This is a genomic window from Halomonas borealis (assembly GCF_004798905.1).
GTDB lineage: Bacteria > Pseudomonadota > Gammaproteobacteria > Pseudomonadales > Halomonadaceae > Halomonas > Halomonas borealis.
The window spans coordinates 54747-108913 of the sequence record NZ_SDMO01000010.1 but is presented as its reverse complement, the minus strand read 5'-3'; the positions used below and the strand labels follow the sequence as shown (position 1 = coordinate 108913).

55 protein-coding genes and 1 other RNA gene (2 of these 56 cut by a window edge) are annotated in these 54167 nt (G+C 67.6%); 43 read left to right on the top strand and 13 right to left on the bottom strand.

Annotation, left to right across the window (positions count from 1 at the left end; all coding sequences use genetic code 11):
- The 3 genes in view from lptC to ETC07_RS11190 are tightly spaced (at most 14 nt apart) and all read right to left on the bottom strand, a layout consistent with a single transcriptional unit that may run on beyond the window.
- Positions 1 to 144, bottom strand: the beginning of a protein-coding gene (gene lptC / locus ETC07_RS11200; RefSeq protein ID WP_136248604.1) for an LPS export ABC transporter periplasmic protein LptC. 441 nt of this gene lie to the left of the window's left edge; 144 of the gene's 585 nt are visible here — the first part of the coding sequence; it begins with the start codon at positions 142 to 144; the stop codon falls past the left edge of the window.
- Between the two features lie 4 nt (positions 145 to 148).
- A complete protein-coding gene (locus ETC07_RS11195) occupies positions 149 to 706 on the bottom strand; it encodes a KdsC family phosphatase (protein ID WP_240724629.1) in 558 nt (185 codons plus the stop codon).
- Between the two features lie 14 nt (positions 707 to 720).
- Entirely contained in the window at positions 721 to 1707 is a 987-nt protein-coding gene (locus ETC07_RS11190; RefSeq protein ID WP_136248603.1) for a KpsF/GutQ family sugar-phosphate isomerase, read from the bottom strand.
- Between the two features lie 189 nt (positions 1708 to 1896).
- On the opposite strand from ETC07_RS11190, the gene ETC07_RS11185 reads away from it, so the two are divergent.
- From ETC07_RS11185 to hisD, 9 genes are all read left to right on the top strand, one after another.
- Positions 1897 to 2709 (top strand): ATP-binding cassette domain-containing protein, encoded by an 813-nt coding sequence (locus tag ETC07_RS11185; protein WP_136248602.1) that lies wholly within the window; start codon positions 1897 to 1899, stop codon positions 2707 to 2709.
- Positions 2706 to 3488, top strand: coding sequence for a lipid asymmetry maintenance ABC transporter permease subunit MlaE (gene mlaE, locus ETC07_RS11180; RefSeq protein ID WP_136248601.1), 783 nt, complete (start codon positions 2706 to 2708; stop codon positions 3486 to 3488). Before ETC07_RS11185 ends, mlaE begins: the two co-directional genes overlap by 4 nt.
- A gap of 58 nt (positions 3489 to 3546) precedes the next feature.
- Positions 3547 to 4011: an outer membrane lipid asymmetry maintenance protein MlaD gene (mlaD, locus tag ETC07_RS11175; protein WP_136248600.1), complete on the top strand. Its 465-nt coding sequence runs from the start codon at positions 3547 to 3549 to the stop codon at positions 4009 to 4011.
- 5 nt (positions 4012 to 4016) lie between these two features.
- Complete coding sequence (locus ETC07_RS11170; RefSeq protein WP_136248599.1) at positions 4017 to 4673, top strand: MlaC/ttg2D family ABC transporter substrate-binding protein; 657 nt, start codon at positions 4017 to 4019, stop codon at positions 4671 to 4673.
- A complete protein-coding gene (locus ETC07_RS11165) occupies positions 4670 to 5017 on the top strand; it encodes an STAS domain-containing protein (protein ID WP_136248598.1) in 348 nt (115 codons plus the stop codon). Before ETC07_RS11170 ends, ETC07_RS11165 begins: the two co-directional genes overlap by 4 nt.
- A gap of 162 nt (positions 5018 to 5179) precedes the next feature.
- Positions 5180 to 5434 carry a BolA family protein gene (locus ETC07_RS11160; protein WP_136248597.1) on the top strand — a complete coding sequence of 85 codons (255 nt, stop codon included), beginning with the start codon at positions 5180 to 5182 and terminating at the stop codon, positions 5432 to 5434.
- A 13-nt stretch (positions 5435 to 5447) separates the two neighbouring features.
- Complete coding sequence (gene murA / locus ETC07_RS11155) at positions 5448 to 6710, top strand: UDP-N-acetylglucosamine 1-carboxyvinyltransferase (protein ID WP_136248596.1); 1263 nt, start codon at positions 5448 to 5450, stop codon at positions 6708 to 6710.
- A gap of 19 nt (positions 6711 to 6729) precedes the next feature.
- Positions 6730 to 7383, top strand: coding sequence for an ATP phosphoribosyltransferase (gene hisG / locus ETC07_RS11150; protein WP_136248595.1), 654 nt, complete (start codon positions 6730 to 6732; stop codon positions 7381 to 7383).
- A 33-nt stretch (positions 7384 to 7416) separates the two neighbouring features.
- The gene (gene hisD, locus ETC07_RS11145) at positions 7417 to 8739 is read left to right on the top strand and encodes a histidinol dehydrogenase (protein WP_136248594.1); all 1323 of its coding nucleotides are present in this window, start codon (positions 7417 to 7419) and stop codon (positions 8737 to 8739) included.
- 77 nt (positions 8740 to 8816) lie between these two features.
- On the opposite strand, the gene ETC07_RS11140 is transcribed toward hisD, so the two are convergent.
- The gene (locus tag ETC07_RS11140) at positions 8817 to 10061 is read right to left on the bottom strand and encodes a Do family serine endopeptidase (protein ID WP_136248593.1); all 1245 of its coding nucleotides are present in this window, start codon (positions 10059 to 10061) and stop codon (positions 8817 to 8819) included.
- 99 nt (positions 10062 to 10160) lie between these two features.
- Between ETC07_RS11140 and ETC07_RS11135 the strand changes: the two genes are divergently transcribed.
- Complete coding sequence (locus ETC07_RS11135) at positions 10161 to 10922, top strand: Nif3-like dinuclear metal center hexameric protein (protein ID WP_136248592.1); 762 nt, start codon at positions 10161 to 10163, stop codon at positions 10920 to 10922.
- A gap of 76 nt (positions 10923 to 10998) precedes the next feature.
- Here the strand turns inward: ETC07_RS11135 and ETC07_RS11130 are convergent, their stop codons facing one another.
- Entirely contained in the window at positions 10999 to 11409 is a 411-nt protein-coding gene (locus ETC07_RS11130; protein WP_168709215.1) for a Z-ring associated ZapG family protein, read from the bottom strand.
- Between the two features lie 204 nt (positions 11410 to 11613).
- On the opposite strand from ETC07_RS11130, the gene zapE reads away from it, so the two are divergent.
- The 8 genes from zapE (at position 11614) to ETC07_RS11090 (ending at position 17937) form a co-directional block, all read left to right on the top strand.
- Positions 11614 to 12771, top strand: a complete 1158-nt coding sequence (gene zapE / locus ETC07_RS11125) for a cell division protein ZapE (RefSeq protein ID WP_240724628.1) — start codon at positions 11614 to 11616, stop codon at positions 12769 to 12771.
- A gap of 228 nt (positions 12772 to 12999) precedes the next feature.
- Positions 13000 to 13428, top strand: coding sequence for a 50S ribosomal protein L13 (gene rplM, locus ETC07_RS11120; protein WP_136248589.1), 429 nt, complete (start codon positions 13000 to 13002; stop codon positions 13426 to 13428).
- 13 nt (positions 13429 to 13441) lie between these two features.
- Positions 13442 to 13831, top strand: coding sequence for a 30S ribosomal protein S9 (gene rpsI / locus ETC07_RS11115; RefSeq protein WP_136248588.1), 390 nt, complete (start codon positions 13442 to 13444; stop codon positions 13829 to 13831).
- Between the two features lie 220 nt (positions 13832 to 14051).
- Positions 14052 to 14654 carry a ubiquinol-cytochrome c reductase iron-sulfur subunit gene (gene petA, locus ETC07_RS11110; RefSeq protein ID WP_136248587.1) on the top strand — a complete coding sequence of 201 codons (603 nt, stop codon included), beginning with the start codon at positions 14052 to 14054 and terminating at the stop codon, positions 14652 to 14654.
- Complete coding sequence (locus tag ETC07_RS11105) at positions 14654 to 15916, top strand: cytochrome b (RefSeq protein ID WP_136248586.1); 1263 nt, start codon at positions 14654 to 14656, stop codon at positions 15914 to 15916. The genes petA and ETC07_RS11105 overlap by 1 nt, the downstream gene beginning before the upstream one ends.
- The gene (locus ETC07_RS11100) at positions 15913 to 16668 is read left to right on the top strand and encodes a cytochrome c1 (RefSeq protein WP_136248585.1); all 756 of its coding nucleotides are present in this window, start codon (positions 15913 to 15915) and stop codon (positions 16666 to 16668) included. Before ETC07_RS11105 ends, ETC07_RS11100 begins: the two co-directional genes overlap by 4 nt.
- A gap of 137 nt (positions 16669 to 16805) precedes the next feature.
- Positions 16806 to 17432: a stringent starvation protein SspA gene (gene sspA / locus ETC07_RS11095; protein WP_136248584.1), complete on the top strand. Its 627-nt coding sequence runs from the start codon at positions 16806 to 16808 to the stop codon at positions 17430 to 17432.
- A gap of 52 nt (positions 17433 to 17484) precedes the next feature.
- On the top strand, positions 17485 to 17937 hold the full coding sequence (locus ETC07_RS11090) for a ClpXP protease specificity-enhancing factor (protein WP_136248583.1): 453 nt from the start codon (positions 17485 to 17487) through the stop codon (positions 17935 to 17937).
- Between the two features lie 86 nt (positions 17938 to 18023).
- On the opposite strand, the gene ETC07_RS11085 is transcribed toward ETC07_RS11090, so the two are convergent.
- The 4 genes from ETC07_RS11085 to ETC07_RS11070 are packed head-to-tail and all read right to left on the bottom strand — an operon-like array spanning position 18024 to position 21341.
- Complete coding sequence (locus tag ETC07_RS11085) at positions 18024 to 18602, bottom strand: BON domain-containing protein (protein WP_136248582.1); 579 nt, start codon at positions 18600 to 18602, stop codon at positions 18024 to 18026.
- Positions 18603 to 18607: 5 nt separating this feature from the next.
- Complete coding sequence (locus tag ETC07_RS11080; protein WP_136248581.1) at positions 18608 to 19201, bottom strand: phosphoheptose isomerase; 594 nt, start codon at positions 19199 to 19201, stop codon at positions 18608 to 18610.
- A gap of 24 nt (positions 19202 to 19225) precedes the next feature.
- Positions 19226 to 19594, bottom strand: a complete 369-nt coding sequence (locus ETC07_RS11075) for a YraN family protein (protein WP_136248580.1) — start codon at positions 19592 to 19594, stop codon at positions 19226 to 19228.
- The gene (locus tag ETC07_RS11070) at positions 19578 to 21341 is read right to left on the bottom strand and encodes a penicillin-binding protein activator (protein ID WP_136248579.1); all 1764 of its coding nucleotides are present in this window, start codon (positions 21339 to 21341) and stop codon (positions 19578 to 19580) included. The genes ETC07_RS11075 and ETC07_RS11070 overlap by 17 nt, the downstream gene beginning before the upstream one ends.
- Before the next feature lie 46 nt (positions 21342 to 21387).
- Here ETC07_RS11070 and rsmI point away from each other — a divergent pair, with 46 nt between their 5' ends.
- The 17 genes from rsmI to lpxC all read left to right on the top strand — a co-directional run bounded on the left by rsmI (position 21388) and on the right by lpxC (position 40293).
- Positions 21388 to 22245 carry a 16S rRNA (cytidine(1402)-2'-O)-methyltransferase gene (gene rsmI / locus ETC07_RS11065; protein ID WP_136248578.1) on the top strand — a complete coding sequence of 286 codons (858 nt, stop codon included), beginning with the start codon at positions 21388 to 21390 and terminating at the stop codon, positions 22243 to 22245.
- Between the two features lie 32 nt (positions 22246 to 22277).
- An RNA gene (gene rnpB / locus ETC07_RS11060) (RNase P RNA component class A) lies at positions 22278 to 22630 on the top strand.
- Positions 22631 to 22696: 66 nt separating this feature from the next.
- Positions 22697 to 23653: a 16S rRNA (cytosine(1402)-N(4))-methyltransferase RsmH gene (gene rsmH / locus ETC07_RS11055; protein WP_136248577.1), complete on the top strand. Its 957-nt coding sequence runs from the start codon at positions 22697 to 22699 to the stop codon at positions 23651 to 23653.
- 7 nt (positions 23654 to 23660) lie between these two features.
- Positions 23661 to 23984, top strand: coding sequence for a cell division protein FtsL (gene ftsL, locus ETC07_RS11050; protein WP_136248576.1), 324 nt, complete (start codon positions 23661 to 23663; stop codon positions 23982 to 23984).
- Positions 23981 to 25687: a peptidoglycan D,D-transpeptidase FtsI family protein gene (locus ETC07_RS11045; protein ID WP_136248575.1), complete on the top strand. Its 1707-nt coding sequence runs from the start codon at positions 23981 to 23983 to the stop codon at positions 25685 to 25687. Before ftsL ends, ETC07_RS11045 begins: the two co-directional genes overlap by 4 nt.
- Positions 25688 to 25751: 64 nt before the next feature.
- Positions 25752 to 27260, top strand: a complete 1509-nt coding sequence (locus ETC07_RS11040) for a UDP-N-acetylmuramoyl-L-alanyl-D-glutamate--2,6-diaminopimelate ligase (protein ID WP_136248574.1) — start codon at positions 25752 to 25754, stop codon at positions 27258 to 27260.
- Positions 27257 to 28624, top strand: a complete 1368-nt coding sequence (locus ETC07_RS11035) for a UDP-N-acetylmuramoyl-tripeptide--D-alanyl-D-alanine ligase (protein ID WP_136248573.1) — start codon at positions 27257 to 27259, stop codon at positions 28622 to 28624. Before ETC07_RS11040 ends, ETC07_RS11035 begins: the two co-directional genes overlap by 4 nt.
- 8 nt (positions 28625 to 28632) lie before the next feature.
- On the top strand, positions 28633 to 29715 hold the full coding sequence (gene mraY / locus ETC07_RS11030; protein WP_136248572.1) for a phospho-N-acetylmuramoyl-pentapeptide-transferase: 1083 nt from the start codon (positions 28633 to 28635) through the stop codon (positions 29713 to 29715).
- 24 nt (positions 29716 to 29739) lie between these two features.
- Positions 29740 to 31128 carry a UDP-N-acetylmuramoyl-L-alanine--D-glutamate ligase gene (murD, locus tag ETC07_RS11025; protein ID WP_136248571.1) on the top strand — a complete coding sequence of 463 codons (1389 nt, stop codon included), beginning with the start codon at positions 29740 to 29742 and terminating at the stop codon, positions 31126 to 31128.
- Positions 31125 to 32333, top strand: a complete 1209-nt coding sequence (gene ftsW, locus ETC07_RS11020) for a putative lipid II flippase FtsW (RefSeq protein WP_136248570.1) — start codon at positions 31125 to 31127, stop codon at positions 32331 to 32333. Before murD ends, ftsW begins: the two co-directional genes overlap by 4 nt.
- Positions 32330 to 33415 (top strand): undecaprenyldiphospho-muramoylpentapeptide beta-N-acetylglucosaminyltransferase, encoded by a 1086-nt coding sequence (gene murG / locus ETC07_RS11015; protein ID WP_136248569.1) that lies wholly within the window; start codon positions 32330 to 32332, stop codon positions 33413 to 33415. Before ftsW ends, murG begins: the two co-directional genes overlap by 4 nt.
- A 61-nt stretch (positions 33416 to 33476) precedes the next feature.
- Complete coding sequence (gene murC / locus ETC07_RS11010; RefSeq protein WP_136248629.1) at positions 33477 to 34889, top strand: UDP-N-acetylmuramate--L-alanine ligase; 1413 nt, start codon at positions 33477 to 33479, stop codon at positions 34887 to 34889.
- The gene (locus tag ETC07_RS11005; protein ID WP_136248568.1) at positions 34886 to 35812 is read left to right on the top strand and encodes a D-alanine--D-alanine ligase; all 927 of its coding nucleotides are present in this window, start codon (positions 34886 to 34888) and stop codon (positions 35810 to 35812) included. The genes murC and ETC07_RS11005 overlap by 4 nt, the downstream gene beginning before the upstream one ends.
- Before the next feature lie 4 nt (positions 35813 to 35816).
- Positions 35817 to 36542 carry a cell division protein FtsQ/DivIB gene (locus ETC07_RS11000; RefSeq protein ID WP_136248567.1) on the top strand — a complete coding sequence of 242 codons (726 nt, stop codon included), beginning with the start codon at positions 35817 to 35819 and terminating at the stop codon, positions 36540 to 36542.
- 200 nt (positions 36543 to 36742) lie between these two features.
- Positions 36743 to 38035: a cell division protein FtsA gene (ftsA, locus tag ETC07_RS10995; RefSeq protein WP_136248566.1), complete on the top strand. Its 1293-nt coding sequence runs from the start codon at positions 36743 to 36745 to the stop codon at positions 38033 to 38035.
- Positions 38036 to 38069: 34 nt separating this feature from the next.
- Positions 38070 to 39269, top strand: a complete 1200-nt coding sequence (gene ftsZ, locus ETC07_RS10990) for a cell division protein FtsZ (protein WP_136248565.1) — start codon at positions 38070 to 38072, stop codon at positions 39267 to 39269.
- 112 nt (positions 39270 to 39381) lie between these two features.
- Positions 39382 to 40293, top strand: coding sequence for a UDP-3-O-acyl-N-acetylglucosamine deacetylase (lpxC, locus tag ETC07_RS10985; protein ID WP_136248564.1), 912 nt, complete (start codon positions 39382 to 39384; stop codon positions 40291 to 40293).
- Positions 40294 to 40435: 142 nt separating this feature from the next.
- Here lpxC and ETC07_RS10980 read toward each other — a convergent pair whose 3' ends face one another.
- Positions 40436 to 40861, bottom strand: a complete 426-nt coding sequence (locus tag ETC07_RS10980; protein WP_136248563.1) for a DUF721 domain-containing protein — start codon at positions 40859 to 40861, stop codon at positions 40436 to 40438.
- Between the two features lie 106 nt (positions 40862 to 40967).
- Between ETC07_RS10980 and ETC07_RS10975 the strand changes: the two genes are divergently transcribed.
- The 4 genes from ETC07_RS10975 to ETC07_RS10960 all read left to right on the top strand — a co-directional run bounded on the left by ETC07_RS10975 (position 40968) and on the right by ETC07_RS10960 (position 46519).
- Positions 40968 to 41399, top strand: coding sequence for a hypothetical protein (locus tag ETC07_RS10975; RefSeq protein WP_240724627.1), 432 nt, complete (start codon positions 40968 to 40970; stop codon positions 41397 to 41399).
- Between the two features lie 57 nt (positions 41400 to 41456).
- Positions 41457 to 44186, top strand: coding sequence for a preprotein translocase subunit SecA (gene secA / locus ETC07_RS10970; protein WP_136248562.1), 2730 nt, complete (start codon positions 41457 to 41459; stop codon positions 44184 to 44186).
- A gap of 60 nt (positions 44187 to 44246) precedes the next feature.
- A complete protein-coding gene (argJ, locus tag ETC07_RS10965) occupies positions 44247 to 45476 on the top strand; it encodes a bifunctional glutamate N-acetyltransferase/amino-acid acetyltransferase ArgJ (protein WP_136248561.1) in 1230 nt (409 codons plus the stop codon).
- 95 nt (positions 45477 to 45571) lie between these two features.
- Positions 45572 to 46519, top strand: coding sequence for a Nudix family hydrolase (locus ETC07_RS10960; RefSeq protein WP_136248560.1), 948 nt, complete (start codon positions 45572 to 45574; stop codon positions 46517 to 46519).
- A gap of 183 nt (positions 46520 to 46702) precedes the next feature.
- Here the strand turns inward: ETC07_RS10960 and ETC07_RS10955 are convergent, their stop codons facing one another.
- Together ETC07_RS10955 and ETC07_RS10950 are read right to left on the bottom strand one after the other, a co-directional pair.
- Positions 46703 to 47605, bottom strand: a complete 903-nt coding sequence (locus tag ETC07_RS10955; RefSeq protein WP_136248559.1) for a carbon-nitrogen hydrolase — start codon at positions 47603 to 47605, stop codon at positions 46703 to 46705.
- On the bottom strand, positions 47602 to 48666 hold the full coding sequence (locus tag ETC07_RS10950; RefSeq protein WP_136248558.1) for an agmatine deiminase family protein: 1065 nt from the start codon (positions 48664 to 48666) through the stop codon (positions 47602 to 47604). Before ETC07_RS10950 ends, ETC07_RS10955 begins: the two co-directional genes overlap by 4 nt.
- Positions 48667 to 48863: 197 nt before the next feature.
- On the opposite strand from ETC07_RS10950, the gene ETC07_RS10945 reads away from it, so the two are divergent.
- Together ETC07_RS10945 and ETC07_RS10940 are read left to right on the top strand one after the other, a co-directional pair.
- Entirely contained in the window at positions 48864 to 50105 is a 1242-nt protein-coding gene (locus tag ETC07_RS10945; protein ID WP_136248557.1) for a lipoprotein-releasing ABC transporter permease subunit, read from the top strand.
- Positions 50098 to 50835 carry an ABC transporter ATP-binding protein gene (locus ETC07_RS10940; protein WP_136248556.1) on the top strand — a complete coding sequence of 246 codons (738 nt, stop codon included), beginning with the start codon at positions 50098 to 50100 and terminating at the stop codon, positions 50833 to 50835. The genes ETC07_RS10945 and ETC07_RS10940 overlap by 8 nt, the downstream gene beginning before the upstream one ends.
- Before the next feature lie 36 nt (positions 50836 to 50871).
- Here ETC07_RS10940 and ETC07_RS10935 read toward each other — a convergent pair whose 3' ends face one another.
- Positions 50872 to 51408, bottom strand: a complete 537-nt coding sequence (locus ETC07_RS10935; RefSeq protein ID WP_136248555.1) for a DUF2062 domain-containing protein — start codon at positions 51406 to 51408, stop codon at positions 50872 to 50874.
- Positions 51409 to 51538: 130 nt separating this feature from the next.
- Here ETC07_RS10935 and ETC07_RS10930 point away from each other — a divergent pair, with 130 nt between their 5' ends.
- Positions 51539 to 53860, top strand: coding sequence for a DNA internalization-related competence protein ComEC/Rec2 (locus ETC07_RS10930; RefSeq protein ID WP_136248554.1), 2322 nt, complete (start codon positions 51539 to 51541; stop codon positions 53858 to 53860).
- Positions 53861 to 53864: 4 nt separating this feature from the next.
- Positions 53865 to 54167, top strand: partial view of a MotA/TolQ/ExbB proton channel family protein gene (locus tag ETC07_RS10925; RefSeq protein WP_136248553.1) — the 5' end (the start) only. It continues 369 nt past the right edge of the window; the window shows 303 of its 672 coding nt (coding positions 1-303); it begins with the start codon at positions 53865 to 53867; its stop codon lies beyond the right edge, outside the window.

The following is a 54167-nucleotide window of genomic DNA, read 5'->3' as shown; positions in this document are numbered from 1 at the left end:
GTAGTAGTCGGGCTCCCCGGTCTCGCCCTGAGGGGCGGCGGGCGATGGCGCGTCGTCACGCTGATCGAGCAGCGCCAGGCCGCCGCCCAGGACGAGCAGCAGCAACAACAGCCAGGTACGGAAGCCGGGGCGGGGTAGTCGCATGGTGTCAGGCCTGGCCGTGCAGGTAGGTATCGAGCACGGCGTCCCAGCGGCCCTGGGCCTGGAGCAGGCCGTCGCAGATCTCGCGCACCGCCCCGAAGCCGCCCTCGCGCTCGGTGACCCAGTCGGCGTGCTGACGGATGTAGCTCGGTGCCCCGGGCACGCTGATGCCGACGCCGGCCTGGTGGATCGGCGCGAGGTCCGGCAGGTCGTCGCCGCAGTAGGCGACCTGGGCGAGATCGAGCTCCAGGCGCTGGCATAGCTGGTGCAGCGTCGGCAGCTTCTTCTCGATGCCTTGATGGAGATGCTGGATGCCGAGCGCGGCGGCCCGGCGGCTGACCATCGGCGAGTCGCGGCCGGTAATCAACGCGACCTGAATGCCGGCGCGCTGCACCAGCTTGATGCCGTGGCCATCGAGGGTATGGAAGGCCTTGGCCTCGCCGCCGTCGGCCTGGAATTCGAGGCGGCCGTCGGTCAGCACGCCGTCCACGTCCAGGGCCAGCAGGCGGACGCGGCGCAGGCGCTCGATCAGCGCCGGGGGCATGGGGGATGCGTCGAGAGTCATGGGGTCTCCTGGTGTCAGATGACGCCGCTGGCCAGCAGGTCGTGCATGTGCAGGGCGCCCACCGGGCGGCCATCGTCGTCCACCACGGCCAGCGCGGTGATGCGGTTGTCTTCCATCAACCGCACGGCCTCGGCGGCGAGGATGTCGGGCGAGATCCGCTTGCCGGGGGTGGTCATCACCTGATCTACCGTCAGGGCGGAGAGGTCGTTGAACTGGTCGAGGGTGCGGCGCAGGTCGCCGTCGGTGTAGACCCCGGCCAGCCGGCCTTCGGCATCGATCACGCAGGTGAAGCCCAGGCCCTGGTGGGTGATCTCCAGCAGTGCGTCACGCAGCGGGCTGCCGAGTGCCACGCCGGGGAGGCGGCTACCCTGATGCATCAGGTCCGAGACCTTGAGCAGCAGGCGCTTGCCGAGGCTGCCGCCGGGGTGCGAGAGCGCGAAGTCCTCGGCGGTGAAACCGCGGCTCTCGAGCAGTGCCACGGCCAAGGCATCGCCCAGCGCCAGGGCGGCGGTGGTGGAGGAGGTGGGCGCCAGGTCCAGCGGGCAGGCCTCGCGTTCGACGCCGGCGTCCAGGTGCGCCTCGGCGTGACAGGCCAGCGTCGAGCCAGGGCGGCCGGTCATGCTGATCAATGGTGTGCCGAGGCGTTTGAGCAGCGGCAGCAGGGCGGTGACCTCGGCGGTCTCGCCGGAGTTCGACAGCGCCAGCACTACATCGCCGGGGGTGATCATGCCCAGGTCGCCATGGCTGGCCTCGCCCGGGTGCACGAAGAAGGAAGGCGTGCCGGTGCTGGCCAGGGTGGCGGCGATCTTGGTGCCGATGTGGCCGGACTTGCCCATGCCGGTGACGATCACTCGGCCGCGACAGGCCAGGATCAGTTCGCAGGCGCGCTCGAAGTCGCCGTCGAGGCGTTCGACGAGGGCGCCGATGGCTTGCTGTTCCAGTCGCAGGGTGCGCTTGGCGCTGGCCAGCAGGCTGTCGGGAGAGGAAGAGTCGTCTGTCATGGGGAGATTGTTGCCTGTCGCGGGGTTGGGCTCAAGGGCGGATGGCCGAGTCGATGCCGGAGGGGCGTGGAAAAGGAGGCCATTGAACCCCTTGCGGGGGTTCGGTGCAACCCGGCCAAGGCCTCGGCGCTGGCGCCTTGGCCTCGGGTTAAGATACGATGTTCGATAATCTGTCAGGGAACTCAATAGATGAACGATTCTCCCCTCGTCGAGGTGGAGGGTCTGCGCTTCTCTCGCGGAGAGACGGAGATCTTCCGCGGCCTCGACATGGTAGTGCCGCGTGGCAAGATCACCGCGATCATGGGCCCCAGCGGTACCGGCAAGACGACCCTGCTCAAGCTGATCGGCGGGCAGCTCGCCCCCGATGCCGGGCGGGTGCATATCGACGGCGAAGACGTACACGCGCTGTCGCGCAAGTCGCTGCTCCGGCTGCGCCGACGCATGGGCATGCTGTTCCAGAGCGGGGCGTTGTTCTCCGATCTCGACGTCTTCGAGAATGTGGCCTTCCCGCTGCGCGTGCATACCGACCTGCCCGAATCGATGGTCCGCGACCTGGTGCTGATGAAGCTTCAGGCGGTGGGGCTGCGTGGTGCCCGGACGTTGATGCCGTCGGAGTTGTCCGGTGGCATGGCGCGGCGCGTGGCGCTGGCGCGGGCGATCGCCCTGGACCCCGAACTGATCCTCTATGACGAGCCCTTCGTCGGTCAGGATCCGATCTCCATGGGCGTGCTGGTGCAGCTGATTCGTCGGCTCAACGATGCGCTAGGGTTGACCGCCGTGGTGGTGTCTCACGACATCGACGAGACGCTGTCCATCGCCGACTACGTCTATGTGATCGCCGACGGTCGCGTGATGGCTCAGGGCACGCCACAGAGCCTCGACGTGGATCGCGACCCGCGTGTCAGCCAGTTCATCCACGGCGAGCCGGATGGCCCGGTGCCGTTTCACTACCCCGCGGTGGATTTCCATGACGACCTGCTCGGCACGGGAGGCGCACGATGATGGCGACGATCCAACGCCTGGGACGCCGGGGCTGTGATGTCACCGAGGGACTCGGCCGGGCGACCCTGATGCTCGCTCAGTCGGCCATCGGGGTGCCTTCCGTCGAGGGGCTGAGACTCTGGCTGCGCCAGATGCACTTCGTCGGCGTGATGTCGCTGGCCATCGTGCTGGTCTCCGGATTGTTCATCGGCATGGTGCTGGGCCTGCAGGGCTATACCCTGCTGGTCGATTTCGGCGCCGAGGAGGCGCTCGGCCAGATGGTGGCGCTGTCGTTGCTGCGTGAGCTGGCGCCGGTGGTGGCGGCCTTGCTGTTCGCCGGCCGCGCCGGCTCGGCGCTGACCGCCGAAATCGGCCTGATGAAGGCCACCGAGCAGCTCACCAGCATGGAGATGATCGGCGTCGACCCGTTGCGGCGGATCGTCGCCCCGCGCCTGTGGGCGGGCTTCGTCGCCCTGCCGCTGCTGACCATCGGCTTCGGCGTGATCGGCATCTGGGGCGGCGAGCTGGTGGGCGTGAAGTGGCTGGGCGTCTTCGAAGGCTCCTACTGGGGCAACATGCAGGCCAGCGTCGGCTTCGCCGATGATGTGCTCAATGGCCTGATCAAGAGCCTGGTGTTCGCCGTGGTGGTGACCTGGATCGCGGTCTATCAGGGCTATGCCCTGCTGCCGACCTCCGAGGGCATCGCACGGGCCACCACCCGCACCGTGGTACATGCCTCGCTGGCGGTGCTGGGGCTGGACTTCGTACTGACGGCCCTGATGTTCGGCGGACTCTCCTGAGTCGCGAGGGCGGGCAATATGGCGGCGTGTGGCCGCCGCGGATTTGTGGAGACATGGAATGAAGCGCAGCAAGACGATGGAACTGGGCGTCGGTCTGTTCATGCTGGCCGGCATCCTGGGACTGCTGTTCCTCGCCCTGAGGGTCAGCGGCCTGAGCCTCGAGCCCCCCGCAGACGACTTCCGCCTGGAGGCCAACTTCGCCAACATCGGCGGGCTCAAGTCGCGTGCCCGGGTTACCATGGCCGGTGTCACCGTCGGTCGAGTCGAGAGCGTCGAGCTCGACCCGGAGTGGTACGACGCCCGGGTGGTCCTGACGCTCGATGACGAGCTGGAGGCATCGCTGCCCGAGGATACCACCGCGGCGATCCTCACCTCTGGGCTGCTCGGCGAGCAGTACGTGGGGCTGTCGGTGGGCGGTGCGCCCGAGATGCTGGCGGACGGCGATCGCATCCGCGATACCCAGTCCGCCCTGGTGCTGGAAGAGCTCATCCAGCAGTTCGTGTCCAACATGGCCAAGGAGTGAATCCGATGAATGTGAATGCAGTGACGCGGCCCCTGGCCGGCATGCTGATGGTCCTGGCGATGTGTCTGATGGCGCTGCCGGCGATCGCCCAGGCCAATACGCCCGAACGGCTCATCCGCGACAGCGTCGACGAGCTGATGGGTGACATCGAGGGCCGCCGCGACTACTACCGCGAGCATCCCGGTGAGCTGGAAGGCGTCGTCGATGGCAGCCTCGAGCAGATCGCCGATTTTCGCTACATCGGCGCCAGCGTCATGGGTCGCTATTTCCGTAATGCCTCCCCGTCGCAGCGCTCGCGCTTCGCCGAGACTTTCCGTCAGACGCTGATCGATACCTACGCCAAGGGTCTGGTGACCTTCGACTACCAGGAGATCCGTGTCCTCGATAACCAGGAGTCCTCGCGTTACGAGGATCAGGCCAGCGTGGAGATGGAGGTGGTGGCAAGCGACGGCACGGTCTATCCGGTGAGCTATTCGCTGCGCCTGGACGATGATCGCTGGAAGGTCGTCAACGTCATCGTCAATGGCATCAACCTGGGGCTGACCTTCCGCAACCAGTTCGATCAGGCCATGCGCGACCAGGGTCGCGACTACGATGCCGTGATCGATGGCTGGGCCCCGGAGCTCGCCGTCGAGGAGCTGGAGCAGGGCGACGAGGGATGAAGGTGCTGTTGGATAATGGCGCCAATCGCCTGGAGGTCGATGGCGAGACGCTGTCGGTCTCCGGCGAGATCGACTTCGCCAGCGCGGCGGCGTTCGCCGCCGCCGGCAAGCGTTGGCTCACCGGCCTGGAGGAAGGCTCCCGTGTGGTCTTCGATCTCGCCGGGGTGGCGGGGGTCAGCAGCGCGGCGATCAGCGTGCTGCTGGAATGGAGCCGACAGAGCCGCGACAACCGGCTCGAACTCGCGGCGGTGCGGCTCTCCGCATCGCTGTCGCGTCTCACCGAGGTCGCCGGTCTCGATGACCTGCTGCCGGTCGAGGCCTCCGCCGAGCCCGCCGGCGCATAGGGGCGCGGGGCGTTGTTCGCCCCGCGCGTCTTTCTTGTGCCTCCTTTCCCTCCGCGCCCGTCGCCAACGGCGTCGCTTTTCATTACCATGGCGGTCTTTTCGTCTCGCTATCGCGTCGCGGTGGTGGGTTACACGGATCAACCATTTTCTAGCGAGGGTTCGATGCTTCCTACAGAGGTCAAGGCGCTGCTCGAGAGCCGGCTCGATGGCTGCGAATTCCATATCCAGGGTGAGGGCTGCGACTTCCAGGTGGTCGCCGTCGGCGAGGTCTTCGCGACGCTGTCTCGCGTCAAGCGCCAGCAGCTGATCTACGGCGCGCTGTCCGACGAGATCGCGTCCGGCGCCCTGCATGCCGTGACCATCAAGACCTATACGCCCGAACAGTGGCAGGATGCCGCCGAGAACAAGGGGGCCTGAGGCTCGAGGTAACATGGACAAGCTGATCATTACCGGTAACGGCCCCGTCGATGGCGAGGTCTGGGCCAGCGGCGCCAAGAATGCCGCCCTGCCGATTCTCTGCGCGACCCTGCTGGCCGATGAGCCAGTGACCATCGGCAACCTGCCGCATCTGCAGGACATCACCACCAGCCTTGAACTGCTCGGCCACATGGGTGTGCAGCCGGTGATGGGCGATCACATGAGCATCCAGCTCAACGGCGCCCAGGTGACGGACTGTCATGCGCCCTATGAGCTGGTCAAGAAGATGCGCGCCTCGATCCTGGTGCTGGGCCCGTTGCTGGCGCACTTCGGCGAAGCCGATGTGTCGCTGCCGGGGGGCTGTGCCATCGGCTCGCGGCCGGTCGATCTGCATATCCGTGGCCTCGAGGCCATGGGCGCCGAGATTCGTGTCGAGGGTGGCTACATCCGCGCCCGGGTCGATGGCCGCCTCAAGGGCGCGACCATCTTCTTCGATACCGTCACCGTCACCGGCACCGAGAACCTGCTGATGGCGGCGGCGCTGGCCGAAGGCACCACGGTGCTCGAGAACGCCGCCCGTGAGCCGGAGGTGGTCGACCTGGCCGAGTGCCTGATCAAGATGGGCGCGCAGATCCGCGGCCACGGCACCGATACCATCGTCATCGAGGGCGTCGAGCGACTCCACGGTGCCACGCACGACGTGATGCCCGACCGCATCGAGACCGGCACCTTCCTGGTGGCCGCGGCGCTGTCGCGGGGACGGGTGAAGGTGCGCAACACCCGCGCCGACATCCTCGAGGCGGTGCTGGCCAAGCTCGAGGAGGCCGGGGCGAACGTGACCACCGGCGAGGGCTGGATCGCGTTGGACATGCAGGGTCGGCGTCCTCAGGCGGTCAACGTGCGCACCGCACCCTATCCGGCCTTTCCCACCGACATGCAGGCCCAGTTCGTGGCCATGAATGCCGTGGCCGAGGGCACCGCGCGGGTGGTCGAGACGATCTTCGAGAATCGTTTCATGCACGTCCAGGAACTCAATCGCATGGGCGCGAGCATCGCGCTCGAAGGCAACACCGCGGTGATCACCGGGGTCGAGAGCCTGTCCGGTGCGCCGGTCATGGCGACCGATCTGCGTGCCTCGGCGTCGCTGGTCATCGCGGCGATGATGGCCGAGGGCGAGACGCTGGTCGATCGCATCTACCACATCGATCGCGGCTACGAGTGCATCGAAGAAAAACTGCAGCTGCTGGGTGCCAAGATCCGGCGCATTCCGGGCTGAGCCGACGACAGGCGAGACCATGAGCAAGCAACTGATTCTGGCCCTCTCCAAGGGCCGCATTCTCGACGAGACCCTGCCGCTGCTGGCCGAGGCCGGTATCACGCCCGCCGAGGACCTGGGGGCCAGCCGCAAGCTCTTGTTCGACACTAACCTGCCGGACGTCAAGCTGGTGGTGATCCGTGCCACCGACGTGCCGACTTACGTACAGCTCGGCGCCGCCGATGTGGGCGTGGCGGGCAAGGACGTGCTGCTCGAGCACGGGGCCGAAGGCTTCTACGAGCCGCTGGACCTGGGCATCGCCGAGTGCAAGCTGATGACGGCGGGGGTGAGGGGAGCCGAGCCGTCCCATGCTCGGCGCCGCGTGGCCACCAAGTTCGTCAACGTGGCCAAGCGCTACTACGCCGAACAGGGCATCCAGGCCGAGGTGATCAAGCTCTACGGCGCCATGGAGCTGGCGCCGCTGATGAACCTGGCGGACGAGATCGTCGACATCGTCGACACCGGTAGCACCTTGCGGGCCAACGGCATGGAGCCGCGCGAGCTGATCGCGCCGATCTCCACGCGTCTGGTGGTCAACAAGGCGGCCATGACCATGAAGCACGACCGCCTCAAGCCGCTGATCGCGCGCCTGCGCGAAGCGGTCGAGCGGCGCAGTGCCGACGTCTCGGCCTGAGCGGCCGTCACCCCCGAGAGGAGAGCAACCGTCATGACTGAAGCGTCCGCCGCACGTCTCGAGATCGCGCGTCTGTCGACCGCCGACGCCGACTTCGAGGCGCGCCTCGATGCCCTGCTGGCCTGGGACGGGGTCTCCGACGACGAGATTCAGCGACGCGTCGGCGAGATCCTCGAGGCCGTGAAGACCCGGGGGGATGCCGCCCTGGTCGAGACCAGCAATCGCTTCGATCGTCTTTCGGTGTCGAGCATGGCCGAGCTGACCCTGGGGGCCGAGCGTCTGCGCCTGGCCTTCGAGGGCCTGCCCGCGGATCAGCGCGAGGCGCTGACCGTCGCCGCCGAGCGCGTGCGTCGCTACCACGAGCATCAGAAGCCCGAGTCCTGGTCCTACACCGAGACCGATGGCACCGTCCTCGGCCAGCAGGTGGCCCCGCTGGATCGGGCCGGCATCTATGTGCCCGGCGGCAAGGCTGCCTATCCCTCCTCGGTGCTGATGAACGCGTTGCCGGCTCATGTGGCCGGCGTCGGCGAGATCGTCATGGTGGTACCGACGCCGGATGGCGTGCTCAACGAGCTGGTGCTGGCCGCCGCTCACCTGGCCGGCGTCGATCATGTCTTCACCATCGGCGGCGCTCAGGCAGTAGCCGCGCTGGCCTACGGTACCGAGAGCGTGCCGCGGGTGGACAAGATCGTCGGGCCCGGCAACATCTATGTGGCCACCGCCAAGCGGGCGGTGTTCGGTCAGGTCGGCATCGACATGATCGCGGGGCCATCGGAGATCCTGGCGGTCTCCGACGGTGGCACCGATGCGGATTGGCTGGCCATGGATCTATTCTCCCAGGCCGAGCATGACGAGGACGCGCAGGCGATCCTGGTCAGCTGGGATGACGACCACCTGGAAGCGGTCGGTGAGGCGATGGCACGCCTGCTGCCGACCATGGAGCGCGAGGCGATCATCCGCACCTCGCTGGCCGAGCGCGGTGCGCTGATCCGCTGTCGCGATCGCGATGAGGCGGTGGCGTTGATCAACCGTATCGCGCCGGAGCACTTGGAACTGTCGGTGGATTCGCCGGAGGCCTGGCTGCCCGAGGTGCGCCATGCCGGTGCCATCTTCATGGGGCGCCACACCGCCGAGGCGTTGGGCGACTATTGTGCCGGCCCCAATCACGTGCTGCCGACCTCCGGCACGGCGCGCTTCTCCTCGCCGCTGGGGGTCTATGACTTCCAGAAGCGTTCTTCGTTGATCGGTTGTTCCGCCGCGGGAGCCTCGACGCTGGGACGGACGGCCTCGGTGCTGGCGCGCGGGGAGTCGCTGACCGCCCATGCCCGAAGTGCCGAGTATCGCATCCGCGACTGAGCGCGTTCATCAGGCGTGACAACGACCGCGGCCCCGTCATCGACGGGGCCGCGGTCGTTTCGGCAGGCGGTTGGTGTTCAGGGCGACTCGGGCTTCTCGACGGACAGCGGGCGTGAGGGGGTCGGGCGTTCGGACACCTGCAGGGTGACCTCGCGGGTGTCGCCGCCTCGCACCATCGTCACCGGCAGCTCGGTGCCGGGATCGACATTGGCGATGTCGCTCATGGTCTGGCGTGGGTCGAGGATGGGCCGGCCGTCCACCTCGAGCAGCACATCGCCGGGCTGCAGGCCGGCTTCATCGGCCGGGCCACCCGGAACCACGCCGGCGATGACCACCCCGGTGGGGGCTTCGAGGCCGAAGGAGGCGGCGAGTTCGGGATTGAGCTCCTGGGCCTCGACACCCAGCCAGCCGCGTACCACCCGCCCCTGGGTGACGATCTGCTCGAGGATGCTGCGCACCAGGTTGACCGGGATGGCGAAGCCGATGCCCTGGGAGCCGCCGGAGCGCGAGAAGATGGCGGTGTTGATGCCGACCAGCGCGCCCTCGGGGTTGATCAGGGCGCCGCCGGAGTTGCCGGGGTTGATCGCGGCGTCGGTCTGGATGAAGTCCTCGTAGGCATTGAGGCCCAGGTGGCTGCGGCCGGTAGCGCTGATGATGCCCATGGTCACGGTCTGGCCGACGCCGAAGGGGTTGCCGATGGCGAGTGCCACATCGCCGATCGCCGCCTGGTTGGAGTCGGAAAGCTCGATGACCGGCAAGTCGTCCAGGTCGATGCGCAGCACCGCCAGGTCGCTTTCGGGGTCGGTGCCGATGACCTCGGCCAGGGTCTCGCGGCCGTCGCGTAGGGCGACTTGTATCTGGTCGGCGCCACGGATCACGTGGTGGTTGGTCAGTACATAGCCGTCCTCGCTGACGATGACCCCCGACCCCAGGCTCGACAGCATGCGCTGGCGGCGCGGTGCGTCATCACCGAAGAACTGGCGGAAGAAGGGGTCGGACATCAGCGGGTGGCTGTCGCGCTCGACGACTCGCGAGGAATAGACGTTGACCACCGCGGGTGCCGCCTGTTCCACGGCACTCGAATAGCTCGCCGGGCCCTCGCCACGTTCCATCGGCGGCGCCTCGCGCAGGCTGGGGGCGGGCCGGTCGACCGGTTCGGCGCTCGGCGTCGCCTGCGGCGTCGTGGGGGCCGGCACGCTCGGCGTGTCGACGGCGGGCGGCGTGGCCTGCTGGCCGACCAGTCGCGGAAAGGCGTTGAGCAGTGCGATGGCCAGCAACAGGCCGATCAGGATGGGCCAGAGGTAGGGGAGGGCGCGTCGCATGCGGCGGGCTTCCTTCTGGTACGTGGTCGCGAGTGACGGGGAGGGAGTTTAGAATGCCGAGGATTGTAACATTGCATGCGAGAACCGTCCGGAGGCTTCATGACGACATCCACGGAATTGGTGGCGGCCTGCGATCGGCTGCTGTCACCGGCGCGCTTCAAGGACTACACCCTCAACGGCCTGCAGGTCGAAGGCCGTGACCGAGTCATGCGGGTGATGAGTGGCGTCACCGCTTGCCAGGCGCTGCTCGACGAGGCGGTCGCCTGGCAGGCCGACCTGGTGCTGGTGCATCACGGCTACTTCTGGAAGAACGAGCCGGTCGCGGTCACCGGCATGAAACGGCGTCGCCTGGCGACCCTGCTGGGGCATGACATCGGCCTGTTGGCCTATCACTTGCCGCTGGATGCCCACGCCGAACTGGGCAACAACGCCGCATTGGGTGAGCGGTTGGGCTTCACTGCGGAAGGCTGTGCCGATGGTGAGCTCGGTGAGGGGCTGATCTGGCTCGGAAAGCCGTCGACGCCGATGAGCGCGGCGGGCTTGGCCGAGCATGTCGGCGCGCGGCTGGCGCGGACGCCGATGTGGATCGAGGCGCCGCAGGGTGGCGAGATTCGGCGCGTGGCCTGGTGCACCGGCGGTGCTCAGGACATGATCGCCGAGGCTGCGGCAGCCGGCGCCGATGCCTTCATCTCCGGGGAGATCTCGGAGCGCACCACGCATCTGGCCCGGGAACTGGGCATTCACTACCTGGCGGCGGGGCATCATGCCACCGAGCGTTACGGTGTCCAGGCGCTGGGCGAGCGGCTCGCCGCGGAATTCGGTGTCGAGCACCGTTTCGTGGATATCGACAACCCCGCCTGAGACCGCGGGCCTTGAGACGCCGCCCGTTGGCTATCGAACCGCGGGCGGCGTGTTCGCTCTACGGGCGGGTGAGGCTTCAGTAGCGCGGCGGCTGAGGTGTATCGGCATCGTTTGACTTGAGGCCGAAGTCCTCCGACAGGGTGCCGCGGTTGCCGTCGGCGTAGTCGCGAGGCATGGCGACGTGGCTGTCGTCGGCGTCGTCCGCGGCGCCGAGATCCGGCCGTCGCGGAGCCTCGGCGTTGAGGCGGGTGGTGGCTTCGTCGACCTCCGCGTTCAGCGTCCTGGTGACCTGGCCGAGACGCTCGAAGTGTTCATCGACGCCGGCACGTAGCTCGGCCAGCTGGCGGTCGCGTTCGGCCAGACGTTGGCGCAAGGCCTGGGCGTTGCGCGCGCCGGCATTCATCAGGTGATAGCCCAGCACGCCGAGGCCGATCCCGGCCAGCAGGCACGCAGCGCCCAGCATCCAGTTGATATTGCTTAGTTCCACATCGTTCTCCTGAGCGGTCGATCGGCGCGGCGTCGGCAGCCGGCTCCATGCCGGTCTGGCCGGCGCGACCATTATAGGGGCGAGGCAGACGCCGGGGTCAACGGCCGAGGGGCGATGCCAAGTGTCTTCGCGGCGCGTATAATCCCTTTCTTTCACCGGATGCCGAGGACCATCGCCCCCATGTCCATGAGCGAGCGTCACAGGATGCCGACTGCCGCCGCACCCTCCACGCCGATGGGCCGCTACCGCGCCGATCTTGAGCGTGCCGACTTCGCCTTCGATCCCGCCCAGGAGCGGGCCGTGGCGCACCTGCAGGATCTTTACGATGCCTTGCTGGCCCATCCGCGCACGAGCGCTCGGCCGGAGCCGTCGGGCAAGGGCCTGAAGTCGCGCATGGCGGGGTTGTTCGGCAGGCGCAGCGAGCCCGATACGGTGGCGGTGCCCGAGGTCAGCGGGCTCTACTTCTGGGGCGGCGTGGGGCGTGGCAAGACCTACCTGGTGGATACCTTCTTCGAGTCGTTGCCGTTTGCCGAGAAGATGCGCACCCACTTCCACCGCTTCATGCAGCGGGTGCACAGCGAGCTGGAACACTACCAGGGCGAGAAGAACCCGCTGCTGCTGGTGGCCGACAAGTTCGCCGATGAGGCGCGGGTGATCTGCTTCGATGAATTCTTCGTCAAGGACATCACCGATGCGATGATCCTGGCCAACCTGCTCGAGGCGTTGTTCGCTCGGGGCGTGGTGCTGGTGGCGACTTCGAACATCGTGCCGGCCGAGCTCTACAAGGACGGCCTGCAGCGTTCGCGCTTCCTGCCGGCGATCGATCTTCTCGAGCGGCATTGCAAGGTCGTCAATGTCGATTCCGGCATCGACTATCGGCTGCGTGCCCTGGAGCGTGCCGAGATCTTCCATGCGCCCCTGGACGCGGCTGCCGAGGCCGAGCTGGCGCGCAGTTTTCGCGAGATCGCCGGCCACGAGGGCGAGGCCGCGGCGCCCATCGAGATCAACCATCGCGTGTTGCATAGTCGCCGGCTGCACGACGATGTGGTGTGGTTCGATTTCGCCGAGCTGTGCGACGGGCCGCGCAGCCAGAACGACTACATCGAGCTGGCGCGCGAGTACCACAGCGTGCTGGTCTCCGGCGTGCCCTGCATGGACGGGGCGAGCGACGATCAGGCGCGGCGCTTCATCAACATGGTCGACGAGTTCTACGATCGTGGCGTCAAGCTGCTGATGTCCGCCGAGGCACCCGCCGAACGGCTCTATCATGACGGCAAGCTCGAGTTCGAGTTCCAGCGGACCCTGTCACGGTTGCAGGAGATGCAGTCGCATGAGTACCTGGCGCTGCCACACAAGCCGTGACCCGGCCTTCGGGCAGGTAGCGGTAAGCCTGAGGCAGGCTCAAAGGGGCTGGATTCGGGCCATGGAGCCGGCATGCTGTCCTCTGGCCGGCATTGCCTTGTAGGCCGGGGGCATGTAGAATTCGCGCGCTTGACCGTTGTCGCCTCCGGGCGGCAACCAAGAAAAATAGGGATGGTCCGAGCCGCCGAGGCGGGGAGGGACCCAACACATCGATTTGGTGATTCACCCATGAAGACGTTCACTGCCAAGCCGCAGTCCGTCCAGCGCGACTGGTACGTCGTCGACGCTGCGGACAAGACTCTGGGCCGTTTGTCCACCGAGATCGCTCGCCGCCTGCGTGGCAAGCACAAGCCGGAATACACCCCGCACGTTGACACCGGCGACTACATCGTCGTGATCAACGCCGAGAAGGTGAAGGTCACCGGCAACAAGACCAGCGCCAAGACCTACTATCGCCACACCGGTTACCCGGGTGGCCTGCGCTCCATGAGCTTCGAGAAGATGATCGCTCATGCACCGGAGCGCGTCATCGAATCCGCGGTCAAGGGCATGCTCCCGAAGGGCCCGCTGGGTCGTGCCATGTACGGCAAGCTCAAGGTCTACGCTGGCACCGAGCATCCGCACGCCGCCCAGCAGCCGCAAGAACTGAACATCTGAGGGAGCTTTCGCCATGACACAGCAGTATTACGGTACCGGTCGCCGCAAGACTTCGACCGCTCGCGTTTTCATGAAGCCGGGCACCGGCAAGATCACCGTCAACAACCGTGAGCTGGACGAGTTCTTCGGCCGTGTCACCGGTCGTATGGTGGTTCGTCAGCCGCTCGAGCTGACCGAGACGCTCGAGCAGTTCGACGTCTACGTGACCGTCAAGGGCGGCGGCGGCAGCGCCCAGGCCGGCGCCATCCGTCACGGCATCACCCGTGCCCTGATGCAATACAACGAAGACTTCCGCAAGCCGCTGCGTGATGCCGGCTACGTCACTCGTGACGCCCGTGAAGTCGAGCGTAAGAAGATCGGTCTGCGCAAGGCCCGTCGTCGTCCGCAGTTCTCCAAGCGCTGATCTGCGACGAGCCTCGTCGAGAACGCCCGGGTCCCAAGGACCCGGGCGTTTTTTTTGTGCGAGAGGAAAAAGTGGCGATCATAGCCGCGAGCGTTCATAGCCGTATGTTGTGCCGGCTGCCCCCTTTACCTACCATGAAGTGCATTCCTCGCCCGATGGTCGCGGTCCTGGTGGCCCGCACAGGGATGGTGGACACAACGCTGATGGGAGAACACCAATAATGACAGACAGCGGCGTGAACAAGGGGCGACGCCGTTTCCTGGTAGGCGCCACTTCTGTCGTCGGCGCCGTGGGAGCGGTCGGCGTCGCGGTTCCCTTCGTGGCCTCTTGGCGCCCTAGTGCGCGGGCCCGGGCCGCCGGAGCGCCGGTTCGGGCGGACATCTCCAAGCTCGAGCCCGGCCAGCGGATGATCGTCGAATGGCGAGGGCGCCCGGTATGGATCCTTCATCGCACGCCCGACATGGTCGAGCGTACCCAGGCGCTGGGCGGCGAGATACTGGCCGACCCCGGCTCCGAGGAGCCTCAGCAGCCTGACTATGCCGCCGGGCCGATGCGGGCCATTCGCCCTGCGATCGGGGTGCTGGTCGGTATCTGCACGCATCTGGGTTGCTCGCCGCTGTTCAAGCCGGACCCCGGGGCCGAGGATGTCGGTGCCGAGGATTGGCCGGGAGGCTTCTTCTGTCCTTGCCATGGGTCACGCTTCGACCTGGCGGGCCGCGTCTTCGTCAATGTGCCGGCGGCGCCACTGAACCTCGAGGTGCCCCCGTATCGCTTCGAGAACGACGACGTCATCGTCGTCGGTGAGGATGAGGAGACGGCCTGATGGCGAATCCCGACAAGCCCAAGGCGGGGCGTGGCGTCATGCGCTGGGTCGACGAGCGCTTCCCGGCCACCCGGATGTGGCAGGAGCATCTGTCGCGCTATTACGCGCCGAAGAATTTCAACTTCTGGTACTTCTTCGGCTCCCTGGCGATGCTGGTGTTGGTCAATCAGCTCCTCACCGGTCTCTGGCTGACCATGAGCTTCAACCCTTCCGCCGAGGGGGCCTTCGCCTCGGTGGAATACATCATGCGCGACGTCGAATGGGGCTGGCTGATCCGCTACATGCACTCCACCGGCGCCTCGGCCTTCTTCGTGGTGGTCTACCTGCACATGTTCCGTGGCCTGCTCTATGGCTCCTACAAGGCGCCGCGGGAGCTGGTGTGGGTCTTCGGCATGGCGCTCTATCTGGCGCTGATGGCCGAAGCCTTCATGGGCTACCTGCTGCCCTGGGGGCAGATGTCCTACTGGGGGGCGCAGGTGATCATCTCGCTGTTCTCCGCGATTCCCGGCATCGGCCCGGATCTGGCGCAGTGGATCCGCGGCGACTACCTGATCTCCGGGATCACCCTGAATCGCTTCTTCGCCCTGCATGTGGTGGCGCTACCGATCGTGATCCTGGCGCTGGTGGTGCTGCACATCATCGCGCTGCATGAGGTGGGTTCCAACAATCCCGATGGCATCGAGATCAAGGACAAGAAGGACGAGCAGGGCAAGCCGCTCGATGGCATTCCCTTCCATCCCTACTACGTGGTCAAGGATCTCGTCGGCGTGGCGGTCTTCCTGTTCGTGTTCTGTGCGGTGCTCTTCTATTTCCCCGAAGGCGGGGGGTACTTCCTCGAGACGCCGAACTTCGAGCCGGCCAATCCGATGCAGACGCCGGACCATATCGCGCCGGTCTGGTACTTCACGCCCTTCTACGCGATTCTGCGGGCCATCAACTTCTCGCTGTTCGGTCTCGACGCCAAGTTCCTCGGCGTGATGTGCATGGGGGCGGCGATTGCGTTGCTGTTCGTGCTGCCCTGGCTGGACCGCAGCGCGGTGCGCTCCATCCGCTACAAGGGCTGGTGTTCCCGGCTCATGCTGACACTGTTCGCGATCAGCTTCGTCGTGCTGGGCGTGCTGGGCGTGCTGCCGCCGACCGCCGAGCGCACCGCGCTGGCTCAGCTGTGTGCCGTGCTGTACTTCGCCTTCTTCCTGTTGATGCCGTTCTATAGCCGTTGGGAGAAGACCAAACCCGTTCCGGAAAGGGTGACTGGCCGATGAAAATGCGACTGCTGGCCCTGCTCCTGGTGTTGCTGCCGACATTCGGATTCGCCGCCGGCGGTGGGGCACAGCTGCAGGAGATGGCCCCGGATCTGCACGACCGGGCCTCGTTGCAGCGTGGCATGAAGCTCTTCGTCAACTACTGCATGGGCTGCCATTCCCTGCAGTACCAGCGCTTCTCGCGGGCGGCGGAGGACCTTGGCATGCCGCGCGACCTGGTGGAGGAGAACCTCATCTTCGCCTCCTCGCAGGGCTTCAACGATCCGATGGATAACGCCATGTCGGCCGCCGACGGCGAGAGCTGGTTCGGCGCCCCCCCGCCGGACCTGACCCTGACGGCGCGGTTGCATGGTACCGACTGGCTCTACTCCTACCTGCTGGGTTTCTATCGTGATCCCTCGCGGCCTACCGGCGTCAACAATCGTGTCTTCCCGCTGGTCGCCATGCCCAACGTGCTGGAGCCGCTGCAGGGCGTGCAGGAGAAGGTCTGTGGCCCCGGCGAGGGTGCCGAGGCCAAGGCATCCGACGGCGAAGGGCATTCCTGCGAGACGCTGAAGGTGACGCAGGCGGGCAGCATGACGCCGGAGGAATTCGAGGGTGCGGCCTACGACCTGGCCAATTTCCTGGCCTATGTCGGTGAGCCTTCCCGGCTGAAAGCCGAGGCACTGGCGCCCAAGGTATTGATATTTTTGTTTATCTTCGGTGTCATCGCCTACCTGCTCAAGCGCGAGTACTGGCGCGATATTCACTGATCCGCCTGGCCGCGCGGGCGCAGGGTGTCGACCCTGCGCCCGCGTCGTGTCGAGGCAATCACCGGACGCCACACGACGCCCCGGGAGGCGGTGCGTCGTGTTATCATTCCGCCACGAACTGATGCGAGGGTTGTTTCATGGGTGTAGTGGCCAAGCGGTCGTCGATGATCTTCTATTCCGGGGGCGATGATCATTTCAGTCATCGGGTGCGTATCGTGCTCGCCGAGAAGGGGGTGGCGGTGGATATCGTCGAGGTCACCGAGGAGAGCCACCCCGAGGAGCTCGCCGACCTCAACCCCTACAACAGCGTGCCCACGCTGCTCGATCGGGACCTGGTGCTCTATGAATCCAAGGTGATGATGGAGTACCTCGACGAGCGGTTCCCGCATCCGCCGCTGCTGCCGGTCTATCCGGTGGCCCGGGCGCAGAGCCGGTTGTGGATGCATCGCATCGAGCGCGAATGGTGCCCCAGGGTCGAGCAGATCCAGAATGGCACCAAGAAGGAAGCCGAGAAGGCCCGCAAGGAGCTTCGTGAGAGCCTGGTCGGCATCTCGCCGATCTTTGAAGACATGCCGTTCTTCATGAGCGAGGAGTTCACCCTGGTGGACTGTTGCCTGGCGCCGATCCTGTGGCGTCTGCCGGCGCTCGGCATCGAGATGCCCGAGAAGCAGGTCAAGCCGCTGATGGGGTACATGGAGCGTGTTTTCGATCGCGATGGCTTCAGGGCCTCGCTGAGCGAAGCCGAACGCGAGATGCGTACCTGAATTTTTTCCGCCCCGGCGCATGGCCGGGGTCGTTTGCCTGGAGGGCCAACCGATGGAATCGAGCCGTCCCTATATCGCTCGGGCCCTGTACGAGTGGCTGCTGGACAATGAGCTGACGCCCTATATCGTGGTCGATGCCGAGCAGGCGGGGGTCGAAGTGCCGCGCCAGTTCGTGCAGAACGGCCAGATCGTGCTCAACCTCGGCGTCGGCGCCATCCGTGACCTGTCGATGACCAACGAGGCCATCGCCTTCTCGGCGCGCTTCGGCGGTCAGCCGACGCAGATCATGGTGCCGAGCGAGGCGCTGATCGCCCTCTATGCCCGCGAGAACGGCGTCGGCATGGTGTTCGGTCATGAGCCGGTGATGCCGGTCGCCGAGGAGGCCAGCGATGAGGCGTCGTCGACGGACGAGGCGCCGAGCCTGTCGAGCGTCGACGGCGAAGCCGGCGATGAGTCTCAGGAGGCGCCGAAGAAGGGGCGCCCCTCGCTGCGTGTGGTCAAGTAACACGCGACACGCCTCGGTGTGACCATGAAAAACGGCAGGCCTTCGGGCCTGCCGTTTTGCGTGCCGGCGGATGCGGGGTGCGGGAGTCAGTCGAGGTAATCGAACACCTTGACGATGCGTTGCATGCCGCCGACGCTGCGCACCGCAGAGACGACGCGCTCGGCTTCCTGGCGGCGCACCATGCCCATCAGGAAGACGCTGTCGTTCTCGGTGACGATGCGCAGCCGGCTGGAGTCGATGGCCTCGTTGGCGACCAGCGCGGTACGGATGCGGGTCGTCAGCCAGGTATCGGCGAGCCGCTGGCTGGCCGGCAGGTTGGCGGCCACGCTCAGCTGGTTGTGGACGCGGCGCACGTTGCGCACCTCGCCGGCCACGCGTTCGGCCATGTTCTGGAGCTCCTGGCTCGGCACTTGGCCGGTCAGCAGTACCACGCCGTTGTAGCTGTCGACGTCGATGCGAGCGTCGCCGAGGCGGGCGTCGGTGCTGCCAAGGTTGTGGGCGATCTTGGACTCGATGCTCTCGTCCTCGACCTTGGTGCCGGCGGTGCGCTCGCTGTAGTTCTCGTTGATGGTGCCGGGGGTGGTGGCCGTGGTCATGGCGGTACAGCCGGACAGGGTCAGCAGCAGGACCAGGGGTAGGCCCAGGAGGCGGGGTTTGTCGATCATGGGCATCACTCGCTTGCGCCGAAGAGTTGTTCGTCGATGAGGTCACACAGGCAGTGGATCACCAGCAGGTGAACCTCCTGAATGCGGGCGGTCGAGGTGGCCGGGACGCGGATCTCGCAGTCGTCCTGGCCGAGCAGGGAGGCCATGTTGCCGCCGTCGCGGCCGGTCAGGGCGACCACGGTCATCTCCCGATCGTGGGCGGCCTGAATGGCCTGGACGACGTTGCCGGAGTTGCCGCTGGTGGAGATCGCCAGCAGCACGTCACCGGGCTGCCCCAGGGCGCGGATCTGCTTGGAGTACACCTCGTTGTAGCTGTAGTCGTTGGCGATCGAGGTCAGCGTCGAGGTGTCGGTGGTCAGCGCCAGGCAGGGTAGGCTGGGCCGCTCGCGCTCGAAGCGATTGAGCAGCTCGGATGAGAAGTGCTGGCTGTCGCCGGCGCTGCCGCCGTTGCCGCAGGCCAGGATCTTTCCCTCATTGACCAGGGCCTGGACCATCATCTGGCTGGCGACCTCGATGAAGGGCGGCAGCACCTCGCTGGCGTAGGTCTTGGTGTCGATGCTGGCGTTGAAGTGTCCGAGAATTCGGTTCTGGAAATCCATCGTGGCTTCCTGGTCCTTGGGCGGTCAGAACGCTTCGAAGGCGCCGGGGACCCATTCGAAGTCGAGGTCGGGCAGTGTACCGGTGACGGCCAGCACATCGAAGCGGCAGGCACATGATAGCCGGTTGCGTTGCAGATAAAAACGCGCCGCCAGGATCAGCCGGCGCTGCTTGGTGACGGTGACGGTCTCGAGCGGATGGCCATGACGAGCATCGCGACGGTGGCGCACTTCGACGAACACCAGGGTCGCGCCGTCGCGCATCACCAGGTCGAGCTCGCCGCCACGGGCGTGCTGGTTGGCGGCCTCGAAGACGAGGCCTCGGGCCGCCAGCCAGTCCGCGGCGAGGCGCTCGATATGCGCGCCTCGGGCGCGGGCGTCAGAGCGAGGCGTCATCGATGAGGCGGTCCATGTCGATCGCCGGCTGGGGCACGCCGTCCTCGAAACGGGCCCAGGGCAGCTGGCGATGGAAGCGGCCATCCTGGTCGGCGGCGAGGGTGCCGGTGGCGCCGAACAGCTCACTGCCGGGGATGGCCTGGAATTGCGGCAGGCGGCGGGCCAGCTCATAGGCGTCCACGCCCATGGCCATCAGGCGGAACATGTTCGGGTCGGACTCCTCGCGTAGCTGGCGGTAGCTGTCGAGGAAGGGTAGTGCCTCTTCGCCCCCTGCGGCGGCATCCGGAATCTGCCAGGGAATGTCGGGGAACATCACCCCATTGAGGTCCTTGTCGAGGCGTGGCTGGGGATGCCCCTCATAGAGGTGCGAGGTGGCGTAGACCGATAGCCCCTGCCCGTAGGCATAGTAGTCGATGGTCGGCGGGACCTGCCGGGCATACTCGGGCAGCGCCAGCAGGAACAGCATGTCGGGCCGGTTCGATCCCAGGGCACGGCGGGTGCTTTCGGTGGCGGGTCGCCCGGGGTTGTAGCGTACGGCCTTGGCGATCTCGCCATCTTGCTCACGCCAGGCGGCGGCGAAGGCCTCACCGACCCGGCGCCCCCAGGCATTGTCCGGGACCAGTAACGACGCGTCGCGATGGCCGTCCTGGCGGCCGCGCTTGGCGACCGAGCGGGCCTCGTCCTCGGCGGAGAGCCCGTACTGGAACAGCCCTTCGGCGTTGCTGTGCTCGTCCTCGCCGTAGTTGAGTGCCAGGGTCGGCATCGGCACGCGGTCGCGGCGCTCCAGGGCGGTGACCGTGTCCTTGTCGAGCGGGCCGATCACCACCTGGGCGCCACGCTGCTGGGCCTCGCGATAGAGGGCGTCGACGTTGCCGTCGGAGGAGTCCAGGAAGGTCAGCTGGGTGCCGCTGTTCCCCTCGTTGACGGCGTGCAGGTGATGGGTGCGCAGCCCTTGTTCGATGGCCTCGCTGACCTTGGCCAGCGGCCCGGATTCGGGCAAAAAGACGGCGACATGGTTGACATCCTGGCCGCGCAGCTCGCGCAGCGCCAGGATGTCGGCCGGCAGCTGACGGGACGCCGGGTGGTCTGGGTGACGGCTGCGCCAGTCGTCGAGGCGAGCGAACAGTCGATCGATGTCGCCGCCGCCGGCGCGGACCAGTTCGGCGAGATCGAGCCACGCCTGGGCTGCCTCTCCGGCACCGTCGCGTAGCGCGTCGATGCCGCCGGGCGCCAGGCGCGAGAGCTGCTCCCAGATGGGGTCGTTGAGGTCGAGGCGATCGGTGTCGGCCTGCAGGCGCAGCAGCGCCTGGGCGGCGGCGCGGGATTCGCCGATTTGCCCCAGGGCGCGCGCCTGGCGTTCGCGAAGCGTCGCGCTCTGCCCGTCAGGCAGCGACAGCTCGTCGAGGCGCTGGGTGGCCTGGATGACCGCCGAGGGATCGCCTTCGGTGTCGCCGAGTTCTGAAAGCAGCATCGCCCAGCGGCCGAGGGCGTCGCCGCTCAGGCGGCCATCGTCGAGCTGTTTGGCGATCTCCAGCGCCTGGGGGCGGCTGCCCTGGCGTGCTAGGATATCGGCCGCCTGCAGCCGCGACAGCGCGGCCTGTTCGGGCGCTTGTTGCTCGGCCTGGCTCAGCAGCAGGTCCGGATCGCCGACGGGCTGTCGTTCGGTGATGCCAGGCTGGAAGGCGCAACCGCCCAGCCACAATGCCACGAAGGCGGCGGCCAGCGGGCCGCGAGACGAAATCTTCATGAATCCTTCCTTGTCCTCACGTGCGGAGAGCTTCCCAGGAGCCGAAATGTCAGACGCCATATCAGGGGTATTGTACGTGGTCGCCACGCCGATTGGGAATCTGGACGACCTGAGCCCCCGGGCCGCTCGATGGTTGGGCGAGGTCGACCTGGTGGCCGCCGAGGATACCCGACATACCTCGCGCTTGCTGCGCCACCTGGGCGTGGCGCCACCGCTGCTCTCGTTGCACGAGCATAACGAGGCGGCGCGGGTGGAGCAGATCGACGCCCGGCTGGTCGCCGGGGAAGCCGTGGCGCTGGTCAGCGATGCCGGCACCCCACTGATCAGTGACCCCGGTTTCGTGCTGGTGCGTGAGCTGCGTGCCCGGGGGCGGAGGATCGTCCCGGTGCCCGGGGCCTGCGCCCTGGTGGCGGCACTCTCGGCGGCGGGGCTGCCCACCGATCGCTTCGTGTTCCAGGGCTTCTTGCCGGCCAAGGGCGGTACTCGGCGCGGCCGGCTCGAGACGCTCGCCGAGCGCGAGGAGACCCTGGTGTTCTATGAGTCACCGCACCGTATTCGCGACACCCTGGCCGATCTCGACACGGTGCTCGGCGAGCGCCGTGTGGTGCTGGCTCGGGAGCTGACCAAGACCTTCGAGACCTTCCTCGAGGGGAGTCCCCAGGCGCTGTTGGCGCGAATGACCGATGATCCCGATCAGGCGCGCGGCGAGTTCGTGGTGATGGTGGCGGGGGCGGCGCCGAAGTCGGCCGATGAGGCCGCCAACGTCGATGCCGATGCCTTGCTCGGTGCCATGCTCGCCGAGGGCGTGGGGGTCAAGCAGGCCGCGGCGGTGACCGCCCGGACCCTGGGGGGCGCCAAGAAGATCTGGTATGCCCGGGCCCAGGTGCTCAAGGACGGGGATTGAGGGGCTGGCGGGGCGCTGGTATGCTTGCCGCGGGAGTTGGCCAGACAGCCGCCGCCGGAGCGATCCGGGGGAGGAAAGTCCGGGCTCCATAGGGCAGAGTGCCAGGTAACCCCTGGGCGGCGCGAGCCGATGGAAAGTGCAGCAGAGAGTAGACCGCCTACGTCTCCCACGGGAGGCCGGTAAGGGTGAAAGGGTGCGGTAAGAGCGCACCGCGCGCCTGGCAACAGTGCGTGGCACGGTAAACCCCACTCGGAGCAAGACCAAATAGGAACCCGTTGGCGTGGCCCGCGTTGGGTTCGGGTAGGTTGCTTGAGGGCGACGGTGACGTCGTCCCTAGAGGAATGGCTGTCCACGACAGAACCCGGCTTATCGGCCGACTCCCCCTGACATGCTTTGTGCGTCGCCATGCGGCGGCGCCCCGCCACTCGTGATACCACCCCAAGAGAAGTGCATGACGTCATCCGCCCCCGAACACGCCCCTAGCGGCTTTCGCCATGCCAGCGTGCTGCTCGACGGGGCGGTTGACGCCCTGATCGATGATCCGACCGGCCACTATCTCGATGGCACCTTCGGTCGCGGTGGACATTCCCGCGCCATCCTCGAACGGCTCGCCCCCGAGGGGCGGCTGCTGGCCATCGATCGCGATCCCCAGGCCATCGCCGCGGCGGCGTCCATCGATGACTCACGCTTCGCCATCGATCAGGGCGAGTTCGCCCGGCTGGGCGAACTCGCCGAGGCGCGTGGGTTGCACGGCAAGTTGTCCGGCGTGCTGCTGGATGTCGGGGTCTCCTCGCCTCAGCTCGATGATCCCGAGCGCGGCTTCAGCTTCCTGCGTGACGGCCCGCTCGACATGCGTATGGACCCGAGCCGGGGCGAGAGCGCGGCCGGTTTCCTGGCGCGCGCCGGCGAAGGCGAGATCGTGCGGGTCTTCAAGAGCTATGGTGAGGAGCGTTTCGCCCGCCGCCTGGCGCGCGCCATCGTCGCGCGGCGGGGCGAGACGCCCTTCACGCGTACCGCCGACCTGGCCGAGGTGGTCAAGGCCGCCCATCCCGCCTGGGAGAAGGGCAAGCATCCGGCCACCCGTGTCTTCCAGGCGTTGCGCATCCAGGTCAACGGCGAGCTCGAGCAGCTCGATGCCGCCCTCGAGGCCGCCCTCGAGGCCCTGGCCCCCGGCGGTCATCTGGTGGTGATCAGCTTCCATTCGCTGGAGGATCGCCGGGTCAAGCGCTTCATCCGTGATCACGTGCGCGGCGATACGCATCTGCCCAAGGGTATCCCGCTGCGCGACGACCAGCTTCAGCGCCGCCTCGAATCGCTCGGCAAGGCGCGCCGCGCCGGGCCGGAAGAGGTCGATGCCAATCCGCGTGCCCGCAGCGCGGTGATGCGCGTGGCGCGCAAGCGGTACTGAGGTACGCATGGCCCAAGGACGCGACACCTCCCCCGTATACGCCTGGCCGTTTCGCTTACGCCCGACGCTGAGGCTGTTGCTCAATGTCGTGCTGCTGGTGGCCTGCCTGGGCGCAGCCCTGGCGGTGATCGCCACCAGCCACCATACCCGTGGTCAGTACGCGCAGCTGCAGCAGCTCGAGCGAGAACACCAGCAGCTGCAGACCGAGTGGAGTCAGCTGTTGCTCGAGGAGAGCGCCTGGTCCTCGCCGTCGCGTATCGAACGCCTGGCCAACGAGCGTCTCGAGATGCGCTTGCCCGATATCGATGAAGTCGAGGTCATCCGACCATGAGTGTGACGTCTCGCCGCGGCAAGGCGCGTCACGCCGCGTCGCCCATGGGTCAGATCCGTTATCGGGTGATGCTCGGCCTGGTGCTGATCGGCCTGGCGCTGCTGGTCGGACGGGTCGTCGACCTGCAGGTCTTCGATCATACCTTCCTGCAAGGACAGGGCGATGCCCGCACCTTGCGCGTCGACCCGATCCCCGCTCACCGGGGCATGATCACCGACCGCCACGGCGAGCCGCTGGCGATTTCCACGCCGGTGGTCACGCTGTGGGCCAACCCCCAGGACCTGCCCGATGACCGCATCCAGCGGCTGCGCCTGGCCCAGGCCCTGGGGCAGTCCCCGGATGCCTTGAATGCGCGTATCGAACGTTATGCCGACCGTGAATTCATGTACCTGCGTCGGCGCATGACGCCGATCGACGCCCAGGAGGTGCTCGACCTGCGCATCCCCGGGGTGCACAAGCGGTCGGAGTACAAGCGTTATTACCCGGCCAGCGAGGTGGTCGCCCAGCTGATCGGGGTGACCAACATCGACGACCAGGGCCAGGAAGGGCTGGAGCTCGCCTATCAGTCCTATCTGTCGGGGGAGCCGGGCCGTCGTCGGGTACTCAAGGATCGGCGCGGCCGGCTCGTACGTGACCTCGAGGTGCTCCAGGAGGCGCAGCCCGGCGGTGACCTGACGCTCTCCATCGACCAGCGCTTGCAGTACATGGCTTATCGCGAGCTCAAGTCGGCGGTCGACGAGAACGATGCCGACGGTGGTGTGCTGGTGATGCTCGATGCCGACACCGGCGAGGTGCTGGCCATGGCCAACCAGCCCTCCTACAACCCCAACAACCGCGCCGGTCTCGATCCCGGCAGCCTGCGCAACCAGGCGATCGTCGATGCTTTCGAGCCCGGCTCGGTGATCAAGCCGTTGGCCATGTCAGCGTTGCTCGAGACCGGCCGGTTCCCGCCCGACACCATGATCGACACCTCGCCGGGCTGGATGGTGATCGACGGCTATACCATCAAGGATGTCGTCAACTATGGCGAACTGAGCCTGTCCGGCATCCTCGAGAAGTCGTCGAACATCGGCATGTCCAAGCTGACCCTGGAACTCGACGACCCCGTGGTGCCCGAGCGGTATCGAGCCCTGGGGCTCGATCAGCCGCCGGGTACCGGCTTCCCGGGCGAGGCCAGCGGCAGTGTGCCGTCGCCGCAGGTCTGGTCCAGCAGCCAGTGGGCGGCGCTGTCCTATGGTTATGGCCTGTCGGTCTCGGCGCTGCAGCTGGCCGGGGCCTTCACCGCCATCGCCAACCACGGCGAGCGCCTGCCGTCATCGCTGTTGAGGCTCGACGAGGCGCCGGTGGGGCGTCCGGTGATTGAGCCCGATGTAGCCGACCGTGTGCTGGGCATGATGGACCGGGTGGTGGAGCCGGGTACCGGCGCGCGCCGTGGCCTGGTGCCCGGCTACAGCGTGGCCGGCAAGACCGGCACGGTGCGCAAGACCGGTGGGACGGGCTACCAGGAGAGCGTGTATCGCTCGCTGTTCGTGGGCATCGCCCCGGTCTCCGATCCGCGCCTGGTCACCGTGGTGATGGTCGACCATCCCCGCGCTGGCGCTTTCTACGGCGGCGCCGTCGCCGCGCCTGTGTTCTCGCGGGTCGCCGGCAAGGCGCTGCGGATACTGGATGTGCCACCGGACAACCTGGGCGATGACACATGATGAGCGTGCTCGTCGTGCGTCGTTCGCCGATCCATCGCCCGCCCGTCCATCGAAAGGAGAGACCATGGATGTGACCGCCGCCCGTCTGATCGAGACGCTGAGCGCATGCTGGCCCCATCGGCGCGAGGCGCTGAGCGGGCTCGAGCTGCCCGAGCGAGTGCGCCTGTGTCTGGATAGTCGCGAGCTCGCCGCCGGCGACGTCTTCCTCGCCGTGCCCGGGGTGGCGGTGGATGGTCGTGACTATATTGCTGCGGCCCTCGAGGCCGGCGTCGCCCTGGTGCTGGCTCATGACGATGAGACGCTAACGCTGCCGGATGATGCTCGGGTCGTGGCGCTTTCGCAGCTGCGCACCCGGCTCGGCGAGCTAGGGCGCGAGCTGTTCGGCGTGCCCGACGAACTTCCGCTGGTGGGTGTCACCGGCACCAACGGCAAGAGCTCGGTCACCCATTATATCGCCGCCTTGAGCGAGCGCCTTGGCCGGCCGGCCGGCATGATCGGCACCCTCGGCCATGGGCGCCCCGGTGCGCTCGCCGAGGGGCGGCTGACCACCCCAGGGCCGCTGGCGTTGCAGGCCGCCCTCGGAGACCTGGCCGCCGCCGGCCTCGAGCGGGTGGCCATGGAGACGTCATCACATGCCCTGGAGCAAGGCCGGCTCGATGGCTGCCGGATCAATGCCGCGGTGTTCACCAACCTGAGCCGCGATCACCTCGACTACCATGGCAGCATGGCCGCCTATGCCGCGGCCAAGGCGCGGCTGTTCCGCCGGGCCGAGCTCGAGCTGGCGGTGGTCAATGCCGATGACCCGCTGGCCAAGCTGATGCTGGCCGGCCTCGGCGACGGCGTACGCGTGCTGGCGGTGGGTGAGGACGAGGCCGTGACCCTGCGGGTGATCGACTGGGTGCCCCACGATGAGGGCCAGCGCGCGCTGGTCGCCACGCCCGACGGCGAGAGGGTGCTGACCCTGCCGCTGATGGGGCGTTTCAACCTGACCAATGTGCTGCTCGCCATCGCTGCACTGCACGGGCTGGGCGAGGATCTCGAGGCCCTGTTCGAGGCCGCCGCCGAGCTCTCGCCGGTGCCCGGGCGCATGCAGACGCTGGTCGGCCGGGGAGCGCCCACGGTGGCGATCGACTATGCTCATACGCCGGATGCCCTGGAGTCCGCGCTCCAGGCGCTGCGCGCCCACCTGCCCGGCAGCGGCCGGCTATGGTGCCTGTTCGGTTGCGGCGGCGATCGTGACGCCGGCAAGCGCCCACTGATGGCCGCCGCCGCCGAGCGCCATGCCGATCGGCTGGTGATTACCGATGATAATCCCCGTTCCGAGGCGCCTCAGGCCATCCGTGAGGCGATGTTCGCGGGGCTGTCCGACGACGGCCGGCGGGTGACCCGGTCGCTCGATGGCCGTGCCCGGGCGATTCATGAGGTCATCCGGGAGGCGGCCGTCGATGACGTGATCCTGATCGCCGGCAAGGGCCATGAGGCCTATCAGGAGATCGAGGGCGTGCGCCATGCCTTCTCCGATCTGGCCGAGGCCGAGGCGGCGCTGGCCGCGCGCCGGGAGCGCGAGGCGTGAGTGGTCCGGGCCTCGACACCCTGGCCGGTGTGGCGCAGGCGTTGGGCATCGATCTGGCCGTCGCCGATGCGCCGCTAGGCGAGATCGTCACCGATACTCGTCGGTTGGATACGGGGGCGTTGTTCGTGGCGCTCACCGGCGAGCGCTTCGACGGCCATGACTTCATCGCTCAGGCCCGAGAGGCCGGGGCGGTGGCCGCGCTGGTCGAGCGCCGAGTGGACGACGCGCTACCGCAGCTGGAAGTCGCCGACGCCCGGTTAGCGTTGGGGCTGTTGGGTCGGGCGCGGCGGCGCGCCTGGGGTGGTCCGCTGGTGGCGGTGACCGGCAACAGTGGCAAGACCACCGTCAAGCAGATGCTGGCCACGCTGCTCGCGCGGCGTGGTGAGACGCTAGCCACCCGCGGCAATCTCAACAACGATATCGGCGCGCCGCAGACGCTGCTGGAGCTGTCCACCGACCACCGCCAGGCGGTGGTCGAACTCGGCGCCAACCATCTGGGCGAGATCGCCTGGACGGCGACCCTGGCCGAGCCGCAGGTGGCGGTCATCACCAACGTCACCGGTGCCCATGTGGGGGAATTCGGTGGCCCCGGGCGCATCGCCCAGGCCAAGGCGGAGATCCTGGTGTCGCTTCCTAGCGACGGGGTGGCGGTGCTCAACCGTGATGACCGCTACTTCGCGAGCTGGGCGAGCCTCGCGGCCCCGCGGGAGGTGCTGGATTTCGCCGTGGAGGGGCCGGCGCGTCTGCGTGCCGAGACACTGGTCTGCGATCCACTCGGGCGCTATGCTTTCACGCTGTTCCACGATGATCGCGAACTGGGGCGTGTGCAACTGGCCTTGCTCGGTCGTCACAATGTCGCCAACGCCCTGGCGGCGGCCGGTGCGGCGCTGGCCATGGGCCTGGCGCCGGACGACGTGCTGGCCGGTCTCGAGGCCGTGGCGCCGATGGCGGGGCGGCTCAGTGTCGCGTCGGGCATCCATGGTTCGCGACTGCTCGACGATACCTATAACGCCAACCCCGGCGCGGTGAAGGCCGCCCTCGATCTGCTGGTCAGCCTACCGGGGCCGCACTGGTGCCTGCTGGGTGCCATGGGCGAGTTGGGGGAGGCGTCGCAGCGGCTGCACGAGGAGGTGGGCCGCTACGCGCGTGAACGAGGCATCGACTTTCTCGGCACCCTCGGCGAGGCGGCGCGACCGGCCAGCCGCGCCTTCGGCGAGGCAGGGTGTCATTTCGACGAACGGGAGGCGCTTACGCGCCATGTCCTCCATCATCTGCCGCCGGGGGCCAGCGTGCTGGTCAAGGGTTCTCGCAGTGCCGGCATGGAGGCCGTGGTGTCGGCGCTGTGCCCGGATGCATCAAGGTAAGGCATTACATGCTGCTCTTTCTGGCTGAACTGTTGGCGCAATTCCAGAGCGCCTTTCACGTCTTCAATTATCTGACCCTGCGCATGATCCTGGGGACCCTGACCGCCTTGGTGCTTTGCCTGTGGCTCGGCCCGAAGGTGATCCGCCGGCTGGTGGAGCGCCAGATCGGCCAGGCGGTGCGCGACGATGGTCCCCAGTCGCATCTCTCCAAGGCCGGCACGCCGACCATGGGGGGTGCCATGATCCTGATGGCGATCGCCATCAGTACCCTGCTGTGGGGGGATCTGCGCAACCATTATGTGTGGGTGGTACTGGGCGTGACGCTGGGCTTCGGGGCCATCGGCTGGGTCGACGACTATCGCAAGGTGGTGGAGAAGAATCCCCGCGGGCTGCCGGCACGCTGGAAATACTTCTGGCAGTCGGTGATCGGCCTGGCGGCGGCGGTCATCCTCTATGTCACCGCGGCCTCGCCGGTAGAAACCAGCCTGATCCTGCCGCTGTTCAAGGAGTTCGTGCTGCCGCTCGGGGTGTTCTACATCGTGCTCACCTACCTGGTGATCGTCGGCAGCTCCAATGCCGTGAACCTCACCGATGGCCTGGACGGCCTGGCGATCATGCCTACCGTGCTGGTGGCCATGGGCCTTGCGGTGTTCGCCTATGCCAGCGGTAACGCGGTGTTCGCCGAGTACCTGCAGATCCCGATGATTCCCGGCGCCGGCGAGCTGGCGGTGTTCTGTGCCACCATCGCCGGCGCCGGCCTCGGCTTTCTGTGGTTCAACACCTATCCGGCCCAGGTCTTCATGGGCGACGTGGGCGCGTTGGCGCTGGGCGCGGCCCTGGGCGTGGTAGCGGTCATCGTGCGCCAGGAAGTGGTGCTGTTCATCATGGGCGGCATCTTCGTCATGGAGACCGTCTCGGTGATCCTGCAGGTGAGCTCCTACAAGCTCACCGGCCGACGCATCTTCCGCATGGCGCCGTTGCATCACCACTTCGAACTCAAGGGGTGGCCGGAGCCGCGGGTCATCGTGCGCTTCTGGATCATCACCGTGGTGCTGGTGTTGCTGGGCCTTGCCACCCTGAAGATCCGCTGATGCCGAACCGCTGAGGAGCCGCTGATGGTCAAGGTGCCCCAGGGGGTCACGCTGGTGGTGGGGCTCGGGATTTCCGGGCGCGCTATCTGTCGCCACCTGCAACGTCACGAGTGTCCGTTCATGGTCGCCGATACCCGCGTCGCGCCGCCGGGAGAGGATGATTTCCGTGCCGCCCATCCAGGGGTGGCGCTCTACCGTGGGCCGCTGACCGAGCTGGACATGCACGCGGCCCAAGAGATCGTGCTCAGCCCTGGTGTCGATCCGAAGACTCCTGGGCTCGAGGCCCTGGGGGAGCGCCTCGGGGCCTCCGGCGAGCCGTTCGTCGTCGGCGAGATCGCGCTGTTCGTGCGTGCCGCCAGGGCGCCGATCGCCGCCATCACTGGCGCCAATGCCAAGTCCACCGTAACCACGCTGCTCGGCGAGATGGCCGCCGAAGCCGGCCGGCGCGTGGCGGTGGGGGGCAATCTCGGCACGCCCGCGCTGGACCTGCTGGCCGAGCATCCCGACGCCGAGCTGTATGTGCTCGAGCTGTCGAGCTTCCAGCTCGAGGCCACGCCGCGGCTCGGCGCCGAAAGCGCCGCCTTCCTGAATCTCTCCGAAGATCATCTGGACCGCCACGGCGATCTCGCCGGCTACCGCGCCGCCAAGCAGGCGATCTTCCGCGGGGCGCGCCATGCCGTGGTCAATGCCGAGGATCCGGCGACCTGGCCGGATGCGCCGCCGCCGGCGCTCGAACGCTTCACCACCGCCGCGCCCGCGGTGGGGGAGTGGGGCATCGGGGCCCATGACGACGGCGACGGCCTGCGCGACTGGCTGATGCACGGCGACACGCCGCTGATGCCGGCCGCGGCGGTGCGTCTGGCGGGGCGTCACAACCAGGCCAATGCCCTGGCGGCGCTGGCCATGGGGCGCCGCCTGGGGCTGGAGCTTGCCGCCATGCGCCGCGTGCTCGAACGTTTCCCCGGCCTGCCGCACCGCGGCGAGTTGATCGCCGAGGTGAAGGGTGTGCGCTGGATCAACGACTCCAAGGGCACCAACGTGGGGGCGACCCTGGCGGCCATCGCAGGGCTCGGCCCGACGCTGGACGGCCGGTTGATCCTGCTCGCCGGCGGGGTCGGCAAGGGCGCCGACTTCGCGCCGCTGGCCACGCCGCTGGCGCGTTACGGCCGCGAGGCGGTCCTGTTCGGCCGCGATGCCGACCGGCTGGCGGCGGCGCTGGATGGTGCCGTGGCGCTGACCCCCGTCATGGATCTCGAGGCCGCCATGCACAGGGCCGATGCGATCGCCTGCCCGGGTGACTGCGTGCTGCTGTCGCCGGCCTGCGCGAGCCTCGATCAGTTCCCGAATTACCAGGCCCGTGGCGAGGCCTTCCGGGCCGCCGTGCAGCGTCTGGCCGCCGAGGTGACACGATGAGCCGCCTGTCCCGTCTCCGCGAACGACTCTCCACCGCCGACCAGCCCTTCGATGGTTGGCTGGTGATCGCCGCCCTGGCGCTGTTGCTGATCGGCTGGGTGATGGTCACCTCGGCCTCCAGCGAGGTGGCCTCGAGCCTCACCGGCAATGCCTGGTACTTCAGCCTGCGTCACGGCGCCTTTTTGCTCGTCTCGATGACGATCGGGATCCTGGCGTTGCGCGTGCCGCTGGGCTGGTGGAAGGCCAACGGGCCGCTGCTGCTGCTGGTCGGCATCGTGCTGTTGGCGGCGGTACTGGTGGTCGGTCGCGAGGTCAACGGCAGCAAGCGCTGGCTGTCGCTGCCCGGCGTGCCCTTCAATATCCAGGCCTCGGAGATCGCCAAGCTGTGCCTGATCGTCTATATGGCCGGCTACCTCGAGCGCTTCCTGCCTCAGGTGCGCCAGGAGTGGGGCGCCTTCTTGCGCCCGCTGGTGGTGCTGGGGCTGTTCGGCGGCCTACTGATCTTCGAACCGGACTACGGCGCCGTGGTGGTGATGACCGGCTGCGTGATGGGCATGCTGCTGATGGCCGGCGCCCCCTGGGGGCGTTTCTTGCTGTTGATGGTCCTGGTGGCGGCGCTGGGCGCCGTGGTGGCGATCGCCGAGCCCTATCGCATGGCGCGCCTGACGAGCTTCGTCGACCCTTGGGCCGATCAGTTTGCCAGTGGCTACCAGCTGACCCAGGCGCTGATCGCCTTCGGCCGCGGCGAGTGGCTGGGCACCGGGCTGGGCAATAGCGTGCAGAAGCTGTTCTACTTGCCCGAGGCGCATACCGATTTCGTGTTCGCCGTGCTCGCCGAGGAGCTGGGGCTGGTCGGGGCTGTCACGGTGATCGGGCTGTTCGCGCTGCTGGTGTGGCGCGCCATGGCGGTGGGGCGTCGCGCCGAACTGGCCGGGATGGCCTTCGCCGGCTACGTCAGTTATGGCATCGCGCTGGTGATCGGCGCCCAGGCCTTCATTAATATCGCCGTGAGCAGCGGCATGTTGCCGACCAAGGGGCTGACCCTGCCGCTACTCAGCTATGGTGGCTCGAGCCTGGTGGTGAGCTGCGTGATGGTGGCGATGCTGCTGCGAGTCGATATCGAGACCCGCCAGTCGGTGCGCCGCGCGCGGCCGACCGCCGCCCGTGGCGGCGCCCCTGGCAAGAGCAAAGGAACGCAAGCATGAGTCGACGCGAGGGACGACGCGCCCTGATCATGGCCGGCGGCACCGGCGGCCACGTCATTCCGGCCCTGTCACTGGCCCGCGCGCTACAGGCCCGCGGAGTCGAGGTCGAGTGGCTGGGTAGCCCGCGAGGCATCGAGAACCGGTTGGTGCCTGAGGCCGGCCTGACGCTGCATCGCATCGCGGTCAGCGGGTTGCGTGGCAACGGCCTGAGCGGCTGGCTGCTGGCGCCCTGGCGGCTGTTGCGTGCGGTGCGCGAGGCCGGCCGAGTGATCCGTGATGTCGATCCTCAGCTGGTGGTGGGGCTCGGTGGCTTCGCCAGTGGCCCCGGCGGGCTGGCCGCCTGGTTGGGGCGCCGCACATTGGTGATCCACGAGCAGAACGCCGTGGCCGGGCTGACCAATCGCGTCCTGGCGCGTCTGGCGCGGCGCGTCTATGCGGCCTTCCCGCAGGCCTTCCCAGGCCGTGGCGAGGTGGTCGGCAACCCGGTGCGGGCCGACATCGCCGCCCTTGGCGAGGCGCCGCGCTCGGCCGAGACGCTGGGCGCACGGCCGCTGCGTCTGCTGGTGGTGGGCGGCTCGCTGGGCGCACTGGCGCTCAATCGCGACCTGCCCGCGGCGCTGGCCCGGCTGCCCGAGGCCGAGCGGCCCGAGGTCCGCCACCAGGCCGGCCGCGACAAGGACGCATCGACCCGCGAGGGTTACGCCGAGCAAGGCGTGACGGCGGAGGTCAGCGCCTTCATCGACGACATGGCCGAGGCCTACGAATGGGCCGACCTGGTGGTATGCCGGGCCGGCGCGCTGACCGTGGCGGAGCTGGCGGCGGCGGCCAAGCCGGCGCTGTTCGTGCCCTTCCCGCATGCGGTGGATGACCACCAGACCGCCAATGCCGCGGCCCTGGTGGCCCAGGGCGCCGCCGCCCTGATGCCCCAATCCGAGATGACCGCGGCGACGCTGGCCGACCGGCTGACGGCGCTGCTCGACCCCGATACGCTTGCCACCATGGCCGCCGAGGCGCGAGATTGTGCCCATCTCGACGCCGTGGAGCGACTGGTGGACGGTTGCATGGAGACAGCTTTTGAGTGACCAGACCCTAGGGCCGGTTCCCGGCCAGATTACGCCGCCGCGCCTCGGGCGCGGGCTGGGCATGCGCCGCATTCGGCGCATTCACTTCGTCGGCATCGGCGGCGCCGGCATGTGCGGCATCGCCGAGGTGCTAGCCAACGAAGGCTACGCGGTCAGCGGCAGCGACCTTCGCGCCTCGCCGGTGGTCGCCCGCCTGGAGGAGAGTGGCGTGCGGGTGGCGATCGGCCACGCCGAGGACAATGCCCGTGACGCCGACGTGGTGGTCGTCTCGACCGCGGTGGACCCGACCAACCCCGAGGTGCGCTGGGCCCACGAGCATCGCGTGCCGGTGGTGCGTCGTGCCGAGATGCTCGCCGAGCTGATGCGCTTTCGTCACGGCATCGCCGTGGCGGGTACCCACGGCAAGACCACGACCACCAGCCTCACCGCGACCCTGCTGGGTGAGGGTGGGCTGGACCCCACGTTCGTGATCGGCGGTAAGCTGACCAGCGCCGGCACCAATGCGCGGTTGGGGGAGGGCGACTATCTGGTGGCTGAAGCCGACGAGTCCGACGCATCCTTCCTGCACCTGCAGCCGATGGTGGCCATCGTCACCAATATCGATGCCGACCATATGGACACCTATGGCGGTGACTTCGAGCGCCTCAAGGACACCTTCGTCGAGTTCCTGCACAACCTGCCGTTCTATGGCCTGGCGGTATTGTGCATCGACGACGCCAACGTGCGCGGCTTGCTCGACCGGGTCAGTCGCCAGTTCGTGACCTATGGCTTCAGCGACGATGCCGACTACGGCATCGAAGACTTCGTCCAGTCGGCGGGCGAGGTTCGCTTCACCGCGCGTCGGCCCGATGGGCTGACGCCGCTGCCGGTGCGGCTGGCCATGCCGGGGCGTCACAACGCCCTCAATGCGTTGGCCGCGATCGCCGTAGCCAGCGACGCCGGGGTCGGCGACGAGGCCATCCTGCGTGGCCTGGCGGGATTCGCCGGGGTCGGTCGTCGCTTCCAGGTGCACGGCCATTTCCCGACGCCTGAGGGGGAAGGCGAGGTGATGCTGGTCGATGACTATGGTCATCACCCCCGCGAGGTGGAGATGGTCATTCAGGCGGTGCGTGACGGCTGGCCCGACCGGCGCCTGGTGATGGTCTATCAACCACACCGCTATTCGCGCACTCGGGACCTGTACGAAGACTTCGTGCGCGTGCTCGCCGGCGTCGACACCCTGCTGTTGCTCGATGTCTATGCGGCCGGCGAGACGCCGCTGTCCGGCGCCGACGGTCGTAGCCTGGCAGGCTCGATTCGCCAGCGTGGCGAGGTCGATCCGATCTTCGTGCAGGACAAGGAGGAGCTGTCGGGGCTGTTGGCCAAGGTGCTGCGCCCGGACGATATCTTGATCACCCAGGGGGCCGGCGACGTGGGCGGCATCGCCCAGCGACTGGCCGATGCTCGCCTGGTGCTCGATGAGGTGATGCTATGACGCATGATGCGAGCGACCAGGGTCGGGTGATGGTGCTCTATGGCGGCGACTCCGCCGAGCGCGAGGTCTCGCTGAAGAGTGGGGCGGCGGTGCTGGCGGCGCTCATCCGCGGCGGCATCGATGCCATCGGCTTCGATCCCGCCGAGCAGGGTGGCCTGGTAGGGCTGGAGGCGCTGCGGCCGAGCCGGGTATTCATCGCCCTGCATGGCCGCGGTGGTGAGGATGGCACCTTGCAGGGTGCCCTGGAGCTGCTGGGGATTCCTTATACCGGCAGCGGAGTGCTGGCCTCGGCGCTGGGCATGGACAAGCAGCGTACCAAGCGGGTCTGGCAGGCGCTGGGACTGCCGACGCCGGAAAGCGAGATGCTCGGGCCCGGTGCTGACTGGGCCGCGGTGGCCGAGCGGCTCGGGTTGCCGCTGATCGTCAAGCCGGTCCACGAGGGCTCTACGCTTGGCATCTCCATCGTCGAGAGCGTCGCGGCCCTCGAGGCCGCCTATCGCGACGCCGCGCGCTTCGATACGCGGGTCATGGCCGAGCGCTTCGTGAGCGGCGAGGAATATACGGTGACGCTGCTCGGCGACAGGGCGTTGCCGGCGATTCGCGTCGAGGTGCCGAACGGTTTCTACGATTACGAGGCCAAGTACCTCTCGGACGAGACCCTCTACCACCTACCCTGCGGCCTGGAGGCCGAGGAGGAAGCGCGGCTGGGCGAGCTGTGTCGCGAGGCCTTCGACGCGATCGGCTGTGCCGGCTGGGGGCGGGTCGATGTGATGCGTGATGCCGAGGGGCGCTTCTGGTTGTTGGAGGTCAACACCGTGCCCGGCATGACCGATCACAGCCTGGTGCCCCAGGCCGCCGCCCATGCCGGCATCGACTTCGATGCCCTGGTGAGGTGCATCCTCGATACCGCCGGGCGGACCTGAGGCCATGGCGCATCGCGGAAGCGTGATCGGTGTCCTGCTGCTGGTAGTGGTGCTCGGTGCCGGCGGCCGTGCACTGTGGACATGGCTCGATCGGCCCATCGAGCGAGTCTCGATTCGTGGCGAGCTGGAGCGGGTCAGTGCCGACTATCTGCGAAGCCAGCTGGCGCCGCTGGTGCGTGGGCAGACCTGGCTGTCGGCGGATCTTGGCGAGCTGCGCGAACAGGCACGCGACATCGGTTGGCTGAACGAAGTCCGGATCCGTCGTGAGTGGCCCTACGCATTGGTCTTCGAGCTGGTCGAGCAAGTGCCGGTGGCGCACTGGAACGACGATCGGCTGCTCAACCCGTCCGGCGAATCCTTCACCTTCGCGCCGCTGGCAGCCCCGGAAGGACTGGTGCATCTGGCCGGCCCGGCGGGGAGCGGCGCCGAGGTGCTGGCCTACCATGACGCCTTGAACAAGCGTCTGGCCGAGCACGACCTGGAACTGCGCCAGCTGCGGCTCGAGGCGCGCGGGGCCTGGCGGCTACAGACCGACGACGGCATCTGGGTGATGCTCGGGCGCCGCAATCGCGAGGCCCGGCTAGCCCGTTTCCTGGCGGCCTGGGATCGAGAGTTCGATGCCGTGGCGTCGCATATTCGCTACATCGATCTACGCTATCCGAATGGCGTGGCTGTCGCCTGGCACGGTGAAAGCGAGCCGGTCGAGGAGAGTGAGGCTAAGCAAAGTTGAAGGCGATTCGCGAAAGACTAGTCAAGGATCGAAGCGCCTGCAGGGTGTTCCTTTTAGTCGAAAATCGCCGTATTGTGGCGGATGTTTTGCGCCTTGGGCTGGTAGAACACGGGAAGTTGTTCCTATAATTGGTCCAGGTTTTTTCATTATTAATGCTTAATTTCCCCAAGCGGGTTCGGCTCGAGGAGATTTCCCGACTCATGTCAGGTCCATCCAATGTGTCCAATATGGTAGTCGGGCTGGATATCGGAACATCCAAGGTCGTGGCGATCGTGGGCCAGCCCACCGATGATGGCGGCATTGAGATTGCCGGCATCGGTTCGCATCCCTCGCGCGGGATGAAGAAGGGCGTGGTGATCAACATCGAATCTACGGTGCAGTCCATCCAGCGCGCCGTGGAAGAGGCCGAGCTGATGGCCGGTTGTGACATCCATTCCGTCTACGTGGGCATCGCCGGTAGCCACATCAGCTCGATGAACTCCGATGGTGTGGTCGCGATCAAGGAACGCGAAGTGGCGCCTGCCGATATCGAGCGTGTCATCGATTCGGCGCGAGCGAGGGCCATTTCCGAAGGTCAGCGCGTGTTACATGTGTTGCCCCAGGAATTCGCCATCGATACCCAGGGGGGTATTCGCGAGCCGCTGGGCATGTCCGGTGTGCGCCTGGAGGCCCGGGTACACCTGGTGACCGCGGCGCTCAATGCCGTGCAAAACATCGAGAAATGCGTGCGTCGCTGTGGGCTCGATGTGGATGCCAGCATCCTCGAGCAGCTGGCTTCCAGTCATGCGGTGCTCACCGAGGACGAGCGTGAGCTCGGCGTCTGCATGGTCGACATCGGCGGCGGCACGACCGACATTGCGGTGTTCACCGAGGGGGCCATTCGCCATACCGCGGTGATCCCCATCGCCGGCGACCAGGTCACCAACGACATCGCCATGGCGCTGCGCACGCCGACTCAGCATGCCGAAGAGATCAAGGTCAAGTATGCCTGCGCGCTGACCCAGATGGCCGCCAGCGACGAGATGATCAAGGTGCCGAGCGTCGGCGACCGGCCGGCGCGGGACCTTTCCCGGCAGTCGCTGGCCGAGGTGGTCGAGCCGCGCTATGAGGAACTCTTCACCCTGGTGCGTGATGAACTGCGGCGCAGTGGCTATGAGGATCTGGTCGCCGCCGGCGTGGTGCTGACCGGCGGCACCGCACGCATGGAAGGGGTCGTTGAACTGGCCGAGGAAATCTTCCACATGCCGGTGAGAATCGCCTGCCCGCAGAACGTGAGAGGGCTCGCCGACGTGGTACGCAACCCGATTTATTCGACGGGGGTCGGTTTGCTACATTACGCTCTAAACGAGGCCCGTCAGGGGCACGGCCAACAAGAGGCGTCAGGCAGTGGCATGTCGGCGAAGCCGAGGCGCGGCGACGCCTCCCGGCGCGGAGCAGGGGAAGGGATTCCGGCGCTGGTAAAGCTCAAGGGCTGGTTCAAAGGAAATTTCTGACAGGGCCGCGATCGCGGTCCAGGAGACGGGGCTAATGTTCGAACTGGTAGACAGTGCACCCTCAAGTAGTGCAGTCATCAAGGTCATCGGTGTCGGTGGTGGTGGCGGCAACGCCGTCAATCACATGGTCGAAAGCAGCATCGAGGGCGTTGAATTCATCTGCGCCAATACTGATGCCCAGGCGCTGAAGCGGGTGGCGGCCAAGACCGTGCTCCAGCTCGGCAGCGAAATCACCAAGGGGCTCGGCGCGGGCGCCAGCCCGGACGTCGGCCGTCAGGCCGCCATGGAGGACCGCGAGCGTATCGCCGAGCTCCTCAATGGCGCCGACATGGTCTTCATCACCGCCGGCATGGGTGGTGGCACCGGCACCGGCGGTGCGCCGGTGGTCGCCCAGGTTGCCAAGGAGCTTGGCATCCTGACCGTGGCCGTGGTGACGCGCCCCTTCCCCTTCGAAGGCCCCAAGCGCATGCGCTCGGCCGAAGAGGGCATGAAGGAGCTGTCCGAGCACGTCGACTCGCTGATCACCATCCCCAACGAGAAGCTGCTCTCGGTGCTTGGCAAGAGCGCCAGCCTGTTGACCGCCTTCAGCGCCGCCAACGACGTGCTGTTGGGCGCGGTGCAGGGTATCGCCGAGCTGATCACCAGTCCTGGCATCATCAACGTCGACTTCGCCGACGTGCGTACCGTGATGTCCGAGATGGGCATGGCGATGATGGGCACCGGCGGGGCGACCGGCGAGAATCGTGCTCGCGAGGCCGCCGAGAAGGCGATCCGCAGCCCGCTGCTGGAAGATATCGACCTGCACGGCGCACGTGGCATCCTGGTCAACATCACCGCCGGGCCAGATCTCTCGATCGGCGAGTTCAATGACGTCGGTGCGACCGTCCAGGAGTTCGCCTCCCAGGACGCCACCATCGTGGTGGGTACCTCCATCGACATGGACATGACCGACGAGCTGCGGGTCACCGTGGTGGCTGCCGGCCTCGACGGTCAGCGTCAGCCGGCCTCGGCCAGCCGTGAGAGCGCGCGTCGCGAGACGGCCTCTGGGGGCGATTATCGTCAGCGCCAGTCGGCCGCCGCCGGACGCCCGCAGGCATCGGCCGGGCGTGGCTCGGCGGCGGCCTCCAAGGCCGAGCCGCAGGAGTCGACGCGCCCTCAGCCGGAGCCGCGCAAGTCCCAGGACCTGGATGATTACCTGGATATTCCGGCATTCCTGCGCCGTCAGGCCGATTGAATGCCGCTATCGTTGGCATAGCGACCTTGAACGCAACTGGCTTTTGTTGAAACGTGCGTTTGGTGTTATAGTGAACGGTGTTTGATAATTACCGACTGCCTGGCGACTGCCCATGATCAGACAACGCACACTCAAGAACGTCATCCGCGCCACCGGCGTCGGCCTGCACTCCGGCAAGAAGGTCTATCTGACCCTGCGGCCGGCGCCGGTCGACACGGGTATCGTCTTCGTGCGCACCGACCTGGATCCCGAGGTGCAGATCCCGGCGAGTGCCGACAGCGTGACCGACACCACGCTGTGCACCGCGCTGTCCAAGGATGGCGTCAAGGTGGCGACCGTCGAACACCTGATGTCGGCGCTCGCCGGCCTCGGCATCGATAATGCCTATGTCGACGTCAGCGCTCCCGAAGTGCCGATCATGGATGGTAGCGCGGGTCCCTTCGTGTTCCTGATCCAGTCGGCCGGCATCGCCGAGCAGAGTGCCGCCAAGAAATTCATCCGCATCAAGCGGGAAGTGGTGGTGCGCGACGGCGAGAAGGAAGCGATCTTCCTGCCGCATCAGGGCTTCAAGGTCTCCTTCTCCATCGACTTCGATCATCCGGTGTTCGAGGCCCAGAAGCAGAGTGCCGTGGTGGACTTCTCCACGACCTCCTTCGTCAAGGAAGTGTCCCGGGCTCGCACCTTCGGTTTCATGCGCGACCTCGAGCACCTGCGCTCCAATAATCTGGCGCTGGGCGGGAGCCTCGACAACGCCATCGTGGTGGACGACTACCGGATCGTGAACGAGGGTGGCTTGCGCTACGATGACGAGTTCGTCAAGCATAAGGTGCTGGATGCCATCGGCGATCTCTATCAACTGGGGTACAGCCTGATCGGCGAGTTCCGTGGCGTGAAGTCCGGCCATGCGCTGAATAACCAGCTATGTCGCGCGCTGATGGAGAATCAGAGTGCCTGGGAAATCGTCACCTTCGAGGAAGACACCGCCAAGGCGCCTATCTCCTACGCCGCTCCGGCCATGGCCTGACCGTCCGGTTGCGCCGGCAGGGTTGAATCGGAGGCGCGCCGCCTCGCGGCTGGCAGCTTGAAGCAAGAACGCCTCGCAGTGAGCCTGCGGGGCGTTTGGCTGTGCAAGCGGTGAGAGCGGCGAGCCTAGGTTGTTGTTCGGCCTACGGCTCGCGCTCGGCATGCGAGGCGAGGCGCTCCAGTGCCCGCTTGAGTCGCGGATCGTCGACGTCGGCGGCGCAGCTAGAGAGCTCATCGGCGGCCTGGGCCGGAAGGTGGCGTGCCTGACGTGGAGGCACCTTGGCCGGGCGTACCGGGCGCACCTTGAAATCGAAGCCGGTCACGGCGGCGAATCCCGGCAGCTCGTGGAGCAACGACAGCAGTCGTGACTGCTCGTAGCGCAACCGAGTCAGCCATACGGCGCGGTCGGTGATGACCGTCAGCCGTCCTTGATGAAAGCCTCCCACGAACACATGCTCGCCGAGTTCGGTGGGCAGGTGCTCGCGCAGATGCTGCTGGGCCTGGTCGATCAGCCGGGCCCGGCGCATCAGGTTGCCCAGTTCACCCCGGCCGTTCAGCACCTGGGTCATGGGCTGTGCTCGCCACCGCTTAACCTTTATACTCATCAGCTTGATTCTCGGGGTCCGGCTCGAGGGTCGGTACTCGTCGACCGTCGCGTCGACGGCCCTGGAACGCATGAGCCTAGCACAGGCACGGGAGTCCCTCGACAGCATGGCCAGCCTTACCGCGGAGACAGCACCCATCGCTCCCGCCGAGGATGTCTCGGTGGTCGAGGCCCCGCGCCGGGTGCCGGAGCGTCGTGTGCCGCGCTGGTGGCTGGCCGGGCTGCTAGTAGGCTGCCTGCTGCCGGCGGGACTGTCGCCGATCGGCACGGCGACCCCGGTCGAGCGGGTCATTCAGGTCTGCATCCTGGCGCCGGCGCTGATCCGGGCCAGTTCGCGCCTCCAGGCACGGCGGCGCGCTCGCCGCCGTTGGCCGGTCGAGTCGCTTGTTCTACGCGCCGGGCGGCTGGCGATCCGGCACGCGACCATCGCTCCCCCACCGTGCGCCGTGGCGGCGCATGATGTCCTGACCCGCCGCGGGCCGCCGCGGGTGCTTATCGCCTGAACGACGAGCGGTCGGGCACGATGCCCGGCCTTGAGCACCCGCAGTGATGGACTCTTCATGATCAACAATCTGTTACGCAAGGTCGTCGGTTCCAAGAACGACCGTGAAGTGAAGCGCATGGGTCGTAGTGTGGCCCGCATCAACGCCCTCGAGAAGGAACTCGAGACCCTCGACGACGCCGCGATCCAGGCCCGTACCGGCGACTTTCGTGAACGTCTGGCCGGCGATGAAACCGTCGATGTCCTGCTGCCCGAGGCCTTCGCCACGGTGCGTGAGGCCAGCAAGCGGATCATGGGCATGCGGCATTTCGACGTCCAGATGATCGGCGGCATCACCCTGAACGGTGGCCGCATCGCCGAGATGAAAACCGGCGAGGGCAAGACCCTGGTCGCGACCCTGTCCGTCTATCTCAACGCCCTGCCGGGCGAGGGCGTCCACGTGGTCACGGTCAACGACTACCTGGCGCGCCGCGATGCCGACTGGATGCGCCCGCTCTACGAATTCCTGGGCCTCACCGTCGGCACCATCTATGCCGGTCAGACCCCCGAGGAGAAGCGGGCGGCCTACGCCTGCGACATCACCTACGGCACCAACAACGAGTTCGGCTTCGACTATCTGCGCGACAATATGGCCTTCTCCCTGGAGGAGAAGGTCCAGCGTGGCCTGCATTACGCCATCGTCGATGAGGTCGACTCGATCCTGATCGACGAGGCGAGGACGCCCTTGATCATCTCCGGGGCGGTGGACGAGAACACCGATCTCTACAAGGTGGTCGATCGGCTGGCGCTCAACCTCGAGGTCTGCAGCGACGAGGAGGATCCGGAGAGCGGCGACTTCACCCTCGACGAGAAGCAGAAGCAGGTGGAACTTACCGAGGGCGGCCACCACCGTGTCGAGGAGCTGATGCGTGGCGAAGGGCTGCTCGGCGAGGAGGAGTCCCTCTACGCCGCCCAGAACCTCAACCTGCTGCAGCACATGCACTCGGCGCTGCGTGCCCGCCACCTCTACCAGCGCGATGTCGACTACATCGTCAGCGAGGGCCAGGTGGTGATCGTCGATGAGCATACCGGCCGCTCCATGCCCGGTCGGCGCTGGTCCGAAGGCCTGCACCAGGCGGTGGAAGCCAAGGAGGGCGTGACCGTCCAGCGGGAGAGCCAGACGCTCGCCTCCACGACCTTCCAGAACTATTTCCGTCTCTACGATAAGCTGTCCGGCATGACCGGCACCGCCGATACCGAGGCCTTCGAATTCCGCCAGATCTACGGCCTGGACGTGGTGGTGATCCCCACCAACCGGCCGTTGGTGCGCAACGATCAGAACGATCTGGTCTATCTCAGCGCCGAGGAGAAGTTCGAGGCCATCATCGAGGACGTCAAGGTCCAGACCGAGGCCGGTCGTCCGGTGCTGGTGGGTACCGCCTCCATCGAGACCTCCGAGTACCTGGCCGAGTTGATGAAGCGGGCGGGCATTCGCTTCAACGTGCTCAACGCCAAGCAGCACCAAAGCGAGGCGCAGATCATCGCCCAGGCCGGTCGCCCGGGGGCCATCACCATCGCCACCAACATGGCGGGCCGTGGCACCGACATCGTGCTGGGTGGCAACTGGGAGGCCGAGGCCGCGGAGCTCGAATCACCCGACGAGGCGCAGATCGAGCGTCTCAAGGCCGAATGGAAGGAGCGCCACGAGGCGGTGCTCGCCGCCGGCGGCTTACACGTGGTCGGGACCGAGCGCCACGAGTCCCGGCGCATCGACAATCAGCTACGTGGTCGCTCCGGGCGTCAGGGCGACCCCGGTTCGACGCGCTTCTTCCTGTCGCTGGAGGACAGCCTGATGCGGCTGTTTGGCTCCGAGCGCGTGCAGAAGATGATGTCGGCGCTGGGCCTGGAGCAAGGCGAGGCGATCGAGCACAAGATGGTCTCCAACGCCGTGGAGCGGGCGCAGAAGAAGGTCGAGGGCCGCAACTTCGATGTCCGCAAGCAGCTGCTCGAGTACGACGACGTGGCCAACGACCAGCGTCGGGTCATCTACGAGCAGCGCAACGACATCCTCGGCGCCGAGGATGTCTCGGAAAACGTCATCGGCATCCGTGCCGAGGTGCTCGGCGAGGCGATCAGCGAGTTCGTGCCGCCCCAGAGCCTGCCCGAGCAGTGGGACCTGGCGGGGCTGGAAGGTCATCTCAAGTCCGAGTTCAACCTCGAAGCGCCGGTGCAGCAGTGGGCCGCAGACGATCAGCGCTTCCACGAGGAGCAGCTGCGCGAGCATCTCCACGAGATGCACCGCCAGGCCTATGACGAGAAGATCGAGATCGCCGGCGCCGAGCTGATGCGTCGCTTCGAGAAGCAGGTGATGCTGCAGGTGCTGGATACTCGCTGGAAGGAGCATCTGCAGTCCATGGACCACCTGCGTCGGGGTATCCATCTGCGCGGCTATGCCCAGAAGAACCCCAAGCAGGAATACAAGCGCGAGTCCTTCGAGCTGTTCCAGACCCTGCTGACCAACATCAAGGCCGATGTCACGCGCATCCTCAGCCACGTCAAGGTACGCCAGCCCGAAGAAGTCGAGGCCCTGGAGAAGCAGCGCCGCGAGTCGCTGGAGCGCGAGAAGGCAGCGGCCGCCAGCCGCCACGATGCCCCCGAGGGCGCCGAGTCGCAGGCCACTGCGTCCGATGAGGCGGCGGCCGGCGAGGCCCGGCCCCAGCGTCGGGAGGGCCCCAAGGTGGGCCGCAACGATCCCTGCCCCTGTGGGTCAGGCAAGAAGTTCAAGCAATGCTGCGGCCAACTCAGTTAACAGGTTGCGGTGAAGGGGCGAGGTGCGAACCTCGCCACGCTGACCGACAGGAGACACGCAATGGCAGTGGGCCCAGCAAGCTTTCCCGAGATGCCGGCGATCGATGGGGTGCGCCTGGGCACGGCCCGGGCCGGCATCAAGAATACCGATCGCCGCGATCTGGTGGTCATCGAGGTGCCCCAGGGCGCCGCCGTGGCGGGTAGCTTCACGCGTAACGCCTTCTGCGCGGCCCCGGTTACCGTGGCCCGCGAGCATCTGGCGGCCTGCACCCTGAGTGGCGAGGCGCCACGCTATCTGGTGATCAATACCGGCAACGCCAATGCCGGCACCGGCGAGATCGGCCTGCGTGATGCCCGGGCGACCTGTGCCGAGCTGGGCGGGATCGCCGGTGTGGATGCCTCACGCGTGCTGCCGTTTTCCACCGGGGTGATCGGCGAGACGCTGCCCATGGAGCGCCTGCTGGGCGGCCTGCCCGAGGCGCTGCGTGGCCTCGATGAGGGCACGGCGGGATGGGCCGCGGCGGGCGAGGGCATCCTCACCACCGACACTCGCCCCAAGGGTGCCAGCGTGACGGTCTCGTTGGGTGGCGAGACCGTCACCCTCAACGGCATCAGCAAGGGCTCGGGCATGATCAAGCCCAACATGGCCACCATGCTGGCCTTCGTGGCCACCGATGCGGCCATCGCCCCGGCGCTGCTGGACGAGTTGCTGCGGGAGAGCGTCGAGCGCTCCTTCAACTGCATCACCGTGGATGGTGACACCTCGACCAACGATGCCTGCCTGTTGATCGCCACCGGCCGTGGAGCGGCCATCGACGACGAGCGGCGCCTCGCCGTGTTCCGCGAGGCCCTCGAGCGGCTGATGGTCGAGCTGGCCCAGGCCATCGTGCGTGATGGCGAAGGGGCCACCAAGTTCGTCGGCCTGCGGGTCGATGGTGCGGTCTCGCGCCAGGAGGCTCTGGACGTGGCCTTCACCGTGGCCCATTCGCCGCTGGTCAAGACGGCGCTTGCCGCCAGCGACGCCAACTGGGGGCGGATCCTCGCCGCCGTGGGGCGGGCGCCCGTGGAAGACTTCGACGTCGATCGGGTGGTCATCGAATTGGGTGAGGTTCGCCTGGTAGAGAACGGCGGCCGGGCCGCCGGCTACAGCGAACAGGCCGGCAGCGAGGTGATGGCCCGCGAGGAAATCGCGATCCGCATCGACCTGGGGCGCGGCGAGCGCAGCGCCACCGTCTGGACCACGGATCTGACCCGGGAATACGTCGCCATCAACGCCGATTACCGCAGCTGAACGCCGCGGGGGCCGGGATTTTTGGCCCGCATCGAACAGAGCAATCCCTCGTGGCATCGCTCGCGAGGACAAGTGGGATAAGGTGAATGAACGTCATGGTGAAGAGAAGGGTGCATGTGGCGGCCGCCGCCATCATCAGCGCCGATGGTCAGGAGGTGCTGCTCGCTCGGCGCCCGTCGAACGTCGATCACGGCGGCCTCTGGGAGTTCCCCGGCGGCAAACTGGCGCCCTATGAGACGGGCTTCGAGGCCCTCAAGCGCGAGCTGCACGAGGAGCTGGGGATCGAGATTCGTCGCGCCCAGCCGCTGATTCGCATCCATCACGAGTACGCCGACAAGCATATTCTGCTCGATGTCTGGCAGGTCCGCGGCTTCGCCGGTGAGCCCTTCGGACGCGAGGGGCAGGCGGTGCGTTGGGTGCCGATGTCGGAGCTGTTCAACTATCCCTTCCCGGCGGCCAACGTGCCGATCCTGCGGGCGGTGATGCTGCCCACCGAGTACCTGATCACCGGTGAAGAGGAGGATGAGTCGGCGTTTCAATCGCGGCTGGAGCGAGCCCTGGTCGAGGATGGCGTGCGTCTGGTACAGCTGCGGGCCAAGTCGCTGTCGCGTGAAGACTACCTGAGCCGGGCCGAGCAGGCCCTGGCGACGTGCCGCCGGCACGGCGCGCGGCTGATGCTCAATGGCGAGCCCGAGCTGCACAACGAAGTCGACGCGGACGGCATCCACCTGACCAGCGCACGGTTGATGAGCCTCGAGCGTCGCCCGCTGAGCGCGGACAAGTGGTTGTCGGCCTCGACCCACGATCGCCAACAGTTGGATCAGGCGCGGCATATCGGTTGTGACTTCGTCACCCTGTCACCGCTGCGCACCACGCCGTCGCATCCGGAAGTGGCGCCGATCGGCTGGCATGACTTCCAGCAGCTGGTCGAGCATGCCGGCATGCCGGTCTTCGCGCTGGGCGGCATGACACGCTTCGACGCCAACCATGCGCGTGCCGTCGGGGCCCAGGGCATCGCCTCGATCCGCGATTTCTGGAAGTGAAGCGTTAAGCTTGAAGAGCGCCGCTTCGCGGCTGGAAGCGGGAAGAGCAAGCCGCCCCACGGCACATGCCTGGGGCGGTTTTCTTTATGTTGCCTTCGAGGTTCGAGGTTCGAGGTTCGAGGTTCGAGGTTCGAGGTTCGAGGTTCGAGGTTCGAGGTGTCCCTTACGCCTCGCCCCATCGAGTCAGTCCCGATAGCGCCGCGTCAGGTCGCCGTAGGCATCGATGCGACGGTCCCTGAGGTAGGGCCAGAGGCGCCGCACCGCTTCGCCGCGCCGCATGTCCAGCGTCACCAGCAACCGCTCGGCCTGCTGGCCGGCGTGGGCGAGCAGTTCGCCCTGGGGGCCGCAGACGAAGCTGCCACCCCAGAAGTCGATGCCCGGGCCGACCCCGGAAGGGTCGCGTTCGTGTCCGACCCGGTTGGCGACCACCACCGGCAGCCCGTTGGCCACCGCATGGCTGCGCTGGATCAGCGTCCAGGCGTCCTGCTGGCGTCGCCGTTCGTCGTCGTCATCCTGGGGGTCCCAGCCGATGGCGGTGGGGTAGAGCAGCAGGTCGGCCCCGGCCAGCGCCATCAGTCGCGCGGCCTCGGGATACCATTGGTCCCAGCACACCAGTAGGCCCAGCCGACCCAGCGAGGTGTCGATGGGCTGGAAGCCTTCGTCGCGGGCCGGGTCATGGTCGCCCGGTGTGAAGTAGAACTTCTCATGGAAGCCCGGATCGTCGGGAATATGCATCTTGCGATAGTGCCCGACCCGGCCATGCGCGCCGTCGTAGACCACGGCGGTGTTGTGGCACAGGCCCGGCGCACGGCGTTCGAACAATGACCCCACCAGCACGATGTCGAGCTCCGCGGCCAGCGCCGCCAGCCGTTGGCCGCTGGGGCCGTCGAGGGGCTCGGCGAGGTCGAACAGCGCGGTATCCTCATGCTGGCAGAAGTAGTGTGTCGTGTGCAGTTCCTGCAGCATCACCAGCTGGGCGCCGGCGGCGGCCAGCTCGCGGACGCCGGCCTCGCTCTCGGCCAGGCTGCTGGCCTTGTCGGGCCAGGCCGGCTGCTGGACCAGGCCGACCTTGAGGGTCGGGTTCATGGGGTCTCTCCTTCGCGGTGGCGCACCCCGGCCAGGGTGTCGCGGGGTAGCTGCATGGTCAGGCAGTGCAGGCTGCCATGCTGGCGGATCACGGTGCTGCAGTCGATGGGCACGATGTCGCGCCCCGGGAAGGCGCCCGCCAGGGCCGTCAGGGCGCGCGTATCGGCGGCGTCGCCATAGGTGGGGACCAGCACGGCGCCGTTGATGATCAGGAAGTTGGCGTAGGTGGCCGGCAGGCGGCGGCCATCCTCGGCGTCGAAGCAGGGGGCGGGCCAGGGCAACGGGATCAGCCGATAGGGCTCGCCGTCGGCGCGTCGCAGCGCGCACAGCTCCTGCTCCATGGCGGCAAGTTCGGGATGGTGCGGGTCGGCTGGGTCATCGCAGCGGACGTAGGCGATGGTGGAGGCATCGCAGAAGCGAGCCAGGGTGTCCACATGACTGTCGGTGTCATCGCCTGCCAGGTGGCCGTGGGTGAGCCACAGCACGCGCTCGATGCCGAGCTGCTCGGCGAGCCTCGACTCGAGCGCCTCGCGGTCGAGATGCGGGTTGCGGTTCGCGTTGAGCAGGCACGCCTCGGTGGTCAGCAGGGTGCCCTGGCCGTCGCTCTCGAGCGCGCCGCCCTCGAGCACCAGCTCATGGGAGACCAGCGGCGCGGCGAAGGTGCCGGCCGCGGCCAGCCGCCGGGTCAGGCTGTTATCGCGGGCGGCCGGGAACTTGCCTCCCCAGCCGGTGAAGACGTAGTCGAGCAGCACGAGTTCACCGTCGCGCTCGATGGTCAGCGGCCCGTGGTCGCGGGCCCAGGTGTCGTCGGCCTCGGCGACCCTCAGGTACAGGCGCTCGGCGGGCACGCCGCGCCGGTCGAAGGCCGCCGTCAGCCGCGACGCGGTGGCGGCGTCCGGAACGGCGATCAGCACGGCCTGATAGCGCGTGATGGCCACGACCAGCGTCTCGAGCGTTGCCTCGAGACGCGGCAGCAGCGGCGCCCAGTCGCCGTCGGGGCGCGGCCAGGTCAGTTGCACGGCTTCCTGAGGGTGCCATTCGGGGAGCAGGCAGAGGGCCATGGCGGGCCTCCTCGGTGGGGGGGTCGGCGCAATGTAGGCGGCGTCGAGCCGGGATGCAAGGCCCGGCGTGCGTCCAGACACGCCGCCATGCGGCGTCTTCCTCGCAGGGTGCAGTCATCGTGCAAGGCACGCTTCCCCCCGATGCAGGCGTGGCCAAAAACACGTACCATGACCGCCCGCCGACAAGGAACGCTCAAATGCTGGATCGTCTGCCTCTCCTGATCGGGTTGCGCTACGTGCGGGCCAAGCGACGCAACCACTTCATCTCTTTCATTTCCCTGACCTCCATGCTGGGCCTGACCCTCGGCGTGGCGGTGTTGATCCTCGTGCTGTCCGTGATGAACGGCTTCGACCGCGAGCTGCGCGAACGGGTGCTGGGCATGGTGCCGCATACCCGTATCGAGGTGCCCTCGGGGCTCACCGACTGGCAGCCGCTGGCCGATCGTCTCATGCAGCGCGAACACGTCATCGGAGCGGCGCCCTATATTCAGCAGCAGGGCATGTTCTCGTCCGGGGGGCGCAACAATGGCGCCATGGTGACCGGCATCAAGCCCGACTGGGAAAAGCGTGTCTCGATCGTCGATGAACACATGGAGCAGGGCAGCCTCGATGACCTGAAACCCGGCGAGTGGAAGGTGGTGCTCGGCTCGATGCTGGCGCAGCGGCTCGGGGTGACGGTCGGCGATCGGGTGACGCTGCTGGTGCCCGAGGCCTCGATCACCCCCGCCGGCGTCTTCCCGCGCCTCAAGCGCTTCACCGTCAGTGGCATCTTCAGCGTCGGGGCGGACCTCGACGCCAACCTGGCCTACGCCAACATCGCCGACATGCAGACCCTCGCGCGCATGGGGGATGACGTGGGCGGGCTACGCCTGGAACTCGACGATCTCTTCCAGGCCGGCGGCGTGACGCGCTCGATCATCGACGACCTGGGTGCCGGCTATCGCGGGATGGACTGGACCTACACCCGGGGTAATCTCTTCCAGGCGATACAGATGGAGAAGCGCATGATCGCGCTGCTGTTGACGGTGATCATCGCCGTGGCGGCTTTCAACATCGTCTCGACGCTGGTGATGGTGGTCACCGACAAGCATGCCGATATCGCCATCCTGCGCACCATCGGCGCCACGCCACGCTCGATCATGGGCATCTTCATGGTCCAGGGGCTGGCCATCGGGGTGATCGGCATATTGATAGGGGTGGGGCTTGGCGTGTTACTGGCGCTGACGGTCTCCGATATCCTCGCCTTCGTCGAGTCGACCTTCGGCATCCACTTCCTCGATGCCGGCGTCTACTTCATCAGCGAGTTGCCCTCGCAGCTGCTGTGGTCCGATGTGGGCCAGATCGTCGCCGCGGCCTTCGTGCTGACCTTCCTGTCGACCCTCTACCCGGCCTGGCGAGCGGCCCGGGTTCAGCCTGCCGAGGTGCTCCGCTATGAATGATTCCGTCATGACCCAGGATGGCGCCGGTGACGCCGGCCGGCGCGAGGTGGTGCTGTCGTGTGCCGGCCTGACCCGGGTCTATCGCGAGGGGCCGCGCGATATCACCGTGCTCGATGATCTGACCCTCGAGATGCGCGCCGGCGAACGGGTGGCGGTGGTCGGCAGCTCCGGTTCCGGCAAGACGACCCTGCTCAACCTGCTGGGCGGGCTCGATCATCCCAGCCATGGCGAGGTGCGTATCGCCGACCAGGCGTTGCACACCCTGAGCGATGCGGCCCTGGGGCGCTTTCGCAACCAGCACATCGGTTTCGTCTATCAGTTCCATCACCTGCTCGCCGAATTCACGGCGGTGGAGAACACCGCCTTGCCGCTGATCGTGCGTGGGCAGCGCAAGCGGGATGCCGAGGCCAAGGCCTTGAAGCTGCTGGAGCGTGTGGGCATGGCAGAACGGGCCGCCCACAAGCCCGGTGAGCTCTCCGGCGGCGAGCGCCAGCGCGTGGCTATTGCCCGGGCGTTGGTCGCCGACCCGAGCCTGGTGCTGATGGACGAGCCCACCGGCAACCTCGACCAGACCACCGCGGGCAGCATCCTGGCGCTGATGGACGAGCTCTCCGCCAGCGCCGCCTGCGCCTTCGTGATCGTGACCCATGATCCGGGGCTGGCCGCCCACCAGGATCGGGTGCTGCGCCTCGATGCCGGCCGCCTGACACCGGACGCGCCCGCCGCCTGAGGCGCGTTCCGCCCCCCATCCACTCCGCCCCTTCGCTCAGGCGCGGTCGCTCAGCCGGTCACGGCGGCGCCGCGCCCGACGCCTCCAGCTGCGCGAGACCTGCCAGCGCCACGCCAGACGAATCGTCAGGCTGCCCAGCCCTCCGGCCAGGATGGCCGCCACCAGCGAACCGGTCGCCAGCGCCGGCAAGGCGTCAAGCAGCTGCTCGGTGACCCATTCGGTGGACAGGTTCGTGGGGGCATCGCGGGCAGGGAGTTCCAGCAGCCAGGCCCCCAGCCGATAGTTACCGTAGAAGATCAGCGGCATGGTCAGCGGGTTGGTGATCCACACCAGGCTCACCGACAGCGGTAGGTTCGCGCGCAGCGCCCAGGCGCCCAGCGCGGCCAGTGCCATCTGGAAGGGGATCGGCAGCAGAGCGCAGGACAGGCCGACGAAGAAAGCGTTGGCCACGCTGCGCCGTGACAGCATCCACAGCGAGGGATTACCGATCAGGTGGCTCAAGAAGCGCAGGGAGCGCTGGCGCCTGAGCGTCTCGGGATGGGGTAAGTAGCGTTGCAGGAGACGACGCGGCATGACGATGGGCTCGCGGCTTCGATATGCGCGCTATTATCCATACAAGCCCGCCCCCTCGCCATGGCGCCGATCAACGCGTCGTTGCCTGGTTAGCCTGATTCGTCGGGCGGGCCGTTCCGGGATGATGCCCATGGCAACAGGATTGGCCCAGCCGCTCGCGCTTGCCGCCCTCGCGGGGGCATTCGTCGGCCATGCCGCAGAAGCCGCCTGGCTCCAGGCGCTGGGGCTGGCACTACTGATAGGGCTGGCGGCCCGTCGCTGGCGTCTCGTGCTGCTGCTGTCGGTGACCGTGCTGGTCGCCTGGGAGCTCGGCTGGACACGGGGTGGCGAACTCCCCGCCGGGCTCAGCCGCCAGGACCTGACGGTAGAGGGGCGTCTGATCTCGGTGGCCCGGGAGGATGGCCTGACGCGTTTGCGGCTGGCGGTGGCGGGGTGTCGCCCACGCGCGGCGGGCCTGCCCGGCTGCGATCGGCTGTCGCGCATCCGCCTGAACGCCTATGGGGCGCCGGCGATGGTCGCCGGTGAGCGCTGGCGGCTGACCGTTCGGCTGCGACCGCCCGCGGGCTTCGCCAATCCCGATACCTTCGACTATCGCGCCTGGCTGCGCCGCGAGGGCCTCCAGGCCACCGGTTATGTGCGCGAGGCGCCGCCGCCCCGGCGCCTGGAGGCCGCGGGTGTCTCGCCACGCCGCTGGGCGCTTGCGCGGCTCGATGCGCAGGCACTGGCGCCGTTGACGACGCGCTGGCTGGCGGCGCTGACGCTGGGCGCCGGTGAGCGGTTGAACGAGGATGACTGGGCGCTGCTCAACGCCAGCGGCACGACGCATCTGATGGTGATCTCCGGGCTGCATGTAGGGCTGGTGGCCGGCGTCGCGCTGTGGCTGGCGCGGTGGCTGTCGCGGGGCCTGTCACCGGGGCGCTGGCGCATGGCGATCTGGCCTTGGTGGTGCGCCGGGGCGGCGGCGGTGGCCTATGCCGGGCTCGCCGGCCTCGAGCCGCCGGCGATGCGCGCGATGATCATGGTACTGGTGGGGCTCTGGGCCGCCAGCGGGCGCCATGCGCCGGCCCCCTGGCAGGCCTGGTGGTTGGCCCTGGCGCTGGTGGTGATCCTCGATCCGCTGGCGGTGTGGCGCCCGGGGAGCTGGCTATCGTTCGGTGCCGTGGCGCTGCTGATCCTGATCTGGCAGGGCCGGCCACGGCCGCGAGGGTGGCGCGGCTGGCTATGGGCCCTGGTGCGCAGCCAGCTGTTGCTGGCGCCGGTGATGGCCGGCGCGGTGCTGCTGGCCTTCGATCGGCTCGCGCCGGCCGCGCCACTGATCAACCTGGTGGCGGTACCCTGGGTCGGCAGCATGATGGTGCCGCTAGGGCTGGCGGGCTGGGCAGTGTCCTGGGCGCCGCCGCTAGCCGATGGCATCTGGCAGGTGTTCGGGATGCTGGCCCACGGCGTCGCCGCCGGGCTCGGGGTGGCGGTGCGTATCGCCCCGCTCTGGCAGCCGCCCGCGGTTGTGGCCGAGGCGCTGGGGGCGGGGCTGATCCTGAGTGGGCTGCTGTGGTCGCTGCCGGGCCTGGTGCTGCGGCTGCGTCTGGTCGGCAGCTTGCTGCTGGCCCTCGGGGTCTGGTCGGTGACGCCGCCACTGCCGGCCCAGGGCGAGCTGCGCGTGCGCATCCATGATGTGGGCCAGGGGCAGCTGGTGGCGCTGCGCACCACCCACTATCGGGCACTGATCGATACCGGGCCGCGTTTCGCCTCCGGCTTCATGCCGCTCGATTCGCTGTGGCCCGCGGGGCAGCGCTTCGACGACGTCATCGTCAGCCATGACGACCGCGACCACGCCGGCGGGCTTCACGCGTTGGCCGCCGCGCATTCGGTGGGGCGTTACCTGGCGCCGCCGGGCAGCGTATTGCCGGTGGCGACCGAGCCCTGCGTGGCGGGGCGACGCTGGCGGCGTGATGGCGTGGACTTCCGCGTGCTCTGGCCACCCGCCGGCGCGACGGGATTGTCCGACAACGATCGCTCCTGCGTGCTGTTGATCTCGGTGGGGGCGCAGCGCTTGCTGATCAGCGGCGATGCCGGGGCCCGGGTGGAGCATGCGCTGATCCCTCGGTTGAACGGGCCGGTGACGGTGTTGGTGGCCGGGCACCATGGCAGCCGGACCAGCTCCAACCCGGCTTTCCTGGCGGCCACCCGACCGTCTCAGGTGATCTTCAGCGCGGGACGGCATAGCCGCTTCGGTCACCCCGCCCCGGCGGTCGTGAGGCGCTTCCGACGGCTCGGCAGCTGCCTGTGGAGCACCGCCGAGGATGGCGCCGTGACGCTATGGCTGGGCGCAGACGAGCGGCTCGAGGCCGAGCGTTCGGCGGCCTGGCGGCGTGGCGGTGTCGGAGGCGGTTGCCTTGCGTTAGAATCGCCTGCATCGATGCCGGAGGCGCCGGTGACTGCTCGAGGGAGGTGACCCCATGACCCTGATGGAGGCCCTGATCGCCGGGGGCTGGCTGATGGTGCCGTTGCTCGGCTGTTCGCTGGTGGCGGTGGCCATCGTGGTCGAGCGCCTGTGGGCGCTGCGCGCCGCGCGTATCGCCCCGCGAGGCCTCGCCGAGGAGGTCGGCTCCCAGGTGGCGCGTGGCCAGGTCGATCTCGACTGGCTGGCGCGTCATTCGCCGCTCGGCGGCGTGCTGGCGGCCGGTTTACGCCATGCGCGGCTCGGTCACGAGCAGGTCCGGGCACGCTTCCAGGAGGCCGCCACGGCGGTGGTGCACGAC

Excerpts from the sequence above, each read along its gene's own strand:
- ETC07_RS11105 (WP_136248586.1), top strand. The coding sequence starts at position 14,654 with ATGGCGAATCCCGACAAGCCCAAGGCGGGGCGTGGCGTCATGCGCTGG.
- ETC07_RS10975 (WP_240724627.1), top strand. The coding sequence starts at position 40,968 with ATGAGCCTAGCACAGGCACGGGAGTCCCTCGACAGCATGGCCAGCCTT.
- ETC07_RS11165 (WP_136248598.1), top strand. The coding sequence starts at position 4,670 with ATGAAGGTGCTGTTGGATAATGGCGCCAATCGCCTGGAGGTCGATGGC.
- ETC07_RS10950 (WP_136248558.1), bottom strand. The coding sequence starts at position 48,666 with ATGGCCCTCTGCCTGCTCCCCGAATGGCACCCTCAGGAAGCCGTGCAA.
- rplM (WP_136248589.1), top strand. The coding sequence starts at position 13,000 with ATGAAGACGTTCACTGCCAAGCCGCAGTCCGTCCAGCGCGACTGGTAC.
- ETC07_RS11090 (WP_136248583.1), top strand. The coding sequence starts at position 17,485 with ATGGAATCGAGCCGTCCCTATATCGCTCGGGCCCTGTACGAGTGGCTG.
- ETC07_RS10945 (WP_136248557.1), top strand. The coding sequence starts at position 48,864 with ATGCTGGATCGTCTGCCTCTCCTGATCGGGTTGCGCTACGTGCGGGCC.
- ETC07_RS11185 (WP_136248602.1), top strand. The coding sequence starts at position 1,897 with ATGAACGATTCTCCCCTCGTCGAGGTGGAGGGTCTGCGCTTCTCTCGC.
- rsmI (WP_136248578.1), top strand. The coding sequence starts at position 21,388 with ATGTCAGACGCCATATCAGGGGTATTGTACGTGGTCGCCACGCCGATT.
- hisD (WP_136248594.1), top strand. The coding sequence starts at position 7,417 with ATGACTGAAGCGTCCGCCGCACGTCTCGAGATCGCGCGTCTGTCGACC.
- hisG (WP_136248595.1), top strand. The coding sequence starts at position 6,730 with ATGAGCAAGCAACTGATTCTGGCCCTCTCCAAGGGCCGCATTCTCGAC.
- murC (WP_136248629.1), top strand. The coding sequence starts at position 33,477 with ATGCGCCGCATTCGGCGCATTCACTTCGTCGGCATCGGCGGCGCCGGC.
- rsmH (WP_136248577.1), top strand. The coding sequence starts at position 22,697 with ATGACGTCATCCGCCCCCGAACACGCCCCTAGCGGCTTTCGCCATGCC.
- murD (WP_136248571.1), top strand. The coding sequence starts at position 29,740 with ATGGTCAAGGTGCCCCAGGGGGTCACGCTGGTGGTGGGGCTCGGGATT.
- ETC07_RS11045 (WP_136248575.1), top strand. The coding sequence starts at position 23,981 with ATGAGTGTGACGTCTCGCCGCGGCAAGGCGCGTCACGCCGCGTCGCCC.
- ETC07_RS11075 (WP_136248580.1), bottom strand. The coding sequence starts at position 19,594 with ATGACGCCTCGCTCTGACGCCCGCGCCCGAGGCGCGCATATCGAGCGC.
- petA (WP_136248587.1), top strand. The coding sequence starts at position 14,052 with ATGACAGACAGCGGCGTGAACAAGGGGCGACGCCGTTTCCTGGTAGGC.
- ETC07_RS11160 (WP_136248597.1), top strand. The coding sequence starts at position 5,180 with ATGCTTCCTACAGAGGTCAAGGCGCTGCTCGAGAGCCGGCTCGATGGC.
- sspA (WP_136248584.1), top strand. The coding sequence starts at position 16,806 with ATGGGTGTAGTGGCCAAGCGGTCGTCGATGATCTTCTATTCCGGGGGC.
- ETC07_RS10935 (WP_136248555.1), bottom strand. The coding sequence starts at position 51,408 with ATGCCGCGTCGTCTCCTGCAACGCTACTTACCCCATCCCGAGACGCTC.
- argJ (WP_136248561.1), top strand. The coding sequence starts at position 44,247 with ATGGCAGTGGGCCCAGCAAGCTTTCCCGAGATGCCGGCGATCGATGGG.
- ETC07_RS11100 (WP_136248585.1), top strand. The coding sequence starts at position 15,913 with ATGAAAATGCGACTGCTGGCCCTGCTCCTGGTGTTGCTGCCGACATTC.
- ftsL (WP_136248576.1), top strand. The coding sequence starts at position 23,661 with ATGGCCCAAGGACGCGACACCTCCCCCGTATACGCCTGGCCGTTTCGC.
- ETC07_RS11085 (WP_136248582.1), bottom strand. The coding sequence starts at position 18,602 with ATGATCGACAAACCCCGCCTCCTGGGCCTACCCCTGGTCCTGCTGCTG.
- murA (WP_136248596.1), top strand. The coding sequence starts at position 5,448 with ATGGACAAGCTGATCATTACCGGTAACGGCCCCGTCGATGGCGAGGTC.
- mraY (WP_136248572.1), top strand. The coding sequence starts at position 28,633 with ATGCTGCTCTTTCTGGCTGAACTGTTGGCGCAATTCCAGAGCGCCTTT.
- ftsW (WP_136248570.1), top strand. The coding sequence starts at position 31,125 with ATGAGCCGCCTGTCCCGTCTCCGCGAACGACTCTCCACCGCCGACCAG.
- ETC07_RS10940 (WP_136248556.1), top strand. The coding sequence starts at position 50,098 with ATGAATGATTCCGTCATGACCCAGGATGGCGCCGGTGACGCCGGCCGG.
- mlaE (WP_136248601.1), top strand. The coding sequence starts at position 2,706 with ATGATGGCGACGATCCAACGCCTGGGACGCCGGGGCTGTGATGTCACC.
- rpsI (WP_136248588.1), top strand. The coding sequence starts at position 13,442 with ATGACACAGCAGTATTACGGTACCGGTCGCCGCAAGACTTCGACCGCT.
- ftsZ (WP_136248565.1), top strand. The coding sequence starts at position 38,070 with ATGTTCGAACTGGTAGACAGTGCACCCTCAAGTAGTGCAGTCATCAAG.
- ETC07_RS11070 (WP_136248579.1), bottom strand. The coding sequence starts at position 21,341 with ATGAAGATTTCGTCTCGCGGCCCGCTGGCCGCCGCCTTCGTGGCATTG.
- ETC07_RS10980 (WP_136248563.1), bottom strand. The coding sequence starts at position 40,861 with ATGACCCAGGTGCTGAACGGCCGGGGTGAACTGGGCAACCTGATGCGC.
- ETC07_RS11080 (WP_136248581.1), bottom strand. The coding sequence starts at position 19,201 with ATGGATTTCCAGAACCGAATTCTCGGACACTTCAACGCCAGCATCGAC.
- ETC07_RS11190 (WP_136248603.1), bottom strand. The coding sequence starts at position 1,707 with ATGACAGACGACTCTTCCTCTCCCGACAGCCTGCTGGCCAGCGCCAAG.
- ETC07_RS11040 (WP_136248574.1), top strand. The coding sequence starts at position 25,752 with ATGGATGTGACCGCCGCCCGTCTGATCGAGACGCTGAGCGCATGCTGG.
- murG (WP_136248569.1), top strand. The coding sequence starts at position 32,330 with ATGAGTCGACGCGAGGGACGACGCGCCCTGATCATGGCCGGCGGCACC.
- ETC07_RS10960 (WP_136248560.1), top strand. The coding sequence starts at position 45,572 with ATGGTGAAGAGAAGGGTGCATGTGGCGGCCGCCGCCATCATCAGCGCC.
- mlaD (WP_136248600.1), top strand. The coding sequence starts at position 3,547 with ATGAAGCGCAGCAAGACGATGGAACTGGGCGTCGGTCTGTTCATGCTG.
- ETC07_RS10955 (WP_136248559.1), bottom strand. The coding sequence starts at position 47,605 with ATGAACCCGACCCTCAAGGTCGGCCTGGTCCAGCAGCCGGCCTGGCCC.
- ETC07_RS11140 (WP_136248593.1), bottom strand. The coding sequence starts at position 10,061 with ATGCGACGCGCCCTCCCCTACCTCTGGCCCATCCTGATCGGCCTGTTG.
- ftsA (WP_136248566.1), top strand. The coding sequence starts at position 36,743 with ATGTCAGGTCCATCCAATGTGTCCAATATGGTAGTCGGGCTGGATATC.
- ETC07_RS10930 (WP_136248554.1), top strand. The coding sequence starts at position 51,539 with ATGGCAACAGGATTGGCCCAGCCGCTCGCGCTTGCCGCCCTCGCGGGG.
- ETC07_RS11170 (WP_136248599.1), top strand. The coding sequence starts at position 4,017 with ATGAATGTGAATGCAGTGACGCGGCCCCTGGCCGGCATGCTGATGGTC.
- secA (WP_136248562.1), top strand. The coding sequence starts at position 41,457 with ATGATCAACAATCTGTTACGCAAGGTCGTCGGTTCCAAGAACGACCGT.
- ETC07_RS11135 (WP_136248592.1), top strand. The coding sequence starts at position 10,161 with ATGACGACATCCACGGAATTGGTGGCGGCCTGCGATCGGCTGCTGTCA.
- lpxC (WP_136248564.1), top strand. The coding sequence starts at position 39,382 with ATGATCAGACAACGCACACTCAAGAACGTCATCCGCGCCACCGGCGTC.
- ETC07_RS11000 (WP_136248567.1), top strand. The coding sequence starts at position 35,817 with ATGGCGCATCGCGGAAGCGTGATCGGTGTCCTGCTGCTGGTAGTGGTG.
- zapE (WP_240724628.1), top strand. The coding sequence starts at position 11,614 with ATGCCGACTGCCGCCGCACCCTCCACGCCGATGGGCCGCTACCGCGCC.
- ETC07_RS11195 (WP_240724629.1), bottom strand. The coding sequence starts at position 706 with ATGACTCTCGACGCATCCCCCATGCCCCCGGCGCTGATCGAGCGCCTG.
- ETC07_RS11005 (WP_136248568.1), top strand. The coding sequence starts at position 34,886 with ATGACGCATGATGCGAGCGACCAGGGTCGGGTGATGGTGCTCTATGGC.